Origin of the sequence: Gilliamella mensalis (assembly GCF_900103085.1) — a bacterium.
GTDB classification, from domain to species: Bacteria; Pseudomonadota; Gammaproteobacteria; order Enterobacterales; family Orbaceae; genus Gilliamella; species Gilliamella mensalis.
In genome coordinates, this window is the sequence record NZ_FMWR01000014.1 from 173015 (window position 1) to 230685 (window position 57671).

Annotated in this window: 58 protein-coding genes, 2 tRNA genes, 2 pseudogenes and 1 CRISPR repeat array (2 of these 63 running past the window's edge); of the genes and pseudogenes, 20 read left to right on the forward strand and 42 right to left on the reverse strand. The window is 35.7% G+C overall.

The annotated features are described in order from the left end of the window. Positions 1-567, forward strand: partial view of an SNF2-related protein gene (locus tag BQ5209_RS08230; protein WP_085248056.1) — the 3' portion only. Its footprint begins 819 nt before the window's first position; 567 of the gene's 1386 nt are visible here — the last part of the coding sequence; its start codon lies off the left edge, out of view; it ends in the stop codon at positions 565-567. Positions 568-597: 30 nt separating this feature from the next. Further along, positions 598-792, forward strand: coding sequence for a helix-turn-helix transcriptional regulator (locus BQ5209_RS08235; protein WP_085248057.1), 195 nt, complete (start codon positions 598-600; stop codon positions 790-792). An 83-nt stretch (positions 793-875) separates the two neighbouring features. Here BQ5209_RS08235 and BQ5209_RS08240 read toward each other — a convergent pair whose 3' ends face one another. Then, complete coding sequence (locus BQ5209_RS08240; protein WP_085248058.1) at positions 876-2066, reverse strand: tyrosine-type recombinase/integrase; 1191 nt, start codon at positions 2064-2066, stop codon at positions 876-878. An 876-nt stretch (positions 2067-2942) separates the two neighbouring features. On the opposite strand from BQ5209_RS08240, the gene BQ5209_RS08245 reads away from it, so the two are divergent. Then, positions 2943-3623, forward strand: coding sequence for an endonuclease (locus BQ5209_RS08245; RefSeq protein ID WP_085248059.1), 681 nt, complete (start codon positions 2943-2945; stop codon positions 3621-3623). A gap of 279 nt (positions 3624-3902) precedes the next feature. On the opposite strand, the gene trhP is transcribed toward BQ5209_RS08245, so the two are convergent. Beyond that, on the reverse strand, positions 3903-5246 hold the full coding sequence (trhP, locus tag BQ5209_RS08250; protein WP_085248060.1) for a prephenate-dependent tRNA uridine(34) hydroxylase TrhP: 1344 nt from the start codon (positions 5244-5246) through the stop codon (positions 3903-3905). Positions 5247-5457: 211 nt separating this feature from the next. Beyond that, complete coding sequence (locus BQ5209_RS08255; RefSeq protein WP_085248061.1) at positions 5458-5649, reverse strand: thermostable hemolysin delta-VPH; 192 nt, start codon at positions 5647-5649, stop codon at positions 5458-5460. 726 nt (positions 5650-6375) lie between these two features. Between BQ5209_RS08255 and BQ5209_RS10880 the strand changes: the two genes are divergently transcribed. Continuing rightward, positions 6376-6768 carry a serine O-acetyltransferase gene (locus BQ5209_RS10880; protein WP_167370333.1) on the forward strand — a complete coding sequence of 131 codons (393 nt, stop codon included), beginning with the start codon at positions 6376-6378 and terminating at the stop codon, positions 6766-6768. A gap of 3 nt (positions 6769-6771) precedes the next feature. Here BQ5209_RS10880 and BQ5209_RS08265 read toward each other — a convergent pair whose 3' ends face one another. The 25 genes and pseudogenes from BQ5209_RS08265 to BQ5209_RS08380 form a co-directional block, all read right to left on the reverse strand. Beyond that, on the reverse strand, positions 6772-7380 hold the full coding sequence (locus BQ5209_RS08265; protein ID WP_085248063.1) for a tail fiber assembly protein: 609 nt from the start codon (positions 7378-7380) through the stop codon (positions 6772-6774). A gap of 24 nt (positions 7381-7404) precedes the next feature. Then, complete coding sequence (locus tag BQ5209_RS10885; RefSeq protein WP_085248064.1) at positions 7405-8766, reverse strand: phage tail protein; 1362 nt, start codon at positions 8764-8766, stop codon at positions 7405-7407. Next, the gene (locus BQ5209_RS08275) at positions 8763-9419 is read right to left on the reverse strand and encodes a baseplate wedge 1 family protein (protein WP_085248065.1); all 657 of its coding nucleotides are present in this window, start codon (positions 9417-9419) and stop codon (positions 8763-8765) included. The genes BQ5209_RS10885 and BQ5209_RS08275 overlap by 4 nt, the downstream gene beginning before the upstream one ends. Then, a complete protein-coding gene (locus BQ5209_RS08280) occupies positions 9412-10533 on the reverse strand; it encodes a baseplate J/gp47 family protein (protein WP_085248066.1) in 1122 nt (373 codons plus the stop codon). Before BQ5209_RS08280 ends, BQ5209_RS08275 begins: the two co-directional genes overlap by 8 nt. After that, complete coding sequence (locus tag BQ5209_RS08285) at positions 10514-10879, reverse strand: contractile injection system sheath initiator (protein WP_085248067.1); 366 nt, start codon at positions 10877-10879, stop codon at positions 10514-10516. Before BQ5209_RS08285 ends, BQ5209_RS08280 begins: the two co-directional genes overlap by 20 nt. Then, on the reverse strand, positions 10876-11526 hold the full coding sequence (locus BQ5209_RS08290; protein WP_085248068.1) for a Gp138 family membrane-puncturing spike protein: 651 nt from the start codon (positions 11524-11526) through the stop codon (positions 10876-10878). Before BQ5209_RS08290 ends, BQ5209_RS08285 begins: the two co-directional genes overlap by 4 nt. Before the next feature lie 217 nt (positions 11527-11743). Continuing rightward, positions 11744-12400 carry a DUF7424 family protein gene (locus tag BQ5209_RS08295; RefSeq protein WP_085248069.1) on the reverse strand — a complete coding sequence of 219 codons (657 nt, stop codon included), beginning with the start codon at positions 12398-12400 and terminating at the stop codon, positions 11744-11746. Between the two features lie 47 nt (positions 12401-12447). Next, the gene (locus tag BQ5209_RS08300) at positions 12448-13272 is read right to left on the reverse strand and encodes a phage protein (RefSeq protein ID WP_085248070.1); all 825 of its coding nucleotides are present in this window, start codon (positions 13270-13272) and stop codon (positions 12448-12450) included. After that, the gene (locus BQ5209_RS08305; RefSeq protein WP_143421880.1) at positions 13241-13585 is read right to left on the reverse strand and encodes a phage baseplate plug family protein; all 345 of its coding nucleotides are present in this window, start codon (positions 13583-13585) and stop codon (positions 13241-13243) included. The genes BQ5209_RS08300 and BQ5209_RS08305 overlap by 32 nt, the downstream gene beginning before the upstream one ends. 17 nt (positions 13586-13602) lie before the next feature. Next, on the reverse strand, positions 13603-14286 hold the full coding sequence (locus tag BQ5209_RS08310; protein ID WP_085248072.1) for a phage baseplate protein: 684 nt from the start codon (positions 14284-14286) through the stop codon (positions 13603-13605). After that, positions 14286-16316: a phage tail family protein gene (locus BQ5209_RS08315; protein ID WP_085248073.1), complete on the reverse strand. Its 2031-nt coding sequence runs from the start codon at positions 16314-16316 to the stop codon at positions 14286-14288. Before BQ5209_RS08315 ends, BQ5209_RS08310 begins: the two co-directional genes overlap by 1 nt. 148 nt (positions 16317-16464) lie before the next feature. Next, positions 16465-16881 (reverse strand): phage tail assembly chaperone, encoded by a 417-nt coding sequence (locus BQ5209_RS08320; protein WP_085248074.1) that lies wholly within the window; start codon positions 16879-16881, stop codon positions 16465-16467. Further along, a complete protein-coding gene (locus BQ5209_RS08325; RefSeq protein ID WP_085248075.1) occupies positions 16881-17312 on the reverse strand; it encodes a tail tube family protein in 432 nt (143 codons plus the stop codon). Before BQ5209_RS08325 ends, BQ5209_RS08320 begins: the two co-directional genes overlap by 1 nt. Positions 17313-17320: 8 nt before the next feature. After that, positions 17321-18832 carry a DUF3383 family protein gene (locus BQ5209_RS08330; protein ID WP_085248076.1) on the reverse strand — a complete coding sequence of 504 codons (1512 nt, stop codon included), beginning with the start codon at positions 18830-18832 and terminating at the stop codon, positions 17321-17323. Between the two features lie 2 nt (positions 18833-18834). Next, a complete protein-coding gene (locus BQ5209_RS08335) occupies positions 18835-19329 on the reverse strand; it encodes a phage neck terminator protein (RefSeq protein WP_085248077.1) in 495 nt (164 codons plus the stop codon). 487 nt (positions 19330-19816) lie between these two features. Beyond that, complete coding sequence (gene lysC / locus BQ5209_RS11100) at positions 19817-20035, reverse strand: Rz1-like lysis system protein LysC (RefSeq protein WP_442345852.1); 219 nt, start codon at positions 20033-20035, stop codon at positions 19817-19819. Continuing rightward, positions 19944-20291, reverse strand: a complete 348-nt coding sequence (locus tag BQ5209_RS08340; protein ID WP_085248078.1) for a DUF2570 family protein — start codon at positions 20289-20291, stop codon at positions 19944-19946. The genes lysC and BQ5209_RS08340 overlap by 92 nt, the downstream gene beginning before the upstream one ends. Next, positions 20288-20728 carry a D-Ala-D-Ala carboxypeptidase family metallohydrolase gene (locus BQ5209_RS08345; RefSeq protein ID WP_085248079.1) on the reverse strand — a complete coding sequence of 147 codons (441 nt, stop codon included), beginning with the start codon at positions 20726-20728 and terminating at the stop codon, positions 20288-20290. Before BQ5209_RS08345 ends, BQ5209_RS08340 begins: the two co-directional genes overlap by 4 nt. Next, on the reverse strand, positions 20728-21024 hold the full coding sequence (locus tag BQ5209_RS08350; protein ID WP_085248080.1) for a hypothetical protein: 297 nt from the start codon (positions 21022-21024) through the stop codon (positions 20728-20730). The genes BQ5209_RS08345 and BQ5209_RS08350 overlap by 1 nt, the downstream gene beginning before the upstream one ends. A 297-nt stretch (positions 21025-21321) precedes the next feature. After that, entirely contained in the window at positions 21322-21657 is a 336-nt protein-coding gene (locus tag BQ5209_RS08355; RefSeq protein ID WP_085248081.1) for an antiterminator Q family protein, read from the reverse strand. Then, positions 21650-21871 carry a hypothetical protein gene (locus BQ5209_RS08360; RefSeq protein WP_085248082.1) on the reverse strand — a complete coding sequence of 74 codons (222 nt, stop codon included), beginning with the start codon at positions 21869-21871 and terminating at the stop codon, positions 21650-21652. Before BQ5209_RS08360 ends, BQ5209_RS08355 begins: the two co-directional genes overlap by 8 nt. 118 nt (positions 21872-21989) lie before the next feature. Further along, a complete protein-coding gene (locus BQ5209_RS08365; RefSeq protein WP_085248083.1) occupies positions 21990-22646 on the reverse strand; it encodes a hypothetical protein in 657 nt (218 codons plus the stop codon). A 116-nt stretch (positions 22647-22762) separates the two neighbouring features. Continuing rightward, a pseudogene (locus BQ5209_RS08370) lies at positions 22763-23398 on the reverse strand (helix-turn-helix domain-containing protein); the annotation flags it as partial. After that, positions 23395-23673 (reverse strand): hypothetical protein, encoded by a 279-nt coding sequence (locus BQ5209_RS08375; protein ID WP_085248085.1) that lies wholly within the window; start codon positions 23671-23673, stop codon positions 23395-23397. The pseudogene BQ5209_RS08370 and the gene BQ5209_RS08375, both read right to left, overlap by 4 nt. Further along, entirely contained in the window at positions 23670-23885 is a 216-nt protein-coding gene (locus BQ5209_RS08380; protein ID WP_085248086.1) for a helix-turn-helix domain-containing protein, read from the reverse strand. The genes BQ5209_RS08375 and BQ5209_RS08380 overlap by 4 nt, the downstream gene beginning before the upstream one ends. Positions 23886-24001: 116 nt before the next feature. Here BQ5209_RS08380 and BQ5209_RS08385 point away from each other — a divergent pair, with 116 nt between their 5' ends. The 4 genes and pseudogenes from BQ5209_RS08385 to BQ5209_RS11050 form a co-directional block, all read left to right on the forward strand. Next, a complete protein-coding gene (locus BQ5209_RS08385) occupies positions 24002-24646 on the forward strand; it encodes a LexA family protein (RefSeq protein ID WP_085248087.1) in 645 nt (214 codons plus the stop codon). A 91-nt stretch (positions 24647-24737) separates the two neighbouring features. Further along, on the forward strand, positions 24738-25886 hold the full coding sequence (locus BQ5209_RS08390) for a type I restriction endonuclease (protein ID WP_085248088.1): 1149 nt from the start codon (positions 24738-24740) through the stop codon (positions 25884-25886). Positions 25887-26335: 449 nt separating this feature from the next. Then, positions 26336-26635: a hypothetical protein gene (locus tag BQ5209_RS08395; protein ID WP_085248089.1), complete on the forward strand. Its 300-nt coding sequence runs from the start codon at positions 26336-26338 to the stop codon at positions 26633-26635. Between the two features lie 371 nt (positions 26636-27006). After that, a pseudogene (locus tag BQ5209_RS11050) lies at positions 27007-27207 on the forward strand (integrase); the annotation flags it as partial. 47 nt (positions 27208-27254) lie between these two features. On the opposite strand, the gene BQ5209_RS08405 reads toward BQ5209_RS11050, so the two are convergent. Continuing rightward, positions 27255-27328: transfer RNA gene (locus BQ5209_RS08405), tRNA-Cys, on the reverse strand. Positions 27329-28059: 731 nt separating this feature from the next. Next, positions 28060-30030: a TonB-dependent receptor domain-containing protein gene (locus BQ5209_RS08410; protein ID WP_085248091.1), complete on the reverse strand. Its 1971-nt coding sequence runs from the start codon at positions 30028-30030 to the stop codon at positions 28060-28062. A 170-nt stretch (positions 30031-30200) separates the two neighbouring features. On the opposite strand from BQ5209_RS08410, the gene BQ5209_RS08415 reads away from it, so the two are divergent. The 4 genes from BQ5209_RS08415 (at position 30201) to BQ5209_RS08430 (ending at position 36127) form a co-directional block, all read left to right on the forward strand. Further along, positions 30201-31127 carry a siderophore ABC transporter substrate-binding protein gene (locus BQ5209_RS08415; protein WP_085248092.1) on the forward strand — a complete coding sequence of 309 codons (927 nt, stop codon included), beginning with the start codon at positions 30201-30203 and terminating at the stop codon, positions 31125-31127. A gap of 333 nt (positions 31128-31460) precedes the next feature. Continuing rightward, positions 31461-32783, forward strand: a complete 1323-nt coding sequence (rimO, locus tag BQ5209_RS08420; RefSeq protein ID WP_085248093.1) for a 30S ribosomal protein S12 methylthiotransferase RimO — start codon at positions 31461-31463, stop codon at positions 32781-32783. An 8-nt stretch (positions 32784-32791) separates the two neighbouring features. Then, on the forward strand, positions 32792-34180 hold the full coding sequence (locus BQ5209_RS08425; protein ID WP_085248094.1) for an MATE family efflux transporter: 1389 nt from the start codon (positions 32792-32794) through the stop codon (positions 34178-34180). A gap of 372 nt (positions 34181-34552) precedes the next feature. Next, on the forward strand, positions 34553-36127 hold the full coding sequence (locus tag BQ5209_RS08430) for a phosphoethanolamine transferase (RefSeq protein WP_085248095.1): 1575 nt from the start codon (positions 34553-34555) through the stop codon (positions 36125-36127). A 71-nt stretch (positions 36128-36198) separates the two neighbouring features. Here BQ5209_RS08430 and tkt read toward each other — a convergent pair whose 3' ends face one another. From tkt to BQ5209_RS08460, 6 genes are all read right to left on the reverse strand, one after another. Beyond that, entirely contained in the window at positions 36199-38205 is a 2007-nt protein-coding gene (tkt, locus tag BQ5209_RS08435; protein WP_085248096.1) for a transketolase, read from the reverse strand. A gap of 139 nt (positions 38206-38344) precedes the next feature. Beyond that, entirely contained in the window at positions 38345-39295 is a 951-nt protein-coding gene (gene tal, locus BQ5209_RS08440; RefSeq protein ID WP_085248097.1) for a transaldolase, read from the reverse strand. A gap of 341 nt (positions 39296-39636) precedes the next feature. Then, a complete protein-coding gene (locus BQ5209_RS08445; RefSeq protein ID WP_167370334.1) occupies positions 39637-39873 on the reverse strand; it encodes a FeoC-like transcriptional regulator in 237 nt (78 codons plus the stop codon). A gap of 77 nt (positions 39874-39950) precedes the next feature. After that, positions 39951-42275 (reverse strand): Fe(2+) transporter permease subunit FeoB, encoded by a 2325-nt coding sequence (feoB, locus tag BQ5209_RS08450; RefSeq protein WP_085248099.1) that lies wholly within the window; start codon positions 42273-42275, stop codon positions 39951-39953. Further along, the gene (locus BQ5209_RS08455; RefSeq protein ID WP_085248100.1) at positions 42272-42514 is read right to left on the reverse strand and encodes a FeoA family protein; all 243 of its coding nucleotides are present in this window, start codon (positions 42512-42514) and stop codon (positions 42272-42274) included. Before BQ5209_RS08455 ends, feoB begins: the two co-directional genes overlap by 4 nt. Before the next feature lie 1054 nt (positions 42515-43568). Further along, a tRNA-Arg gene (locus BQ5209_RS08460) sits at positions 43569-43640 on the reverse strand. A 126-nt stretch (positions 43641-43766) separates the two neighbouring features. Here BQ5209_RS08460 and BQ5209_RS08465 point away from each other — a divergent pair. Continuing rightward, positions 43767-44525: an MlaA family lipoprotein gene (locus BQ5209_RS08465; protein ID WP_085248101.1), complete on the forward strand. Its 759-nt coding sequence runs from the start codon at positions 43767-43769 to the stop codon at positions 44523-44525. A gap of 88 nt (positions 44526-44613) precedes the next feature. Here BQ5209_RS08465 and BQ5209_RS08470 read toward each other — a convergent pair whose 3' ends face one another. Next, entirely contained in the window at positions 44614-45429 is an 816-nt protein-coding gene (locus tag BQ5209_RS08470; RefSeq protein ID WP_085248102.1) for a TIGR03915 family putative DNA repair protein, read from the reverse strand. Positions 45430-45432: 3 nt separating this feature from the next. Then, positions 45433-46698, reverse strand: coding sequence for a putative DNA modification/repair radical SAM protein (locus tag BQ5209_RS08475; protein WP_085248103.1), 1266 nt, complete (start codon positions 46696-46698; stop codon positions 45433-45435). A gap of 281 nt (positions 46699-46979) precedes the next feature. Here BQ5209_RS08475 and fabB point away from each other — a divergent pair, with 281 nt between their 5' ends. Next, positions 46980-48191: a beta-ketoacyl-ACP synthase I gene (gene fabB / locus BQ5209_RS08480; protein WP_085248104.1), complete on the forward strand. Its 1212-nt coding sequence runs from the start codon at positions 46980-46982 to the stop codon at positions 48189-48191. Between the two features lie 334 nt (positions 48192-48525). Beyond that, entirely contained in the window at positions 48526-49518 is a 993-nt protein-coding gene (gene asnA, locus BQ5209_RS08485) for an aspartate--ammonia ligase (protein WP_085248105.1), read from the forward strand. Positions 49519-49630: 112 nt separating this feature from the next. Here asnA and BQ5209_RS08490 read toward each other — a convergent pair whose 3' ends face one another. From BQ5209_RS08490 to BQ5209_RS08500, 3 genes are all read right to left on the reverse strand, one after another. Further along, on the reverse strand, positions 49631-50011 hold the full coding sequence (locus tag BQ5209_RS08490; protein ID WP_085248106.1) for a DUF1161 domain-containing protein: 381 nt from the start codon (positions 50009-50011) through the stop codon (positions 49631-49633). A 405-nt stretch (positions 50012-50416) separates the two neighbouring features. Beyond that, on the reverse strand, positions 50417-50680 hold the full coding sequence (locus BQ5209_RS08495) for a SemiSWEET family transporter (protein WP_085248107.1): 264 nt from the start codon (positions 50678-50680) through the stop codon (positions 50417-50419). A gap of 663 nt (positions 50681-51343) precedes the next feature. Continuing rightward, positions 51344-52747, reverse strand: a complete 1404-nt coding sequence (locus BQ5209_RS08500) for an aminotransferase-like domain-containing protein (protein WP_085248108.1) — start codon at positions 52745-52747, stop codon at positions 51344-51346. 178 nt (positions 52748-52925) lie between these two features. On the opposite strand from BQ5209_RS08500, the gene pdxS reads away from it, so the two are divergent. From pdxS to BQ5209_RS08525, 5 genes are all read left to right on the forward strand, one after another. Continuing rightward, positions 52926-53813, forward strand: a complete 888-nt coding sequence (gene pdxS / locus BQ5209_RS08505; protein ID WP_085248109.1) for a pyridoxal 5'-phosphate synthase lyase subunit PdxS — start codon at positions 52926-52928, stop codon at positions 53811-53813. Continuing rightward, the gene (pdxT, locus tag BQ5209_RS08510; RefSeq protein WP_085248110.1) at positions 53813-54406 is read left to right on the forward strand and encodes a pyridoxal 5'-phosphate synthase glutaminase subunit PdxT; all 594 of its coding nucleotides are present in this window, start codon (positions 53813-53815) and stop codon (positions 54404-54406) included. Before pdxS ends, pdxT begins: the two co-directional genes overlap by 1 nt. A 14-nt stretch (positions 54407-54420) precedes the next feature. Next, a CRISPR array of direct repeats spans positions 54421-54988; the repeat unit is 28 nt; unit sequence TTTCTAAACCGCCTATGCGGCGGTGAAC. A 353-nt stretch (positions 54989-55341) separates the two neighbouring features. Then, positions 55342-55698, forward strand: coding sequence for an ArsC family reductase (locus BQ5209_RS08515; RefSeq protein WP_085248111.1), 357 nt, complete (start codon positions 55342-55344; stop codon positions 55696-55698). A gap of 14 nt (positions 55699-55712) precedes the next feature. Next, positions 55713-56855, forward strand: a complete 1143-nt coding sequence (gene dapE, locus BQ5209_RS08520) for a succinyl-diaminopimelate desuccinylase (RefSeq protein ID WP_085248112.1) — start codon at positions 55713-55715, stop codon at positions 56853-56855. A gap of 45 nt (positions 56856-56900) precedes the next feature. Beyond that, the gene (locus tag BQ5209_RS08525; protein ID WP_085248113.1) at positions 56901-57092 is read left to right on the forward strand and encodes a YpfN family protein; all 192 of its coding nucleotides are present in this window, start codon (positions 56901-56903) and stop codon (positions 57090-57092) included. Between the two features lie 8 nt (positions 57093-57100). Here BQ5209_RS08525 and cysZ read toward each other — a convergent pair whose 3' ends face one another. Continuing rightward, positions 57101-57671, reverse strand: partial view of a sulfate transporter CysZ gene (cysZ, locus tag BQ5209_RS08530; protein ID WP_306456147.1) — the 3' portion only. The gene runs 275 nt beyond the window's last position; the window shows 571 of its 846 coding nt (coding positions 276-846); its start codon lies beyond the right edge, outside the window — the gene reads right to left on this strand; the stop codon is at positions 57101-57103.

Consider the following 57671-nt stretch of genomic DNA (forward strand, 5'->3'; position numbering starts at 1 on the left):
GGCGATAACGTAATCGAAGCGATGAATGCTGCATCGAAAACGATTACGTGCTTGCAGTTTGCGAACGGTGCAATCTATACCGACGTAAATCGCAACTTTACAGAAGTGCATGACATGAAAATTCAGGCACTAGAAAGCATAGTAAACGAAGCCAACGGCATGCCTGTACTTGTCGCTTATCACTTTGAACATGATAAAGTTAGGTTACTAAAATCATTTAAACAAGCAAGGTTACTCGACAACGACCCCAAAACCATAAGGGATTGGAATGCCGGTAAAATACCAATACTTCTAGCTCATCCAGATAGCGCCGGGCACGGCTTGAACTTACAAGACGGCGGTAACATACTAGTTTATTTCGCACATTGGTGGAACCTAGAAAGCTCAGATCAGATACTTGAACGAATAGGACCAACCCGTCAAGCGCAATCAGGCTATGACCGCCCCGTCTTTGTTTATGAAATTATCACCCGCGGTACCGTCGATGAAGATATTATCCGCCGTAAAAAAACTAAACGTAGTATGCAAGAAATACTACTCGAATCAATGAAAAAGAAAGGATATTAACGCCAAATTTGGCAATATTTAAGGGGATCCATGAATATTAATGAACATTATATGACTTGGGATGATGTTTGTCTTGCAGTGAATAGGACTAAGCCCACTATTTGGAGGTGGGTACAAAAAGGCGCATTCCCAAAACCTAAATATAGAAAAGCGGACGGTCTATTAATAGGCTTTGCTCGTAACGAAATTGAACATTATTGTAGAACTGGCGAAGTCCTGCAATAGACATAGCACCGACCATCTACCCCACCTATGATAAATCTTTACAAAGCTCAAAATTGAGCTTTGTCTTTATAGTTGTCATAGTACTAAATAGAGTTAATCTTTTGTTCCCACGTCGATATCAATTCTTGCTTTTCTTTCCAATAATCATATCGGTCATAATGCTTGCTAGATACACCTGGCATTTTATGATTTTGTAAACGATCTCGCATTTCCGAACTAATACCCATTGCGCCAGCTAATGTTTTAAATGTACGACGGATATCTCTCGGAGTAAATGGTTGCATGTTTTTTCTTTTACAGTACTTTCTTATTTGTTTGCCAAATTCAGACGTTTCTAAATGACCTGATTTAGTTTTAGAGGGGAATATAAAACCTTTATCGCTTTTAATTTCTTTAAGCTTTTGAAGAATAGTTTCACATAGTGGTACTACATGAAAATTTTTCATCTTTGATAATTCTGGTGGAATGGTTAATTCTTTATTATTAAGATCTACATTATCCCATATATTAGCGATAAGTTCCCAAGGTCGTTGTCCTGCAGTATAGATACATAATAAAGTTAAAATTCTAAAATCGGGATGTATTACGGATTCTTCTAATGGCTTATTGCAATCATCAATTAATTCTTTTAGTTCTGCCCAAGATAAAAATCTATCCCCTGCTTTTTCTACTCCTTGCTGTTTAGGTACAACGGTCACCGGGTTCAAATCTAACCCATAGATAGCGGAATTTCGGATATTAGCTGGATCATTATCCGCTTTTAAACCATAATTAAATGCGGCATGTACAGCTGCACGAATTTTATTAGCTCCAGCCAATGCTCCTCTGTTTATCACCTCAGATAACATTAATTTAATGTCTGTTGATGTTATATCTTTAGCTGCTTTATTTCCGTCAATAAATTTACTATCCAAAACTTGATTGAGTCTGTTTTCTGTTGTACCCCAAGAACGCTTACCCGTTGACTTCATATTATTAACATAATCGGTAAATAATTGCGATAGCGTAACTAGGTTTGATTCTTTCTTATTCAGATTGCTGAGTATTTGTTGGCTCTTGTTAATCGCTTCGGCAAGCATAATAACGGGATAATCACCAAGATTGACAAATTTCGCTTTTTTGTTTTCATAGTATCGGAAAACAAATACTTTACGGCCAGAAGGGAAAACTCTTATTCCGATGCGCCCTGTATTTTTTGTTTCAGTGTCATGCCAAGAGTAATAGTCTTTCCCCCTCGGTTTAAGTCCTTTGATTTTGCTGTCTGTTAATATCATAATTTAAAATCTACTGCTTAAGTTAACTGCTTAAGTTAGGTTGTAATATAATGCATTATTTGTGATAAATTTGCAATTATATGCAACCATTTTAAATACTTAATTAAATGATTTTTAATAAAAATAAAACAAAAATAAATTAAATTTAAAAAAAAATAAATTTTAAAGATTTGGACTTCTAAGCCGTAGGTCACAGGTTCGAATCCTGTAGGGGACGCCATTTAATCAACAAATTATACCGAATTTTATTATTCAAAAATGATTTTATTGTTTGAGTTTCGATTAAGCATTTATATCAAATAATACTGTAATTTTTTATTAAAATTATTTATCAACAGCAAGGCAAGACGCAAAATTTATTCCTATAAAGATTTGTCAAGAATGATGGAAAAACAATTTTTATTGTATAGCCTTACCAACTTTACAACAGTAAGCAATCTTGTTACGATCAAATATATAGCGCTTGTGGTGTATTTAAATTTTTGTTTGCTTATTCAGTTAATACTGATACCGCAATATGTAATTTGAAGCCTTTAGTTTTAATCCCTCGTTTCAGAACGCTTTTTTGGCAAATTTCAACTTTTTAAAACCATATAATGACCTTGATTTTTATATGTCAAGTTGATATATTTAAGTTCATTAGATAGGTTTCTTTCTCCTTTGAACTACTTTAGAATGCAGGTGGCTAATAAAAAGTAATAGAATTAAAATGAGTGTTCTTCTATGTTTCTTTTTTCTTCTTAAATTCTCAGATTACTTTATGAATTTCCTCATTTTGCTAGCTAATATTGTAGGTTATGTTACATCAAGAGTCAGTGCTTTTTATATAAAATATTAACATTTTATATTTTTGGAGTTATTTTTTAAACGGATTTTATGAAAAATTTTTTTATTTTATTTTTGTTTGTTCCTTTTATTGTGCACTCAACACAAAATTTTAATACCGCAAAAACTAAGCTCACTAAATTGTACAAATCGAATCCAAAGCAAACTACGTTCTATTGCGGATGTGAGTTTTCTTGGGCTGACAAAAAAGGGATTGTTGATTTTGGTAAATGTGGTTATGTATCACGAAAAAATTTGAATAGAGCTTCGCGTATTGAGTGGGAGCATGTCATGCCAGCCGAAAATTTTGGACGTCACCTGCAATGCTGGCGAGACGGAGGACGTAAAGCTTGTAAAAAAGATGTTACGTTTAACGTTATGGAAGGTGATATGCACAATCTACAGCCTGCTATTGGTGAGGTAAACGGTGACAGATCTAATTATCGCTATTCACATTTCACTAAAGAATTTAACCAATATGGTCAATGTAAATCAGCCGTTGACTTTAAAGAAAGAAAATTCCAACCTCGAGACGAGATTCGAGGAACAATAGCACGCACATACCTCTACATGTCAGATAAATACAATATCAACCTATCAGATTCTGAACATAAATTAATGACTGCATGGAATAAAATGTATCCACCAAAAAATTGGGAATGCGAGCGCAATCAACAAATAAAAAAAATACAGGGTAATGATAATAAAATTATTACTGCACAATGTAACTAATTAAATTATACCGACGAAAGTCGGTTTTTAATTAATTGGGCATGACAGAGTTACGTTATCATGATTTATGGTATGAGAGAATTAGTCGATTTTTATGACATGGCTTTTCTATAGAAGAAGTACTTAAGCAATAGGAATAGAAATTTACAAATACTCTAGAATATTTATATTGGCCCATCCCCGAATCAATTACATGCTAAATAACACAAAATACCTTAACTAATGTGTAGTAACTAAACCTTAATATAACTGTCCGGTTGTCCCGAACAGTTATATGCTTCAATCAAAATTACGCATTAATAATGCATAATTAAGATCTATATCTTCCTGTATTGGAATATAAACAATATGACCATCCCCTAATCCTGCTGGAACAGGTTGTCCTTTTTTGTTTTCCATACGTTCAATAATGAAAGTTTTATTACCTTTTGGGGTCATCATTTCAACACTATCCCCAACCGAAAATTTATTTTTCACAATAACTTCAGCTAAACCATTGAGTCGCTCACCACTAAACTCACCAACAAATTGTTGTCTTTCTGAAACCGAATGGCTATGTTCATAATTCTGCATTTCTTCATGCTTATGGCGACGTAAAAATCCTTCAGTATAGCCTCGATGAGCAAGAGCATTAAGTTCTTGTAATAAACGAGGATCAAAAGGTTTACCTTCACTCGCCGCATCAATTGCTTGGCGATACACTTGTGCCGTTCTTGCACAATAATAAAAAGATTTGGTTCTTCCTTCAATTTTGAGTGAATGTACGCCAATTTTGGTTAAATCGCCTACTAGCTCCACAGCTCTTAAATCTTTTGAGTTCATAATATACGTACCATGTTCATCTTCAAAAGCTTGCATATATTCGCCTGGACGCCCTGACTCTTCAAGCATGAATACTTTATTGGTTGTTTGACCAATACCTAATGTTGGCTCAACTTGTTGCACTGGTATCGGTTCACATTTATGAACAATTTGCCCTACTTCGTCTTCTTTACCTTCAGCGACTTTATATTCCCAACGGCATGCGTTAGTGCATGTCCCCTGATTTGAGTCACGCTTATTGATATAACCTGAAAGCAAACAGCGCCCAGAATAAGCCATACATAGCGCACCGTGAATAAATACTTCTAATTCCATTTCGGGCACTTTTTCACGGATCTCAGCAATTTCATCCAGTGATAATTCACGTGATAATACCACGCGAGTTAATCCCATTTGATGCCAAAATTTTACCGTTGCCCAGTTAACTGCATTGGATTGTACCGATAAGTGAACTTCCATTTCAGGAAAATGTTCACGAACTAACATAATTAACCCCGGATCTGACATAATAAAGGCATCGGGTTTCATGTTTACAATGGGCTCTAAATCTCGAATAAAAGTTTTTAACTTAGAGTTATGTGGTGCTATATTAACCACTACATAAAACTTTTTGCCTTGGGCATGAGCTTCGTTAATGCCGATCGCTAAATTTTCGTGATTAAATTCATTATTACGAACTCGCAAGCTATATCGGGGTTGGCCTGCATAAACAGCATCTGCACCATATGCAAATGCATAGCGCATATTTTTTAAAGAACCTGCTGGAGAAAGCAGTTCCGGTTTTTTATATAAAATTGTCATTAAAAATGCCTCTGATTTCAGGTCAGTATTACTTATTAGTAATAGGTTAAGCAAAATAGGATGCGCATTTTACGCTTTAGCCTATCAGTTGGCAAATTTATTATATAGCCAAGCTATACAAAGAAAAAACAGCACTCACCAAAACGTATTTTTATTAAACAATATAAACCTATATCTATTTATTAAAAATAAAGCATTTATTTTAATAACATTACTCGTTATTATTTAACAACGTTAAATATTCATTCCAGCGATATTCTCGAATTGGCATAGGATTAGCATCTTTAAAATATAAAATTAACGCAGGTTTAATACCATTCCAATTATCCACAAATTTATAGCTTACAAGATGACCATCCTTGATTAATTTCTTTGCTTTAGCATGATAATTAAAGTAACTCATAGTTCATCACTCCTATTGATAAATTAGGTCAAAAATACGACTGTTAAAATAAATATTAATTTATTTGAATTAATAGGAAAGCGCGTCACAAAGTCGAACTGAGGTGGATGGATTTGCAATCCGAAAACATATTATTATAAATCAACAAATTTAAAAAATAACTTAGAATATACAGGGCTTTTTATTGAGTTTTTCATTGTTAAATATCAATAAGTTATTCAGTTATATTCTTACATATTTTAACAATTTTGCAGCCTTTTTCTCAAAATTTCACTTCACAAATTCATTTTCGATCATCATGATAACAATAAACTACACACTACCAATCTATATTAGAATAACTCCGGAAAATTACGGAATAGAGCTATCGGGCGAGTGCTACATCATTAACAGCGAAGACGAACACCATTATATGTTCTATCAAACGACAAGAACACAATATGACATCGCTTTTTGATGCTATATGATGCTGTTGAGTACCGTAAGTTGAAAATTGATGGAATTATTTGTTAATATTTAAGTTATCTAATTAAATTGAGTAGTTCTATGAAGTATATACACATTATAAGATTTTTATTAACGCACGATTTAACGCATTTGAAAGAATGCTGGTTTGTTGAACTCACATCAGGTAAAAAAATAACTATTTATAGAGTTCTGAAATCGTATCTAAAGACCCGATCGCTACAAAAAATTTATTTATTCTGGTGGAGATTAGCAAACGAAATGTATTTATATGGTAGTAGCAAACAAAAAGATGTCGCCAAAAAAATTCAACCACAATTAATTAGTAAATTTGGTATTGATATAATGTTTGGCGCAAAAATTGGTAAAAATGTATCATTAGTTCATCCTTTTGCGATCGCAATAAATAAAAATGTAACTATTGGAGAAAATCTGACAATACATCAAAATGTAACAATAGGACAAAGTCACAGTCCGATGGGTTTAATCATTGGTGATAATGTCATGATCGGTGCCAATTCCGTTATATTAGGTGGTGAAATAAAAATAGGCAATAATGTAAAAATCGGCGCGATGTCATTTGTCAATAAAGATATTCCAGATAATTGCACTGTTTATACACAAAAAGCAAATACAATTATCCGGAATGATTGATTATTACTGTAGTTTTTCTGGCCACTCGATATCTGGCGCAGCATCAACATCAATACGATTCAATAAAGCACGGTATTTTTTCCACGCTGTGTATAACACTTTTTCTTCATCGGTTGCAATATCAGTATCAATTGCATCTTGTAGATAATCAATCTGTGTAGTAGCTTCACTTAATAGCTGTTTTTTTTGTGCTATTGCTACAGCTACATAGTGCTGATGCTGCTTATTTTCATCTAACACCCACTTTTCACCGTCCCAAGCATCAAACTCAGAGTTTGGTTTTAACAGTGTGTAACTCGCCGGAATATCGCCTATTTCTGTTACTGTTGATTCTGCGCCATTTTTTATTGAGTAGATTTTTTTACCGCGGTAATCAGTCGGATATATCCATTTATCGCCAACTCTAACTATTGCTTTACCGTCCTTAACTGATTTCGGCGCATCTAAATATGAGCTAGCCGGTACACCAACACCAACTGGCAAATATTGATGTGTTGAACCAAGGTATTCACCAGTGATGCAATCAGCATGATAAATCACCACCCATCCGGCGGTGATTGTTAGTCCCGCATCATTTAAAACTGCTGCCGATGGTTGTAATTGATATTTCATTACATAAATCTCCTAAAATTAAAATTATTCTGCCTTAACTATATACATAAATGCGACGTTTCTCGGTCTGTTTTCATCTGCGACCGGAACAACTCTCGATACATTAAAATCTACTAAACCGTGTTCGTGATAACCGTAATAACCTGGTCCATACAATCTAATGTCAGTTAACGCGAATGCCCCGGATTGAGCATCTTGATTAAATGCCCCAGCTGAGCTTTTAAATGTTCCTGTAATATTTCTGATAGCATCCCCTTGCCCACTAAGTAACGGACGAAACGGATCTGAGCCGCGACCGCTATCCCAGCCTCGAATGAATTCACCTCGTAAATCGGGCAAGCGGCCATTCGGATAAGCAGTTGCCAGCCGAGGAAATGAATTTATGTCAAAAGATGAGCCGTTGCACTCGAGATAACCGGTGGGTGGAATGCCAAAAGGAGAGGGTAAAGGGATGCCGGGCGGAAATGATCTATCTCTAATAAACTGCTCTAAACCGAGAATATGCGATGCATCAATAAAACCATTACACAAACCATCACGATTAAACTCCCACGCGAACCCTTTTTTTACAGTGTCGTACATTCCGACAACGCCGTCATCACGCATTAATAGATAAAAACGTTTGTCGCGTGAATACATTCGTGATTCGTTATCGCCGGATGTAAAATTGTCGATTATATTTAATATCGACGTTCCGTTAATTTTTACGTCGTTTTTAAATTGCCACTCGTTCAATGGCTCTACATATCGTAAAAATTTGACCCATTTTTTTAACCCGGGGTCATAGCGCTCCAAACAAAAACTGCCGTCAGCATAAGTTCGCTGCTGCCATGCTTGTCCTGCGCTATTTTTAAATTGTATTGCCGAATTATCACCGTTGTTAATAACTAAATTACCGGTCATTGTGTCACCACGTTTTTGTACAGCACTCAAGGCCAAATCATTCGCTTTTTTAACCGCCAGAGGCGTGGCTGCATCAGTTTCAGATGTGCTATCTGTTGCTGAGTTTAATTTAACAATACCGCTTTGTGTTGTACTTGCATTAGATATTTCAGCTTGCGTTTTTTTCCATTTTGTAGTTCTTTTTGAAGGTGCCACATTCTCATTTTCTGCTATTGCGGTATACAAAATACCATTATATTTTACAATTGCATTAACTGGATATAAGACTTTATCACTCCATTCTGGCACACCCTGTTGTAATAAATACAGCATATTTTTATCGACACGATTAAATGCGCCGTTCATCCATTCCATTGGTGGTTTTGAAGCGGTCTGATCGATAGTAACACCCCAACCTCTGCTTACATCTGGAAATGCTGAAACCTCTCCTTTTTTTGCTGAATCCGCAAAAATTAAATAGTCTGGTTTTTCTTGAATTTTCATGAATTAATTCCTATTTCTTGAAGTCTTACAAATTTACCTAAATTGAATCCGTATGATCGTTTGTCATGATTGAAACCAAATGGTTCGTTATTGACTAACACTAAGTATCGATATATAACACCAATTGGACGTACCAAAATATCCATTTTGCTGATTGCATATAGCGTTATTGAATTAAGATGCTCACCGTTAATCAAAATATTCATGGTCATATTTTGCGAATCAATGATGTTTCCATGTTCACCAATAACGAATTTAATTGATTTGACAATGTTTGATATCTCACCATTCTGGTAATTTTTGGTGATTCGCGCTTTGATAAAAAAACGATAGTTACTGTCATTTAAAACGACTGATGCATGTAATGCGTCACCATGCCGATAAAAATCACCTATACCAAACGACAGCGCAGCTTTATCTTCGAGCCAGCCAAAATATTCTTTAGCAATAGCTGTAGGCAAAACTCTTGATACACCTACATGACGACCAACCAGATCCAACGCATAGCCTGTTGCGTCGTCAATACTGAGAATGTCTGCTACTTGAATAACGTTTTTGAATGTATTGTCGGTTTCTTTGTAAATTGCCCTGATAGTACCTAAAGCTTTTGGTTTAGTTCGATATTGCCAGATGATAAAATTCTCTCTACTCATCAATTAGCACCTCAACACTATTTATCTGAGCATATTCTCGATAACCGATATTAGCAATATTTGAGCCATTAACCGTGAGTGATTTAATATAAAAGCCATCAACTAGATTAATGCTAGAGATAATACGTGATGAGTAAACATTTTCGCCTATTTCAAAACCTAAATTCTTTAAGTTAGTTTTGATTTGCTCGGTATTAATATCATTAAATGATTTGTAACGACCAATCACCATTGATACCTTAACATCAATTTTTTTTGGTCTGTCAAAATAAACTTTTCTCGGGATATCATCTAACAGATAAGAAGTCTCAATTTTACCAAACAGTCCACAGCCACCAATTTTTTTCTTAGTGATAACTTCTGCTATTTTTTCATCATCACCGCCAAGAATAACGGCGTTAAATGAGTGCGCAGGAACACCTTTTTCATCGGTTTTATTCGTGTAATTTTCGTAAACCTTGCACTTTGTTACACCTGTGATATTCATCAACGCTGACTGTATGCCTTGCCGTTCATCGTAGTTATTAATTGAGTGCGATAACATGAACCGTTTTAAAAGCTGTGCATCCGTTTCTTCATCAACTCCACCATAGCTTTTTGTATTTGCTGTGACTTTATCAACGCCGATAATAATTGTGCTTGGCGTAAATTCATCTAACGCATTGACATTATAATTACCGAGTTCTAACGACCTGAATTTAACATAGGCACTACCCAGATCGTTTAATGTTATCTGTTCTGTCGTTACCCATTTATTTTTATTTTTATCGATATAGATTGAATTGCTCGGTATTGCCGTTTTTGGTGAGCCCGTGAAAATAACCTCATCAATATAAGAATACGATGCGGTGATACGTGTTAGTCCTGCATACATGGCTCGCTGTTCAAGCCAATGCCCCGTTGCTTGATACGGATCTAACATCTGAATAATAAAAGAAACTGCTTGATGAATATTTGCAAGTTCTTGCGAAAAGAACCCAAGCAATTGACCATCAGGTGTATCGCTATCAAGGTTGACATTTTCGCCGTAAATCGACTTAAACTTGCTAACTAATCGATTTTGAATAGTATATAAATCATCAATTTCGACGCCCTTATCTGTTATCTGTAACATTGAATGATGCCTCGTTGGTTTTATTATATTTATCGGTGTAACTTATTTGGATTAGAAATTGTCGAGTATCTCTATCTAACAAAATATCGAAGCTATCGATATTGATCACACCATCAACTTTAAAAATTTCAGCTTTTACATCTATTTCTAACTGTTTTGTGTTTGGATTTTTAGTCAGATAATCAAACCAGGCTATACCGTCCTCCCGATTTAAAAACCAATCACGCTTTAATGCTAATAATTTAGTTTTCACGCATTGTGCTATCGCATCAGAACTATCTAAATAGTTACCTAAACCGTGCCCGAACGTCCAATCGTGATTATTATCAAGCTGTCTTACAATCATGTCGGTGCTCCCGTTTTTTCGTTACCGCTTTTTACATCTGTGTGCGTATGCTTATTTAAATCAATGCCTTTATTTGTCTTAACGTTTTCGGCGGTGATAATTCCTGAGCTTGTTGTATTTCCGTCAGTTTGACTATAGCTACCTGTTTGTACAGTATCGCCATGGTGCATAATATTGCCTTTTATGTAAATTGTGCCCTTTGTTAATCTAATATGCGTTGCACCATCGTCTGTTTGCATAGACACCCCATCATGATAAAAGTCAGGAATTTTATTAGGTATGCTATTGCAACCGACGATAAAAAAGCCATCACTAAGATCATTAATTCGGTTGTCTAATGGTTTTACCGAATTTCCCGATGCAAACCAACCGTCTATACAGCGACTAGAAAAAACTACTAATCCTTCATCACCTGCTTTTATCGGCACAGTAATGCAAAAACCACCTGCATGGGGAAATTGAGCGGGGACATCAACTAGTGGAGGTATTGTTATTTCTTGCCCATTTGCCATAACTCTGTTAATCATTACCTGACAGCTAACCGTATGACCATTAAATGAAATAACTTTTGCCGGTAATGCTGTGTATATGTTAGATTGAGCGCGTTTGATTTGACGTTCGATGGCTTCAAATAATGAATCTGTCATCTTTTCTCCAAGCAATAAAAAACCCGCCGAAGCGGGTTAGGATCTAATAATAATTGTTCTAAAATTAATTTATTAATAAATAACAATTTTAAATTTAAAGCATTTATCTATCTATAATAAAGTTATTATTAACCATTATATTAAAAACCTGATCTGCATTTGATTGATCAATAGTTTTTCACGATAAAAAAACTCTTCCTAGGGTTTGATTAAATTTTTATTGTTTCTTTATTTCAAATCGCTTGTCATAATCTTCATAAACTAGCGCACCACCGTGATTAGTTATCGCTAATACAGAAACATCAGAAAGTTTAAATGTCTGAGCTTTACCAGCTACTAACTGATACCAAGAATACGGAAGATAATGTTTAGCATCAGCAAAAACACCATGAACGACAATGTCTTGATTTCTGTCTAAATCATTGTTGACTGTTATTTGAACTGAAGGCTTAAAATTAGAAAAAGAAGCTTTTTGTTGTTGTTCGATCTTACTTCTAAGGCTGTCTGAAATCAATACAATCATTCCACCGCCAAATCCTCCGTTTCGTATTTGTATATCCCCAGTTAAATCTTTACCGCCGACAGTTATCGGAATTTCAAATAACGCTTTTGAGTCCATTTTCTCACGATAGCATTCTACATATTTTGCGTCTGTAAAAATATTTGAAATTGTTTTTTTTGCATCTGTTACATCAGATGATTCTTTTCTTGAGTCATTAAAATCTGTGCATGACATAACTTCAACAACAAGTTTCGATTGAACTGTTTTAGCGGTTTCACTATTGACATCACTCAAATTTACGGTTGGAGCTAACTCTACCTTACAACCAGACAACAATGCGACAGATATTAACCCCATTAGTATTTTTTTCATGTGTTATTTCCTGTTTATCAGATAAATAAAACAAAATAACAAATTAATCATACTTTTTCAAATTTTCCGCCCATGCAAACCAATTTACTATGCCAGTTAGAACCATATAAATCGCCGTTATGCTCTATTGATTTGATTTTATAATCGCCGTTATATTCTGTCTGTTTTGATTCAACGCTAATTAATGAACCAATTCTGTAATGAGGATTACACAGTGTTGTAATTTCTAGTCCATCGTTGCTTTTTTGGGGGCAGCCAATCATGCCAGTATTCCTAGAAATAACCCACCCAGCATCATTGGCAAGCGCTTTACCTTTGGGTATAACAACTAGCTGATCATCTTGTATAGACCAGTCAGCGTTATTGTTTATAGCTATTTTATGCATAGCCTCGCGTGTGTCGCACATAAGTACTTTACCGCGAGGTAATACTCTATCATTAGGTAAATCAATGTTACCTTTTTGAACGCCAAAACTACTCACTGCTTCATTTAGAAAGTCACTATCTTTTTGCCCTTTTTGCAAAGTTTTAATGATTGTTTTTTCGTTATATGCTCGATGACCGTCACCGCATCGCATTGTTGTAATGATATCTTGCCCAGAGAATTTATTTTCAACAGTCAAAATATCGCCACAAAATATCAAACGCAGAACATCTTCTTGATAGCAGACTGATAATTCTAAAAAATGATATTGTTTGCTAGTAATGAGATTACGAGTTGAATCATTAAGATTATAAATTGATATTTCACCCGTGTTCGGCTCGGAAGTGAGTGTTTTTTTAATAGAAAAAGTAACACGCAACCTATCGATTACAATAGATTCTTTTCGATTACCTATTTTAAGTTCTAGAACTCGACCGAATTGCCTCACGATATTCACCTTTAGACTTAATCAACACTTGCATTCTATTATTTAAATCATCTTTAGATATAGCATTAATTCCAAACCCTGACTTGTCATCTAAAACCAACACAAAAGGTAAATTAAACTCAATTAATGATGGACTACCGACAGAAAGGCCTTTATTTTTTGTGATATATTCATCTTTATCAATATCAAATAAATCAAATTGATATCCTGTTAAAATTGCGTTATATCTCATCGTTAACCGTAAATTCATATCGTATAGCGAGAATGATTGTTCTAACACATCATCGGTCGTTGTTTGAATTATATACACCATACCCCCTAAAAATATTATTAATCTTCAACTTTCTTTGGCTGTGTTTTACCCAAATTTCTTGTCTTCGGTTTCGGTACACTCAAACCGATAGCTATTTGTGTTTCTACAATAAAAATTTCTCTAAAAGTCAACGTGAATTCGCCACTAGTATTTTGCTTTTGAGTAAGCCCAACTGAGGTGAGGATCATGTTTTTATACTGCCGCGAGTTAGTCTGTAGCGTTACAGGCTCACCACTGCGCTGTATTGATAACAATTTCTCGTATGCATCTGCGATACGATCTGATGATAAACTGTTTAACAGCGGAGATTGATAATCAGGTAGAAAATCAGCTATAACATGATTAACAGCTTTTGCGCCAGTTTTAAAATGTGATGCAAAACGATTAACCACATTTTCAGCTTGTGCAGTTACTGTCTTAATCGACATTGGCAACGGATAATCAGAAAAATTAAAACCTAATAAATTATCAAATGAAACTAAATTAGTTGCGTATCCAACAACTAAACCATTAACAGTAACTTCTTTGGGTTCTAACATTGCATGATCTACAATATTAGCCCCATTTTCAATCGGGTTTTCCGTTACTTTTAGCTTTGATGTGTGTTGTTCAACTGTATTAATATCAAGACTAAATGTCGCGCTCTCAGTAATAATCAAACCACTATTTTTTGAAAATTCATTCAATATAGATTGAAACATTAGTTAGATCCTAAAGCCGTTTGTGTGTTATCGTTTATCCGTCTTGCGGTGTTATCTACAATATTATAAACGTTATCAAAACCCTCTTGTGGGGTGGTAACATTCATCGTATTATTGATTGTTACTGCATTGTTATTATTTACATTTTTGTTGGCTGACATGATACCGCTTGCTTTTGCACCGTCAGTGCTGAGTTTCCCGTAAATGTTCGTATTTGTTAATCGTTTAGTTGTTACCTCGACATCTTTGTCATCATCTTCACCTAACCCTATCCACGATAATACTCCTTTCACTTTACTTTTAACCGTATCAATGAATCCAAAAAACCTCTCTTTTATCCAGTCAATCGCATTCTTGAATGGTGCTGTAATTGATTCATGAATTTGTAAAAACTTTTCAGCAAATTTGTTGATAGTATCTTCACTATCTCCGATCCACTGATTGAACAAATCTTTCACAAAATCCCATGCGGATTTAAACGGTGCGATAATAAAATCTAGAATAGACCAGAGCGTTTCACCTAGTTTTTCGGTAATCAAGGTGATGTCATCTTTCCAGATGTCAAATAAATCATTAACGAATTTCCAAGCGGCTTTAAACGGTGTGATAATAAAGTCTAAGATAGCCCAGAATGTTTTACCTAGTTTTTCGGTAATAGTGGTGGTATCATCTTCCCAGATATCGAAGAAATCATTAATCAATTTCCAAGCAGATTTAAACGGTGCTAGTAATAATTCAAAGATCGCTTTGAATATCGCACCAATTCTATTCACAACATCACCGGCATCTATGCCAAGCCAATCCATTATCTGGCAAATAGCTTTATATGATTTGCGGAACGGAAAAGTTAGCACATCAATAATAAAATAAAAAACCCTACCGATTATATCGACTGTTTTACTTACTACACTACCCAGCCAACACATTATCAGACAAATAGCTTTATACGATTTTCGGAACGGAAAAGTTAGCGCATCGATAATAAAATTAAAAATTTTACCGATTCTATCGACTGTTTTACTCGCTTCACTTTCAGACATACCGAAAAACATTAGTATGCTTTTAAATGCTTTTGACGGAAAAGATTTAATTTTTTCTATTAATGATCTAAAGCCGTTAACAACCGAATCAAATAGACTTTGTGATAGAGATTTTATTTTTTGAGTATCTCCTGACCATAAATCTTTAATGAATTCCCAAAATGATTTTGCAAAATTCCATGCAGCTTTAGCGCCATCAATGAATGGTTGCCAGTATTCCCCAAAAATGCTTTCACCGCCATTCATATAGGTCATAAGGTCATCGATCAATAACATTAAAGCAGCCAATAACCCAAGTATTATGCCTATCGGGCTAAATAAAAATGCTCGATTGAGTATCGCCCAAGCAATACCCAGCGCAATGAGTGCATTTTCCCAACCGATTGTATTTGTAATTATTTTGTCAATAAATTTAATAAAATTTCCAACAACTTGAATCGTCTTTCCAACAGTTTGGGTGATCTTGGTAATGCCGTCTGCTATCAATTCTTTGTTGATAGTTAACCAGTTTTGGAAATCAACAATTAAATCCGTGATAGCTGGCGCAAGATTTAGGGCAATCTTGGTTTTTACACTATCAATTGCATCCCCTGCCTTGCTCATTTCTTGCTGATAACGCTCTGCTTGCTGAAGCTCTTCCTGTGAAATATTGAACAGCAAAGCTTTTTTTGTTGCCAGCTCTTTAGCTTTATCAATCGCATTATTAAAAGCACTAAAAATTATTTGACCAGATGAAACTGCTATATCAATTAAGCCAACAATACCAAGCTTCAATTTGCTAAGTATTGAGTAGGTTTTATTTAGCGCATTACCTGCACTTCCTATTGATGTTTCTGTTTCTTGAACAGCTTTGTTTGTATCTTTTTGTAAGCTGTTAACTGCATCAGCAATCCGCTTGGCGCCAGCTTGTAACTTATTAACAACTTTTTCAATTTCAGCAACTTTTGAGGCGTCAACACCAATTTTTATTAACAATTCTTCTAAAAACATTATTGTGCCTCACTTTGTTGTTGCTTTTCTGCTAATTTAGTTTCAGCTATTACATTATGCATATCTATAACATCATCCAGAGAATATACTGTTCTGAGATCGTGAAGCGTCGCATATTTATTTACAACAACGCCCCAAACAAACCAGTCTATATCACTGTCTCCGCCACCGTCTCCAAGTTGGCTGTACTTAGCTTGGATGCAATGCCACTTGGTAAAAAAGCCAAAAAATGGAATTTTAATCCTTCGATAATTACTTGATAGTAATGGCTTCTATGATTATTAAAAAACTCACCTGATTCTTGTGGTTTTTGAAACAGTACTTTTTTACCGTTTTCATCTACTGCTGTGACATAATCAAGAATGAATTTTTCAATTTCGGCAAATTGTTCAGAACCAATATTTGATGCTAATTGACCAATATCAAAGCCTGATTTGTTGCCATCCAACGAAAAACAGCCCTTTAAAAGAGCTGTTAATTTTTTGAGGTATTTATTAGCTTTGAAAAAATCAGCCTGTTTGAATGTGTACGTTACATCATCAATAATAAAATCTGTGTTTTGCATTATAAACCACCTTTAATATTAAATTCTGCCTTAGTCGCTTTAAATGTCCATGTTACGCCGTTATGTGCTGTTCCACGCGCATGCGTAGGTGGCGTTGTAAACCAACAACCAGTTAACAAAAATTCATCACCATTACGCAAATCTTTATATGTGATTAATTTTCCTGTTGCTGCCGTCGGATTGTTAATTTGAGAGCTACGCAACTTATTGAGTTTTTCGTTCGTTTCAGTGTGCTGTAATGTTTTAATCGTTACTGTTGCACCACGATTACACGAATGAACAAATACGCCTTTACCGTTGATCCCGTATGTAATATCACCGTCATCGCCGATAGGCGCTATACTGATTGAATCCTGTGCATTCTCATAACCTGTAATTTCAATACCGTCAATTGTTAAAACGGCATCTTCTAAAGAAAATGATTTAGACATGTAAACCTCTATCGATTGAATTGAACAATAATATCGACGCTATGACCTGCGCCAGCGAGTTTTAGAGCGCAATTAATTGGCATCATCTTGCGAGCTTCTCTATCTGCTGTATCTTGCATATCAAACGAGTCAGAATAGAAATAATAGCCATTGATTTGGTCACCATATGATAGCTCACCAAAGTCGCCCAAAGTCCATTTTCCAAGCCCTAAGAAGCCATTATTAATAAACTGTTCGCCAATCACTTTAATTGAGCTGATTAAAATTTGCTGACCTCGGTCGGTTTGTGGAATTTTGGTTGATTGACCTTGTAAAGTATTGAAAGCCTGAACCTGCACTGCGTTAATGAACGCATCTAAGCCTGTCGTTTCATCAATAAACGTACCACCAAGCATAACTCCCTCGGCTAGCATGTTTACACCTGCATAATCAGTATAAAAATTAATACCTAACCGACGGCATTTTGTCGCCTCGTTAACAGTAATTTTATCGTCCGATGTGACGCTGACTTCTTGCTTAAACTTAACTGTTTTAGCCGTATTAATACCAGTCCAAACTGTTGTTAATGCAATACCCATCAATTCGGCTGCAGCATGCATATTGCCTTTGTTGTTGTATTGCACCATTAAACGACCACTATTACGTTTTGCTAGCGTTTTGAGTACGTTAGTATCAACATATTCAATGTTAGCTGGTCGGATTTCTGTGTACGCCATGACTTTTGCATTTTCCACACCTTGAGCCACCACCCAATCGTGAGCCTCAACTAATTCGGCGTCGGTGATCGTATTAGCAAAATAAACGCCGTACCAGTTTTGGTATTGATTTTGTAACTTGTTAAGTGCTTCTGCTGGTGTTTCTTTGGTGTAATTTATAGCGGCTTCACCATTGATTAGAACGCCTTTTCCATCCACTAAGTTGAGCATTTGACCTATATACGATCCATCCGAATTATCATCAAACACGTAGCTGAAATTATCTCCTTTACCTTCTTTATTTGATGTTAAAATAAATCGACTTCCAACCTCATCATAAATAAAGCTCACACCTAACTCTTTGAGTTTATTATTTATAGTATTTGCAACACTACTCATGCTCGAAACACTAGAAAAATCCAGATTTTTAATATCAACCTTATTTTTGCCAAAATAGTAAGAAAAATAACCGTCTTTGATATTTTTAAATTGAATATAACTAACAGATACAGCTGAACCATTGATTTTTGATTTAATCGCTGGTGCCATGTATTTGTTTTGCATATATTTAGCAATAATAGCTGTTTTCGGTTTTGGTCGTGCTGAAAATAACGCAGATGCCGCACGATAAGCATCCGAATTGGTTCCGAATAATGATGCCACGCTGTCAACATCAGATACAACGACATAACGCGTATCTGGATTTGTGAACTCGTCGCACATTTCATTAGTGAAAATAGCAACCACGCTTAAATCGCGTTTTTGCACACCTCTTGGTGATTGTTGTAGCGTAACATCTACAACTTGACTGATTGGTAAACTCATTATTACCCTCTTTGTATGTTGAATTTTACTGTGTTGCCTCGGTTCACTTGAACCTTGACGATAGGATTAATTGAAAACGTAAGATCGACCTGCGCATGCTGTTTTGTCCCATTGGGGATAGTTGTCGGCACACTTTGAATCTGTGAGCATTTGAGATAGCCCATACCTAGATGTTTTAATCTTTGCCAAATGACAGTTAATCGCATTGATTCTGTGAGCTTACACAGCATATCGTAAGCATTTTTACCGTACGCATTGACAGAGATAGTGACCTCGCACAATGTTGATATAATCTCTTCTTCATCAGTACCGTTGAATTTCACCTCGGTACCGATATCTGTCTGATACGCATTTAGCACCGTGATAAATGTATCTTGCTCTGAAATGTCCTGAATATCGTTAGCATCTAGTACTAACGATTCAGGTAACGTCAAGATATCCGCTATCATGCGCCTAATATCCGTCATATCTAGTCGCGAGACAGTCTTAATAGCCATAATTACTCCATATTGAATCTGAGATAATGGGGAATTGCATATTGTGATGGTGAAAAATCATGCTGTTGGTTAATTTAGCCCTAGAAAACACCCTGAAGGTTGGATTAAACCTGTTACCTTCTAGCTAAACTTTCAAATCGTCATTGCTGAAAAATTAGATGATGCATGTCATATTATCCAATCTTGCCAATTTAATTTTATTGGCATTATGATTGATTGAAAATTGAATTGGGTTTGTGGTGTTTCAAATATTTTAGGCAGAAAAAAAACGCTTTAGCGAGTTAAGTTAGAGTAATACAGCAATAAAAATATCGACTCGGGTTGTTACTTTCGCAGTGTCCTGGAAGTCCTCGTCTACTCGGGCTTCCCTTTCACTTTTTTTTACTTCTGTATCTATCTACTTGTTTTTTATAGTTATAAAGCCAAATTATGTATAAAAATTATTACACTCTTCGATTTAGACTACACTAAATTTTTCTATTAATATTTATCTATTAATATCTCTCATTGACTTCTTATCCGAATTACACTTTTCTATAACATTTAGCAAATGCTCGTTATACCTTAGACTATCGCCAAATGTCATTGATTTAGGTGGTAAATTCGGCAGACAATCACTTAATAAGTTGGCTGGTATCGGTCGATTGACGTAAACTTTTCGCTCTGTTGTACAGGCTGTCAGCAATATAAGCAGGAACACGCTCATTAGCACAATAATTATTCTTGAGTTGCTCATTGATTCGCTCCTGACGTTTAATAGATTCGTTTTCTAGTTCACGCTTGCTTTGCTCATTATCTGCTATGATTTGATTGTTTTTAGCAAAATCCTGATTCAACCGTTCGATTTTTCCTAATAGTTCATCATTTGTTTTTTCAATTGCCATTTTATCTCGATACAACTCAACATTAACATAAATCATAAACGCAAAAACAATCGCTATTGTGGTATATAATTTATTCATTTTAGTCCACTTAAGTAAACAGTCTTACCACCCTGCTTAATTGCTGTTAATACTATTTGACGGTTATGCGTTGGACTAAACCCAATATGCACCCATTGATTATGCTCTTGAATGAGTTTATCGAACTGTACACCTGTATCGATTAATCGTTGGCAAATCTCTTTAGGCGTTCCAAATGATGACTTAAAGTCTACCGCTAAGCCTTTTGTGTGCGCACTGGTAGATACGCCACCTACTTTTGAATTCAATGCAGGACAACGGTATCCAGATGTGATAATTATTTGCTTACCTAAAGTTTTTCTAACAAACTCCAACTTGATAGCTGTCAATTGCACATTGGGCATTAAATCAGCAGGCACAGAGTTATCGATTTTTAATCTATTAGCTGTCGTTGAGCGTGTAAACTCTTCTAATGTAAAATGTTCAGTTAATTTCATTAAAATCTTCCCGTTTTATCTTTAAATCTATCAGCAATATTTTTTATCATTTCTGCGCCCAACCAACTAGCGATGCTTATTGCACAATATTTTTCCTCATCTATCCACTGTTTACTTGTAGCTATCCAAGCCATCAGCTGTCCTGCATACAGAGCGACTATTACTTGACAAATAATTACCCGCAAGGTAAATGATTTGCCACTTAAAATATCAAAGGCGATTTTTGCAATAGAGCCGACCGCAGCAGCCATCAGTTGGTATAGCCAATCATAATTGTTAGGATCTCTGAGCGGCATAATTAAATCTTCTGATTAGTTAATGATGTGACAGCGTACTAGCTATTATGTAGTTATGTGTGTGTCTAGCATTGCTGTCGATTTGATGTTGAATGAATTAATCAAAAATTTTGACATAAAAAAACCGACTTTTGTCGGCTTAAAAGTGTTTAGATTTTTACAGGGAAAATAAAAAGCCTCTTAATTGAGGCTTTATGAATGCGCGCTACCGCACTATTTGCATATATTGTTATACGGATATCCGTATAAATCAAGATTTTTTAACTAACCTACTTAAAATCCGCAATTTTTTTCATATTATCTATTCTTAAAGTAGTCTATAACCCTTCCGCGGATGAAAAATTCTGCCTCGGATAGCATCAATGTAATCTTATCTGTCCTACAATTTACTATCTTAGCTATGCTAGAACAAGATTTTTTATGTATATATGCTGATTTAACTAAACTATGTCTTTCCGGACTATCGTTAAACAAATCGGTCATCGCCCTTTCTATTCTCTCAACTTCTTCATCCAGCAAATATTGTCGATTAGCGATCGGTGCGTTATATATAGTCGGGCGGCTTGCATTCGGCAGACCACTAGCGATAATCGAGTTTGACCACATTTTTAATAAAACTTTTGTTTCAATCATATCTTCCCTCTTTTATACATGGTATCTCTGTTCGGTTCATTGTTTTTCTCCACAATTCAATTATTTTAATCCCCGCTGAATATTTCGGTTCATTTACACTTTTCCAATTAGCAATCGTTCTTTCGCTAACCTTAAGATCTGTTGCTAGTCGTGACATCGATATTTTATTTCGTTGTAAATCGCTGATCACGATAAACCAATCAATTTTTTTCATCCTGTACCCTTTACTACAAAATTTTACAAGTTGAACACCTAACTCTTAAAAATTTTAGAAGTGTAGAAGCCTGCCAACCTTTTTATCGAGCATTTGATAACAACTGTTCAAGCAGTGGTTAACTCGTTGTAACACATGCCCTACCCGTTTTTAACATCTGCTTAATGCTAGCTATATGCATCATGCTTTTACTTGATGCTCCCTGCTCGGTTTTACATTCCAGCATTGCAAATGTATTCTCTGGTTTTGGTAGATAATGATTAGCTCGCTCTTGCGTTAATAGTCCTGTAAAAACAGCATGGTTTATAGCGTCAGTACGTTTTTCTTTATCGCTACCTAGCGAAACGAACACTTCAACGGTACGCCCGTACATCATCGATTCATCAACCATTCGCTCATATGCATCAATAAACGTTCGTCTTGCTCCAATTTTGTCGCCATTTCGGTAGACAATCTCAGCTTGTGACCATGCTTTTGCTATTTCATTAGTCCAAACAACCGTATTGGTTTCATCGCTAGCAAGTATTGCAATCGACCATGCTTCATCTGGTGATAAATGATTACTTGAACCGCCCATTAGCTTGATTAAATCCGCAGGTTTCGGCATAAACTGGCTTTTACGCACCCAAGCATTAGCGGCAGCCTTTAATGATTGAATCGGATATTGCCCAATTGTTGACCAGTAAATATTGACCTTGACAGTGCTTGCTTGTTGTCCGTAAACTTCAAGCAACCCACCAATAACCGCTAAAAATTCATCTGTAATCTTTGCCACTGCTAGCTCCTCATACTCTCTAAAACTGCCCTATTCCGTTCAGCAAGGGTCATGACTTTAGATGGTATGCCATTAGATGCTTGTTGCTGATTGTTCAAATATCTATACTCAAATGTTTGCCAACCTCGGCTTAAAGTCATTTCAATAAGCTCGTTAGCGTTATACCCATCTTGTATAGCTTTGTTTAATTCACGAATTAGATAATTAATAGCACCCTGCATTACAGGTTTCTTTATCGATTTTCTAAATTTAATAAAATCGTCAATAAGATTTTTTTCTAACACGTCATCAAGCCCAGAAAAATCGAATCCGTTAATAACTAGGTTATTGACTGGTTCTTTGACTGGTTCTTTGACTGGTTCAATAATCTGACTGGTTATGGGTGCAGCATTTGCACCCTCAATTGGTGCAGGAGATTCACCACTAGGTGTAGCATTTGCACCACTAATGGAATTATTTGCACCATAGAGTGCAGCATTTGCACCGCTAAAATTTAAGTAATAAATATTAGATTTATTGAGTCCGTTTTCGGATTTTCTGCTTTCAATTTTTAAATATCCATTAGAGGCTAACCATGAAATGTGATTTTGCACGGAGCGCTCAGAAATTTCGCACTGTTCAGCGATATAAGCAATTGATGGAAAACATTCACCTTTGTCGTTAGCGTTATCAGCCAACTTAATTAAAACCAGTTTTCTAAGTGGATTGCCAACTTTCATTTTCATGGCTTCAACCATTAATAACATGCTCATTGTGCAACCCTTTTCAGCGTATAGTAATAACAAATTTTTTTAGTCTTCTCATTGATTTTATGATACTTATCTTTCATATAGCCATATTTAGACAGCTTACTGTTTTCTCTCAATCTTGCACTAATCGCTGGTGTAGTATCAAACTGGTTAAAACGTTTTTTAATCTCGCGTTGAATATCGTCTAGTGTTCGGTATTTACCGTCACTACAAACCGCGATAACGCGCTCTTGTTGCGATTTTGGCATTGATAGATTTTCATTGTTTAATTTACTCATGCGTGCCTCGAAGTAGCTTTATTTCCGTAATACAGCCATTCAACAGAACAGTTCAAAGCTTTAGCTATCTCTACGATACTCCTTGGTTTTTCTATATTCCCAGATTCTAAATCGCTAATTGATTGTTGTTTCATACCGACTAAATTAGCTAAAAAAGATTGACTTATATTTTGCTCAATTCTTTTTTGTTTAACTCGTTCTCCAATTGTCATATTTAACCTTAATAAATCTTAACAGTTATAACTGTATTAAATAACAGTTTGTACTGTTTGTCAATTACAGATTTATCTGTATTATTTCGTCTAACATATAAGGGAGACTTTTAAACATGAGCAATCTTGGTCAACGAATCAGAGCAAGACGAGAAGAATTAAATTTAACGCAGGAACAAGTAGCGTCACAAGTTGGGATCAAGCAACAATCTTATCAAGCAATTGAAAGTGGAGAAGTAAAGAAACCTCGCTATTTATATGAAATATCTATTGCTCTTAAATGCGATATGGCATGGCTCTTAAGCGGAAAAGAGAAAGAAGTAAAAAATATAGAACCCGTAAATCTAAAGGCTTGCCAAGTTCCGTTAATTAGTTTTGTTCAAGCAGGAGTATGGACAGAATCATGCGAATTAAGAGATTCAACAGGATTTGAATACATTATGACATCATTGGAATTATCAGATAAAGCGTTTGCACTAAAAATAAAAGGCGACTCCATGGAGCCTGAGTTTAAAGAGGGAGATGTTGTTATTATTGATCCTGAGATTAAACCAATACCGGGGGAATTTGTTGTTGCGATGAATGGCGAATCAGAAGCAACTTTCAAGAAATATCGTGAGTTAGGATATGATGAACATGAAAGAATGCAATTTGAGCTTATTCCGTTAAATCCTGACTATACAACAATGAGCACATTAACCCAGCAAATAAGAATAGTTGGCACAATGGTTGAACATAGAATATTTAGGAGGAAAAGATAATAATAAATCATTAGGGTTATAAGAGCAGTCAAGTATTTTAGCGTTTTTATTAATATAAGAAAGATAATTTAAATAATATAAGGTAATAAAGATGAATAATTTTAAAAACAAGCTAGATAATCACTCGGAGCATGTAAAAAAGGTTGGGAGTCACTGCGCTACAGAAGAAACAACCAAACAAGCGTTAATATTACCACTACTTGATATATTAGGTTTTACACCTTACGATCCAACTAAAGTAAAAGCAGAATTTAAAGCAGATTTTCCGGGAGAAAAAGCTAATGAACGTGTTGATTACGCTCTTTTCTGCCAGGATGTACCTGTAATGTTTATAGAAGCAAAATCATGGAATGAAGAATTAACAAATCACTGCCCTCAACTTTCTAGATATTTTAATGCAACACCAGAAGTAGCTGTTGCAGCAATAACCAACGGGAGAGAATGGAGATTTTTTACTGATTTAGAGCAAAAAAACATTATGGACTCAAGCCCTTTTTTAAAAATTAAGATTGAAGAATTACAAGATAATGATTATGAACAACTTTATCAATTTAGATACGATCAATTCAAACCAGAAGCTTTGAGAACATTAGCAGAAGAAAGTATTTATTTTTCATTATTTACTAAAACAATAACTTCCACTTTACGGGAGTCTCCCGTTGACTTCGTTAAATATGTAGCAAATAAGTCAAATATATCAAGACAATTAAACCAAAAATTCCTTGATAGCATTACTCCCATTGTAAAAAATGCTATTGAAAGAGCTGTAAGTAATATGGTCGTACTTGGTTTAACAGGAAAAAAAGAAGTATCAGATGATTTATCAAATGGCAACAAAGAAGAAATTACAATAAATGACGAAAAAGCCGATATTATAGACCCTGAAAATAATAAAATTATTACTACCTATTCTGAAAGAGTTTTGTTTGATCATATACATTCAATAACAAATGATGATGAATTAACCTATAAAGATACTGAATCATATTTTAATGTGCTTTATCAAAACAAATCTAATAGATGGATAGTACGATATTACGATAATAGACAACGCCCATCAATTCAATTGCCAATCGAACTAAGCGATAAGATCAAAGATGAAGTTAAAAGGGCTGGATTAGAAATTGGAGCAGGAGATCAAATTATTATTGATAAACCAGAAAATGTATTAAGAATATCCGGAATAATTCTGGACGCATATGAATACACAAAAAATGATGAAAATTTCAAAAGAAAATAACTATTTGTTTATATTATTTTTTAAAGCCCTTTCTATCGGGCTTTTTTACACCTCTACCTCTATACTTTAAACCCACTTTTATTGATAAAAAATAGTCAATCAGTTCGATTACAGTTAACAATACAGTTAAAACTGTTTATTTTTAACATTTTTAACTGTATTATTATCAATCCAAAATAAATCAACTTAAAAAAACAATCAAGCAATACCACGAGTTACTTAATTAGTTAAGCGAAATTCAGGTAGCTATCGGAAGCATATGAAAGTACAGCGGTTTTGATAGCAATTACAGTAATACGGCATCGGGAGTGCGACTTAATCACTCCTAGCCTTGAGAGAGATCAACTAGCAATCAAGTTTTTTAGTAAAGAGAGGGCTATTTAAGTTCAAATCAAAGCATATTTATAAAGTACGCTTGAGTTTGAAATATAAGTAGAATGGAAATAATTATGAATTTAATTAATGCTGATGTGAATTCAATTGCTGAACGCAAAAATGATGCAATGTTAAACTGCCATTTAAGTAAATTAGATTATCAAGATGCAAGAGAAACAAGCATAAAAATACTTTCTGAAGAGCTATATGACCAGCTCAGCGATGATGATTATCTAGAAATCGAGGACAAAATAAGAATAGCATTTGGCTGGAACGACATTAATCCTGATTCAGTTCAAGCCGCCTTAATGGCTATATGTTATGTAGAAGCAGAGTATCGTTTTAACGAAAAAAATAAACGATCATTTTATTAATCTAACGAATTCTGATAGCTCGGAAAAGTAATTAAATGACAACCTACATCATTTGTACCAGATTTAATGTTGCAAAAAAAACTATTTTTGTGGAACCAGATCGAGTCCTATTTTGAGGACAGAGGCATTTATTGGAATGATTTATATTTAATCTAAAACACAATTAAATTTTTAAAGAAAGTCTATATATAAAACAGAAAAAACACAAATAAAGCAGTGGACAAAAAGATTATCCGATACTATTAATTTAGCCAAAAACCAATTTCCGCCCGCCCCTGCCAATTCTCTTGCGCTACACAACACATCTAAAGACAAACTAATCCAAAAAATATTTAACTCATATTAGTTAGATGCAAAACAAAAAGACGAAAAAACTAGGTAGAAAAATCAATTGCACATTTCACGATATCAAAGCTAAAGCTATTTCGGACTACGACGGAGCAACTAAAGATAAACAGTTATTTAGTGGTCATAAGACCGAGGCTAAAGTTAATACATACGACCGAAAAGTCAAAGTTACACCGACGTTAAACCCACCCAAAAAGAAGATTTATTCTAACTGTATATTCTAAGTATTGATGATTTTAAAATGACAAGGTTTTATCTTATTGATGATAAATGGAGGCGCGTCCCGGAGTCGAACCGAGGTAGACGGATTTGCAATCCGCAGCATGGCCACTCTGCCAACGCGCCTTGGTGGTCTATCTGAATAGGTTGTGAATATTAGCATTGGCTTGATTAGCCGTCAAGATCAAATAGATTATAATTACAGCAATTACTTCATTTTTATTTAAATATTGAAAATCAATTTTTTAGATATTTAATACACATAAGTAAAAAGTATGCAAATTAACCATTGTTAGTACAAAACTAACGTAGAAAATTATGTAACTAGTTTTAGTGATTATTTTCAATTTGTCTCATATCCTTTAGCACCACGTCAGATCTGTTAGATTAAATTTGCGCTAATACACATTGACCTATTGAGTTTCGCCCAACTTTTCATAAAATCTCTACACGATATGCTCACCTATTTGAACAACAATAAATTAATCAACAAGCTAGAATGATATGAAGTTCCACATACTCAGATCATAATTTAGTAGTGGTAAAATTTACAATCCACAATTAATATATAACTACATTTTTCATTCATGCTATTAGCAAATTAGCTAATCATTAAGGTATAAGCAAATCAACATTAGACCGATGGATAAAACGCATGTATTGTTTATCAACAATCCAAACCTATAAAATACACTTATATAAAAAGACATTTACTCAATTTTCCAGTTAGTAAGGCTTGCGCATTATTACCGATAAAAACGTTTAGATGCACACTAAGCTGCTTGGAACAATTAAAAACTTACTTAATCACAAAAAAGGCAGCTATATTAAAGCTGCCTTATAATAATCAATAAAACCTAAAAATTAATTTCAGTACCGACAAAATAGCGTCTACCTTCTAAGGTTTTACCAAAATCTTCGTTACTAACATCTTTATCAAATAAGTTATAAACACCGACATAAACTTTAGCTTGTTTATGTAATTGGTAAGATGCACCGATGTCCCAGAAAGTATAGCCAGGATATTCAACTTTTGTGCCATTACGGTTGTTTGATGACTCCACACCATAATAGGCTATTTTAGCCCACAAATCCCATTGCTGTGTGGCATACCAATCTAGTTGAGTATTGAATTTTTGTTTCGGTGTACGATTTAAAGATCGTCCTTTATATTGACCACTTTTTTGTTCTGTTTTTGTCCAAGCATAATTAGAGCTTAATAAAAAATCAGAAAATAAAGGCGTTTTAAATGAAAACTCAAGACCTTTAAGATCAGCTTTACCCACATTTTCTCGACCTTGTATAAAATCAAATTTTCTACTATAACCGTTCAATAAACATTTGCTACCACTTTTACGATCACAAATATAATAGGATTGAATTTTATCTTTATATTTTGTGTAAAATGCGGTCGCCGAAGCATCGATACCATAATCATTGGTATAGCCTATACCAATTTCAAAATTATTTGATTTTTCTGGTTTTAAATTTGGATTTCCAATGATTACACCATCTGAATATCCACCCCCAGTTACTTGCCCCCAATCAGTTACAACGTAACGCAATTGTGGTGTAGCATAACCTGTTGAATAACCACCTTTTAAGGTAAAGTTATCATCAATATTCCAAACACTGTAAACCCTAGGATTCCAATTGCTACCATAATTTTCGTCTTTGTTATAACGCAATCCTAACGTTAAACTCCAATTTTCTAAAATTCGTAGTTCATCTTCACCAAATAGCGCATAATTCCAACGATCTATTTTTGACAATGTTGTTTTTAACTGATTGCCTTTGTCATGTAGCTCTTGATAATTATATTTTCCGCCTAAAGTCAGCATATTAATACTAAAAGGAATAGTAACACGTGTATCTACATCTGTATTTCGAATTTTCATCTGTCTTTTAGGGTTATTATTACCTTCATAAGCGACAAATGAAGTGGTAGATACATCACCAAACAAACCATTATGTGTTAGTGCAAATGTATTTCGTCTATTATCTCTATTAAAATCACTTCTAGATTTATCTCTTGTTTTACCTGCCGTTGCGTTACTATTTTGTAAAGATCGTCCAAAATCCAAATCAAATGTTTGTGTTTCAGTAGCATTTAAAGATAATTTACCATTTAAACTACGTAATTTTTGCCCAGCATGACCACTAAGAAATTCATCTTCGTGACGCTTTGAATACTGTCCGTACAGTTGAATACCTAAAATATCATCAATAATCGGTCCTATCGTTGAAAAGCTACCAGTGTAGGTATCTTTTTCTTTTGAACGATAAGGAATAACCGACTCTAGACGCAAACCACTTTGCCATTTATTTGATACTTTTTTAGTAATAATATTAATAACACCTCCCATTGCATCAGAACCATACAATGACGACATAGGACCACGTACAACCTCAATACGTTCAATTGCTGTTAATGGCGGTAACCAACCTTGCTCAAATCCTGAATTATCACTGTTCGGTCTGGTTTCACGAGTGCTAATTTTTTTACCATCAACTAATATTAAGGTATATTTAGCATCCATCCCGCGAATACTAATATCAGTAGAATCCCCCCCACCGGTGATATTTACACCTGGGATATCTTTTAGCGCGTCAGTAACATCGCGATAAGGTTTATTTTCGATCTCTTTAGGTGTAATAACCGAAATGGTTGCTGGCGCTTCTTTTACTTGTTGAGAAAACCCCGATGCAGTAACAACCATGGTGTCAGTATCTGAATTGCTAACCGCCATAGCAGCACTTGATAATGACAACAAAATACTAGTATTAATGACATGTTTTGCCAATTTAATCTTCTTTTTTGCGTTCATTTATTATAATCCCATTATTTATAATGATATTTACAGTTTTATTCATCCTAGGCACACTACACCATATGAGAATGATTATCAATATCTTTATAAAAAATTATTTAGATCTAGACAATTTACTTTTATTAAATAATAATTATTATCATTTACAATGATGAGAGAAAATTGATATGAACAAGAAAAAAAAGTTACTTTTGAGTAGTATTGCTGTGATAGTGTTAGGTTTAACCGGCTGCCAATCATCGACAACAATGAATGTCACTACTGATAATCAAACAGTGGTCGTTCCTAAAGCACCTAAAAAAGTGGTAGTAATGAACTATGGCGCATTAGATACGTTAGATGCGTTAGGTAAAGGTTCAATAGTTGCAGCCACCCCACGGTCAGTTATCCCATCTTACTTGCAACAATATAATAACTCCTCGATTACCGATACAGGCAATATGAAAGAACCCAATATTGAAACTATCAAGCAGGTTAAGCCAGATTTGATTGTTATTGATGGACGTCAGGCAAGTAAAGCCGAAGATTTATCTAAAATTGCCCCGGTTATTAATTTAAGTGTTGATGCCAAAAATTACGTTGAATCAACCAAAGATCATATCCAAGTGCTAGCAAAAATTACGGGAACAGAAAGCAAAGCGGATAGTATCATCCAATCATTAGATAAAAAAATTCAAAGCACACAAGCCTTAGCTCAAGCCAGTGCTAAAAAGGCTATTGTTGCTATTCATAATGATGGAAAAATGATTCTTATCAATTTAAGCTCAAGTGCAGCACTGATTCATGACGTACTAAATGTTAAACGAGCGGTACCACTCACCGTTATGCCTGCGAATAACGCAATAGGCAAGCCAAAACCAACTTTTGTTGATGATAATTATATTAAATCGGTAAAACCTGATATTGTTTTTGTGGTTGATCGTAGTAAAGCAATCGGCAAACAAGGTATGGCTGAACACTATTTTTCTCAGCAAGTACTAAACAAAAGTAAAACACATGTGGTTTATTTAACGCCAGATCTATGGTATTTGTCTGGTGGAGGTGCTGAAAGCATAAATCGTCAAATTGACGAAGTCATTAATGCATTAAAATAATAGTGTTTAATTAGCAAGTTTAACTTCCTATTCTTTAAAAGCCTTTATTGGCAATAAAGGCTTTATTTTTTATTAGATAGATAGTGAAATAATATCCAACAAATAATCCTTTTTATCCAAGTAAACTGGCTACTTTCCGTCGCTATTGCCATAGCTAATAAATAAGCCAAAGCATTGTTAATATAAATTTCAAATTTGAAAATCGGTGTATCAACTATAATAAAATGTGATAAAATGCCGACCTCATTTTAATTTGCAAATGATAATTAACAAATATAGTTTATTAATTCTCAAACAATACCTCTTTAAATATAAAACACTATTATAAATACTATGAATATCTCACCCCCTACCATTGGATTTGTAAGCCTTGGCTGTCCTAAAAACTTAGTTGACTCTGAGCGAATTTTAACCGAACTACGTACACAAGGTTATCAAGTCGTACCTAGCTATGACAATGCAGATCTGGTCATTGTTAACACTTGTGGATTTATTGACAGTGCAGTACAAGAATCGCTTGAAGCAATCGGCGAAGCACTAAACGAAAATGGAAAAGTCATTGTAACTGGATGCCTTGGTGCCAAAGAAGATCAAATTCGAACCGTACATCCAAAAGTTCTTGAAATATCTGGCCCACATAGCTATGAAGCGGTTTTAAGTCATGTGAATAAATATGCCCCTAAACCCGAGTACAACCCTTTTACCAGTTTAATCCCGAGTCAAGGCGTTAAATTAACGCCAAAACATTACGCTTATCTTAAAATTTCTGAAGGCTGCAATCACCGCTGCACATTCTGTATTATTCCATCTTTGCGTGGAGATATGGTTAGCCGACCAATTGGAAATGTCTTGGATGAAGCAAAACGTTTAGCAGATAGTGGCGTTAAAGAGTTATTGGTCATTGCCCAAGATACTTCAGCTTACGGTATCGACATCAAAAATCGCACCAATTTCTGGAATGGAATGCCATTAAAAACTGATATTCAAACCCTGTGTGAACAACTATCAAATTTAGGAATTTGGGTCAGATTGCATTATATGTATCCTTACCCAAGTGTTGATAATCTAATTCCATTAATGGCGGATGGTAAAATTTTGCCTTATTTAGATGTGCCATTACAACACGCAAGCCCAACTATTTTAAAATCAATGAAACGCCCCGGATCGATTGAAAGAACCTTAGAACGTATTCACAAGTGGCGCGAAATCTGCCCAAATATTACATTACGTTCAACGTTTATAGTTGGATATCCAGGCGAAACCGATCAGGATTTTGAACTACTACTTGATTTTTTGTCACAAGCACAATTAGATCGAGTTGGCTGTTTCCCATACAGCCCAGTAGAAGGTGCTGTTGCGAATGAACTGGCAAACCAAATTCCAGAAACAATCAAACAAGAACGTTTTGATCGTTTTATGCAATTACAGCAAAAAATATCAACGAAAAAATTACATACCAAAATAGGCAAAACACTAGCTGTTATTATTGACGAAGTTGATGAACAAGGCGCAATAGGTCGCAGCATGGCTGATGCCCCTGAAATCGACGGCGTTGTTTATTTAAACGAAGAAAACCAAGTTAATGTTGGTGATATTGTTCAAGTTAACATTGAACATTCTGACGAATACGACTTATGGGGAACGGTTAAACGTTAATAAAAACCATGAAACAACATTATAAACACGAAATAAAAAATCTCACTAAATTAGCGGTTCCTGTACTCGTTGCTCAAGTATCACAAACAGCAATCACATTTGTCGACACCATTATGGCTGGGAATTATAGCAAAACAGCCCTATCTGGTGTGGCTATTGCAGTGTCAATTTGGTTACCCACAATTTTATTTGGACAAGGTTTATTAACGGTGTTAACGCCAATTATTTCAAATTTAAATGGCGCAGCCAAACGTGACCAAGTTGCAAATCATACCCGTCAAGGTATAGTAATAGCACTAATCTTATCAATATTAATGATGTTATTTCTATACCATTCCGACAAGGTCATTAACTTAAGAAGCTCAGCCGATCACCCAATCGATCCAGAAATGGTTGATGTTGCCGTCTCATTTTTACGCGCCATAATGTGGGGTGTACCTGCATTCTTATTTTTTTTGGTCTACCGAAATCAATGTGAAGGACTATCAAACACAAAGCCAGCAATGGTGATCATATTCATTGCTCTCCTTGCCAACATTCCAATTAACTATGTTTTAATCTATGGAAAATTAGGCTTACCTGCTTTTGGTGGTGCTGGCTGCGGTATTACAGCGGCAATCATATTTTGGCTTATGTTTATATTAATACGCTTATATACACTCACTAGCGTAAACCAACGAGACATTCGTCAAACACCAATCAAAAAGCTGATTGACTTTACCATAATCAAGAGAATTGTTGTGCTTGGTACTCCTCTTGCGCTGGCTTACTTTTTTGAAATGAGCTTATTTGCTGTGATTGCATTATTAATTGCCCCATTAGGTCAAATAACCGTTGCTGCACATCAAATTATATTTACCATCAGTAGTTTAACCTTCGCTATTCCATTATCTCTTGGTGTTGCAACCAGTATTCGTGTTGGTTATTTACTGGGTAATAAAAAACCTGCATTAGCCAAACAAACCGCCTATATTAGTTTAGCTATATCGCTTGCCATGGCAATAATTGTTGCGTTAATTTTAGTTATTTTTAAAGCACCGATTGTCGCTCTATTCACCAAAGAAACAGCCGTCATGGCTATCTGTATGCAGCTCATTATATTATTAGCTATTTATCAAGCATCAGATTATTTACAAGTAGTAGCAAGTAACGTACTACGAGGTTACAAAGATACCCAAAGCATCTTTTTTATCACCCTACTTTCTTATTGGGTAGTTGGACTGCCCGTTGGCTATGTTTTAGGATTAACCAACCTAATCATTGAACCAATTGGCGCAGCTGGTTTTTGGATAGGTATCATATCAGGACTTGCTGTTGCGGCATTACTATTAATAGCTAGGATGATCTACATCCAAAAACAACCCGTTGATGTTATTTTAGAACGAGCATCAAAATAAAATTACCTATATAAGAATTTAATAATATAGAAAGGATTAACTACATTTTTATAATAACTAATTATTGATTTTTCAATAATTAAAAAAATGAGTTAATTCTTTAATAATTATCGACAAGTAGCCATTTTTGGCTATAATTTAGGCATGAGTCCAAAATAGCAAACCAGCCGATAAAAGAAACCTTTTCACTTTCTCCTTGTCGATATCAATCCCTAAATTAGGTTTGTCACTAATATCAGTATCATCTTGAGCAATAATACTTCTATTAAATGATCATTTATTAATATTCGAATTAAATAATATTGCTTAATATTTTGAATAAAAATATAATTTCTGCAAACTAAAATTGATATAATAAATACTGTTATTGTAATGATAAAAAAAGAAAATCTATTTTCGCACAGCACGTGTATTTGTCTTTCTATTTTGCTTATTTATCTATTAGGTTTCGAGCAAAAATTGGATCGTATATGTCTAACTTACTTTTCCCTTATCTTTTTAGGGCGATTTACTTTTTTCCGAATCTTTTTTGGCATATGGTTTGTCATAGCGGCACTCTATCTACCTGTGGGATTTTATTATGGTCCACCTAACGTTGCGGTGATTAGTGCTATCACTGAAACAGATATTGATGAAATGACAGAGTTTTGTTCACAACTGCCTAGTTATTTCTATTTTGTTCCACTAATCTTAATATTATTTTTTATTATCTTATTTAAAAAATTTTCGTTTCCAAAAACTACCAATCGCTATTTAATTATTTTTGTATTAGGATTATGTTGTTATAAACCAATAAAAATAATTGCCCAGTATCGCCCAAACACTTTCAGTTCAATAACTTACTCTTTTTTAAAAAATATTAAATATCCAATTTTAGAGTTTAGCCTGGCATTTTATGAAAGTACAAAAATATATTTAACCGAAAAGCAGCTGCAACTTAAACAAATTGAGCAAACAAATAGCATTCCAATTGTATCGGTTAATCCAAAGCATAAAACCTACATTATTATCATTGGTGAAAGCGTTCGAAAAGACTATATGAGTGCGTATGGTTTTAAATATGATAATACACCGTTTGCCCGTAACCATGCTAGTGTTATTTGGGATGGATTAATCACACCTGCCCCAAATACTCAATCATCAATTCCACACCTCATTAGCCAATCCATCTTTTCTGAGGAAAAAAAAGTAAATGCCCAACTAAATAATAATATTGTTAGCATTGCTAATGATGCTGGGTTTGAAACTTATTGGCTTTCAAATCAAGGTAAATTAGGTGCAATTGAAATTACCGTACCTCGTATTGCTGCTTATGCAAAGCATTCTTTTTATACCAAAAAAGGCGAATATAACGGCAAATCATCAAGAGGAAAACATGACACCTTATTATTACCTGAATTAGACAATATTGTATCGACAGAAGATAATAAACCAAAACTTATTGTTATGCATCTGATCGGCTCACACTCTAACTTTTGTAGGCGATTAGAATTTAAAGTACAGTTTGATCTAAATAATAAAAACATCTCTTGTTATGTCAGTAGCATTAAAGAAACAGATGATCTTATTGCACAAACCATCAATATATTAAAAAAACATAATCAAGATTATTCTGTTGTTTATTTTGCCGATCATGGCCTTGCACATGCAGATCAATATAATGATTTAAGACACAATCCAAACTATCAAGATAGCTATCGAGTTCCATTTATCTTTTTTGATTCAGATAAATCCTCCCAACAAAAAATTAATAAACAAATATCGGGATTCCAACTAGTTTATTTGTTAAGCAACTGGATGGGGGTTAAATTAGATGTAAAACATGATTATATGCAAAATGAGCTTTCTGAGATACCCGAACAACAGAATATCAAAGTTAAAGATTGGGATAACAATAAATTATATCAATTTAATAAATTAAAAAACGACCCAAATCCTTTTAATTAATAGTCATTATTTAAATAATAAAAAACGCCATCAATATTTCACTGATGGCGTTTTTTAGTATAATAAATTAACTATTTCAATAAACTATTTGCTTGCGCAAGTACATTTTCAACAGTAAAGCCAAACTCTTTAAACAGTTGATCCGCTGGACCTGATTCACCAAAGCTTGTCATGCCAATTACTTTACCATTAAGGCCAACATATTTATACCAATAATCGCTAATACCCGCTTCAATAGCAAGGCGGGCTGTGACTGACGATGGCAATACTGACTCTTTATAAGCCTGATCTTGTTTATCAAACACATCAGTTGATGGCATTGATACCACCCGCACTTTTTTACCTGCTTGTGTCAATTGTTGATAAGCTTCAACGGCAAGTTCAACTTCTGAACCCGTCGCAATAATAATTAAATCTGGTGTACCTATGCAATCATTTAAGATATAACCACCGCGATATACATCAGCTAATTGATGAGCAGTGCGATCTTGTTGTTTAAGATTTTGTCGTGAAAAAATCAGCGCTGTTGGACCGTCTTTACGTTCTATTGCATATTGCCACGCAATAGCTGACTCGACTTGATCGCATGGTCGCCAAGTACTCACATTAGGCGTCATACGTAAGCTTGCCATTTGCTCAACAGGTTGATGCGTTGGTCCATCTTCACCCAAGCCAATTGAATCATGAGTATAGACAAATAAAGCTCGAATCTTCATTAATGCCGCCATTCGAATGGCATTACGTGCATATTCCATAAACATTAAGAATGTTGCACCATAAGGAATAAATCCACCATGTAATGCAATACCATTCATAATAGCAGACATACCAAATTCACGCACACCATAATGGATATAATTACCATCCGCATTAGCTAAGATCTCTTTAGAGCCTGACCACATGGTTAAATTACTTGGTGCTAAATCAGCCGAACCACCTAAAAACTCAGGTAAAGCAGGGGCAAACGCTTCAATAGCATTTTGTGATGCTTTACGGGTAGCAATTGTTGCTGGATTTGCTTGGAGTTTATTCACCATATCGTTAGCAATTTGTGACCAATTTACCGGCAAATCACCATTAACACGACGCTTAAATTCTTTGGCTAATTCAGGATAAACCTTAGCATAAGCATCAAAACGAATATTCCATTCATCTTCGATCTGCTTACCTTTAGCTTTAGCATCCCAAGCATCATAATAGTCTTTAGGAATTTCAAAAGCAGGATAATTCCAACCAAGTGCCTTACGTGTTGCTTCAATTTCGGCATCACCTAATGGTGCACCATGGCTTTCATGGCTACCGGCTTTATTTGGCGAACCAAAACCAATCACTGTTTTACACATTAATAATGATGGTTTATCGGTTACTGCCTGCGCTTGCTCGATGGCTTCTTTTAACGCTTTAGCATCATGACCATCAATACTACGGATAACATGCCAGCCGTAAGCTTCAAAACGTTTTGCAGTATCATCAGTAAACCAACCTTCAACTTCACCATCGATTGAAATACCATTATCATCATAAAACGCAATAAGTTTACCTAATTTAAGAGTACCTGCTAACGAACATACTTCGTGCGAAATACCTTCCATCATACAACCATCACCCATAAACACATAAGTATGGTGATCAACAATAGTATGATTAGGCTTATTAAATTGTGCAGCTAAGGTTCTTTCGGCAATAGCCATACCTACGGCATTAGCAATACCTTGACCTAGAGGTCCGGTTGTTGTTTCAACACCCGGTACATAACCATATTCAGGGTGTCCTGCAGTTTTTGAATGCAACTGACGAAAGTTTTTTAGATCATCAATGGTCACGTCATAACCGGTTAAATGTAATAGACTATAGATCAACATAGAAGCATGACCATTTGATAAAATAAAACGGTCGCGATCAGCCCATTTTGGGTTGTTTGGATTATGTTTTAAAAAGCCACGCCAAAGCACTTCAGCCATATCTGCCATACCCATCGGCGCACCAGGATGCCCTGATTTTGCTTTCTGTACGCCATCCATGCCCAATGCCCTTATCGCATTCGCCAGTTCGCGGTGAGATAGTGTGGTTGCATTCATATTATAATCTCCAAAAAAATTTTTTGAGTGAAAATTTGTTAATGCCTGCAAGGTGGATATCACTTGCAAAATAATTAGTTAAATTAACAAAAATTAGTATAAAAATGGGGAGCTAACTCCCCTATCATGTGTAATATGATTATAGCAGTGCGCCAATCATATCCTCTAATTTTCCTTGATCAACGGCAAATGCGCGAATGCCTTCGGCTAATTTTTCAACTGCCATGGCATCACTATTATGTTGCCACCTAAATTCAGCTTCGGTCATTGGTGCAGGGCGCTCAACCAAAGATTGATTTGGATTAAGTTTTTGCACAACAGACGCATTTGATTGTTGCATTTCGGCAAGTAAATTAGGTGAAATTGTTAACCTATCACAACCAGCTAATGCCAAAATCTGATCGACTTTACGGAAGCTTGCGCCCATCACAACTGTTTTATAACCATGTTGTTTATAATAATTAAAAATATTACGCACAGAAACAACGCCCGGATCTTCATCAGCCACATAAGGATCGATTGGTTTTTTAGCTTGATACCAATCATAAATACGCCCTACAAATGGCGAAATTAAAAAGGCATTGACTTCAGCACACGCACGCGCTTGTGCGAACGAAAATAGTAACGTCAAATTACAGTTAATACCTTCTTTTTCAAGTACTTCTGCTGCTTTAATACCTTCCCACGTTGATGCAATCTTAATTAAAATACGAGACTTATCAATGCCTTTTTCTTGATAAAGTGCAATGATTTTACGCGCTTTTTCAATACAACCTTGTTTATCGAAAGATAAACGCGCATCCACTTCGGTCGAAATTCGTCCTGGAACGGTTTTTAAAATCTCAGCACCAATATTCACCGCAACTTGATCACACGCATTAACTAACTGCTGTTCTTTACTGCCACCTAATTTTTTAGCGGTTTGCACTGCAGAATCAATTAAATTGCGATATTGAGGAAGTTGTGCTGCTTTCAAAACAAGAGAGGGATTCGTTGTTGCATCTTCGGGGGAAAACTGCTTAATCGAATCGATATCACCCGTATCAGCTACCACCACAGTTAATTTTTTAAATTCATCTAATTGACTCATACTTTTTATCCTCATACAGCGTGTTATTATAATGTAAAGTATAATAACATTTATTCCATAATAAAACGACTTTGTCATTGGATGATGATTCATCTTGGTTGTGTTCAAAAAAAACACAGTAAAATGCAAACAAAAAAGGCGGAATCAGGCTTTACCGTAACATTATCACTCATTAATATTAGTTATGTTTACTATTTTTAGCGTACAAATAAATTCAATTATGTGAATTAAATCACAAAATCAAATTAGGATTAATTTGCATTAATCGATCTTTAGATCGACAAAATGCTTAACAAAAAAATTTGCAGATTTAAAAATTCGCTAAATTATAATTTAATTGCTTAAGCCCAAACATATTCAAGTTGACTGGTTAAACCACAACTTGTACAAGAACGGCAGTGATTAGCTTGGCAAGGCAATGGCTGATCTTGCGCTATCAATTTTATCACGCCTTTTTTGATCCAAAAACGTAACATCTGCTCAGTTGCGCTTTCGGGTAAGTGAAAGTGTCTGGCAATATCTTGCAATGGTGCACGACCTTTTAATTGTACATAATCACGAATTGATGTTATTAACATAGCCATAACCAAAGTTGCAGGGCAACCCCTGCATACTTTTCCTCTATTTATATTTTACAAATTAGCCAGCCATTTATTTACTGACAGCATGATGATTTTTTACAATGGGATATATTTGGCGCTGCTGGTTGATTAAAAGGCAAATATTGCCCAAAAATACGCATAAACAGTACCATTACCACAATAAATGCACTGCACCCCATTAGCCACCAAACGGCGACAGGCGAATGCCCAAGTAACGTACATTGATAATAAATAGTTGCCGTAAGCCACGCAACGGTAAAAGTCCAAATTGCCACAAATACCATCCACTTAAAACCAGCTTCGCGATAAACTGCGCCCAACGCTGCAGCACAAGGAGTATAAAGTAAAATAAAAATTAAATAACTCATCGCAGCTGAAGAGGTACCAAACCCATTTTTAATTTGTGAAATTGTTGTCGAATCCACCGCTAAATCAACCTGTAGTGAATCCATATCTTGTGAAGCAGTGTTAAATCCTAACGGATCTAAAACTGCATTCGACAAACTCGCCAAATTTTTCGGAATGGTTGCTAGCGCCTCTAAAATTCCTTGCGATAAACTAAATGGCTCGGCTTGCTCGTTATCATCATCGATAGCATAAAGCGAATTGAGTGTTGCAATTACCGATTCTTTAGCAAAAATACCAGTAAAAATGCCTACTGTTGCTGGCCAGTTATCATGGTTAATTCCCATCGGTGCAAATGCAGGCGTGATTTTTTGGCTAACAACAGAAAGCATAGAGTTTTGCGAACTTTCTTGCCTAAACGAACCATCGCTTCCCCATGAATTAAGCACACTTAACACTGTTACCATCAACACAATAGCTTTACCCGCTCTAAAAATAAACGACGTTAAGCGCTGCCAAGTCAAACTAATTAGACTACTTAAAGTCGGAATACGATACACAGGTATTTCCATAATAAATGGTGTGAGTGAACCTTTTAACAAAGTAAATTTGAGCACAAAGCCCGTCACCATTGCCACCACTATGCCTAACAAATATAACGCAAACACCACTATAGAGGAATTGTTAGGGAAGAATATTACCGCAAATAATGCATAGACCGGCAACCTTGCCCCACAGGACATAAAAGGAATCATACAAATCGACATAATGCGATCACGAGTGCTTTCTAGCGTTCGCGTGCCCATAATGGCTGGTACACCACAGCCAAACCCCACAAGCATTGGCACAAATGCTTTACCCGGCAAACCAATACTGCGCATTAGCCGATCAATTACCATTGCTGCACGCGCTAAATAACCAGAATCTTCTAAAAACGACAAACAAAAAAACATCGCCCCAATAACAGGAATAAACGTTGAAACAGTTTGAATGCCGCGACCAATACCATTGGCTAAAATAGCTGTAATCCAATTTGGAGCATTGATAGCGTGAAGTAGCTCGGTTGTGCCATTAACAAAAATAGTACCAAAAAGCACATCAAAAAAATCAATAAACACCGCTCCAAAATTAATCGCCACCATAAACATGGCATACATAGCTAGCAAAAAGAACGGAATCCCAGTAATACGCCCTAACGTAATATTATCTAACCTATCAGAAAAATGACGGCTAAGCTCACGCGGTTTCTCAATGACTTTTTTACAAATTACATCAATCGTATCATAACGAGCGCTAGCAAGTGCCACATCGATTTCATTATCACACCATTTTGCAAGCAACAATCGGCAGTCCGCTAACATTTTGGTTTCACGTTGTGATAAGCGATAGCGCGAATCATCTAATAAGGCATCTATCAATTGCCAGCGATTAAATTGGCGCACAACGCTATCTTCAGGCAGATCACAAAGATAACGTTGAATCACCGCTTGCTGATCATCACCAAGCAGATCAATCGATGGCTGTGCAGTATATGGACGCATTGCCATGTTTTCGATTTGTTGATAAAAGCCCTGCAAACCCATTTTTTGACGAGATGATATTGCCACCACAGGACAACCGAGCAAAGTCGACAACAAATCAACATTAATCTGTTCGCCCATGGATTTAACAGCATCGATCATATTTAACACAACAATCATTGGCACTTGCAAATCAATCAACTGGCAAGTTAAATACAAACTGCGTTGCAAATTAGTTGCATCAATAATATTAATAATCAGGCTATCACTTTCGGACAGCACGAATTGGCGCGCAATAAGTTCATCTTGCGAAACACTAAGCGGATCTGGCTCAATCGAATACGTACCGGGCAAATCGATAACTTCATATTGCGTATGATGATAAGTGAATATACCAGTTTTACGCTCAACGGTCACACCCGGCCAGTTCCCTACTCGCTGTTTTGAGCCCGTTAGTACATTAAATAACGTTGTCTTACCGCAATTAGGGTTACCAATTAATGCTAACTTCACGCACTTACCTCCATCACTTCAATGGCTTGCGCTTCTTTACGACGTAAACAAAGTGCAAATCCACGCATTTTAATTTCAATTGGATCACCAAGTGGCGCAACACGCACAGCCAAAACCTTACAACCCGGCGTAATGCCCATTGCAAGCAACTTTCGACGAAAGGGTAACGATTCAGGTAATAAACGAGTAATTACCGCCTCGCGCCCTAAAGGTAACTGGTTAAGGGTAAAAGATGACATTATGCTTCCTAAAAATAACGATAGTATTAATAAAAGTAATCGTATTAAATCAAAGATGCATATCTTAAAAAATAATCATAATTTTTTTTAGTGTAAAAATGCGAATTATTCTCAATAACAACAAATAACCAGTAAAAATCGCAAAAGCATTAAATCATAGAAAATACAAATCCAACTCATTCGCCTTTAACTTTTATATATACCTATCAAATAAGTCGTAACAATAGCTTTTAAATGTTTCAAATGAACTATTTCCCATAAAAACGATTAGGTATAGTATTGATTTTATTGTTTTTAACAAAATCAAGTGGTTACTGGGTGTTTTTTTTGTAAAAAACGGCAATAAAAAACTTTAATAAAATCAATAGCTTTCCTGACGGATTTTTGGCAAGAAATAAGGCCTTTTTGGGTTGGTGGATAGAATGAATTAGGTGTAGTGGTTTCGGACGTTTTAACCTTTGGTGAACAAAATAGTTATAATGACCACGTCCGAGCTAAGGGAATTAAAGCGAATGCCCTTAGCAATCTCATGCTATGGCTGCAGAATGTGGCTTTCAGCTACACTCAGGTGTCAAATTTGTTCCAGACAAATTTGTCGTTCCAGACGGAGAATAACCTCTCCCTGTTGTCGGCAAATTCTGACGCAGTAATAAGACAAACAACATAACCATCGTTTTTGAAAAGATTATTATGCTTTTATAATTATATATTTGATTTTAATTTACCACCTACACGACGTTGAACCCTTGGGGTACAGAATAGAATCACCTTTACGCTTTCTAAACCACCTACACGGCGGTGAACTTTTGATGATATCTATATAAAACTGTAGCACATTTCTAAACCACCTACACGGCGGTGAACTAGAGGCCAATATACTATAATCCCATTTTGCAAAAGGTAAATAGGATTTTGGTTTTACAAAACCCTTTTTTGTAGGTTATTTTTAGTTTGTTGTTTTTATTTATTTTTTAATAAAAAAAAGGGTTAGCTGGATTTTAGATTTTTAGGTAGTGCGTAAATTTAACTGCAAAGAAATAGTTGAGTATAATTTCGACCCCAGCAGGAATCGAACCTGCAACTAGCCCTTAGGAGGGGCTTGTTATATCCATTTAACTATGAGGTCATTGGCATGCGTATTTTAATAAATTTGAAAAGATAATGCCATTTAAATAACGAAAAATTTTCTATTTTTAGTAATCATGATACAATTGCATCATATTTAACCTCATTACTTTTAATCAAAGATACTATGAAAAAACGAATCGTTGGTATGATGTTTTCGGTAATGGCTCTCACCAGTTGTGCTACTTATCAGGCCGAAAATAATTCCTATAGTGACCCGTTATCTGGCTTTAACAAAACCATGTTTGATGTTAACTACTATGCACTTGATCCTTATATTTTGCGCCCTACAGCAGTCGCTTGGAAAGATTACGTGCCTTCCCCTGTTCGTACAAGTGTGGTTAATTTTTCATCTAATCTGTCTGAACCTGCGTCAATGGTGAACAATTTATTACAAGGTGATGTTCATAAAGCGGGCACGCATTTAGCTCGATTCTTTTTAAATACCGTTTTCGGTTTTGCGGGCTTGCTGGATGTTGCTAGCATGTCAGATCCTCAATTACAAAAAGGTGGTAAACGGACTTTTGGTGATGTATTAGGCCATTACGAAGTGCCTTATGGTCCTTATGTTGTGTTACCGTTTTATGGATCAGCAACGTTAAGAAACGAAGGTGGTAGCGTAGTTGACTCTCTTTATCCACCACTTGTTTGGTTAGATTGGCAATGGGCTTTAGTGCGTGGTGCGTTTGATGGTATTGAAGCGCGTGCGGTAGCGATCGAGTATGAAGATTTAATTAAAAATAGCGATGATCCTTATAACTTTATGCGTAATGCTTACTTCCAACGTAATGACTTTGTGGCATCGGGTGGTAAAGTGGACGAAAGCAAGCAAAAACAACGGGAAGAATCGATTAATGATGTTATTAATGATATCGATTCACAATAGCTTTAATTAAATTATGCCGTTGTATTAAATCAAGCTAATAAAAAACCGCGATTAATTGGCGGTTTTTTATGGTCTTTTACTTGTCTATTTATTTCGATATTGGTTTCATTTCTGGCAAATAATGCCAAAATCGGCTTGGCATTTGCTGGCGCTGTAATTTAGGATTGATGCGTTCTTTGATGGTTAACGCATTGCAATAGCGTTGCCACATAGTTTGAAATAGCGCTTCGTCTTTGGTTAGATACTGCTGATTAACTTGGCTATTTATAATCAGATCATCTTTATCAATAAGCGACACAGGTTCAATCCCGTGTAAATTATAGATATAACCATATTCACGCTTTTCATCATATATTGCCCATTTTTGATCAGCAAAGCGCTCTTTAAAAAATTTAAGCACCAACGGCAAAACATTATAAATAGGTGCAATGATCGAAAAATAGATCTTATCTTCCCTGTCGTTAGGCTCAACAACATCTTTAAGTGGATTATTGATGGCATTAAAGCGTACAAATTGCATCACTCGATGCCGTTCTCGGCTCACTTTTTTAGCAATATCATGCACAGTTAGCACATCTTGATCGGCAAAATCAGTTTCGATTGATTTAGAGGATTTAAATACCTTACAAATGTAACGAAAAACAATTAAATCACTTTCAGGCAATTCCGATAGCCAAACATACATCAACTGACGAAGCGCAACTTTGCTAATCTTGTTAATTAATGCTACGCGTACTCGTTCATATTTAGCATTGCAAAATTCAACATGATGTCTATCAGACACTAACAACGACTCGATCTGTCCTGTGGTTAATAAGCATTCAGGCATTTTCTTGAGTTTAAACGCATCAAACACAGCACAAAGCAAGCTTTCAAAACTCTTATCATAATAAAACGCCAGCATGATTTACCAGCCCATCACTAGTTGCTGTGGAGTATTTGTCTGTTTATCTTCTAGCAAAGGCGGATCTTGCAACGTAAGTCGGATATATTCGGCCGATGAATTGAGTAATTTGAATTTTCTCATTTCGTGGCAAATAACAAAAAATTGTGCACGTTTTAAAACAACGCCAATGCGTTTAAGTGCGTCAAGAGTAAGCTTTCGATGACGCCTTGCCATCACAATTAACTTGGCTGACTTAACACCAATGCCTGGCACTCGTAATATTTTTTGATAACTATCACGATTCACATCAACCGGAAAAAACTGCGGATTACGGATTGCCCAAGCCAGTTTGGGATCGACCGTTAAATCCAGATCGGGATATTGATCGTTAACGATTTCATCGACATTAAAATCATAAAAACGCAATAACCAATCGGCTTGGTATAAACGGTTTTCGCGCACTCTTGGTACTTCTTGCACAACAGGCAGCCGTTTGTCGTAACCATTTACCGGAATAAATCCCGAATAATAAACTCGTTTCATACTTGGTCGTTTATAAAGTTTGGCGGTTAATTGCAAAATTTGCTTATCCGACTCATCTGTCGCACCAATAATAACTTGAGTACTTTGCCCTGCAGGTACAAATTTGGGTGTGGTTCGAAATTTTTTGCGATCCTCGATATTTTCTAACACATTTTGATGAATTTGCCGCATAGGTTGATAGATGCTTTGATGATCTTTATCGGGCGCGAGTAATTTAAGATTTTCTTCCGTTGGAATTTCTAAATTAACACTCATCCTATCAACTAATAAGCCAGCTTGATTAATTAGATCATTACTTGCACCGGGGATCGCTTTCATATGTATATAGCCATTAAAGCCATGCTCATCACGCAAAATCTTTACCACTCTAATCATTCTTTCCATGGTATGATCTGGACTTCTAACAATCCCCGAACTGATAAATAAACCTTCTATATAATTACGGCGATAAAATTCAATGGTCAAATTGGCCAGTTCGCGTGGCGTAAAGCCCGCTCTAGGAATATCATTACTTTGCCGGTTAATACAATAAGCACAATCAAACATACAATAATTTGTCAGCATAATTTTAAGTAACGAAACACACCGACCATCAGCAGTAAAGCTATGGCAAATACCAGATTTATGTGCATTACCAATACCTTTAGCTTTATTACTTCTTGATGCACCACTTGACGAGCAGGAAATATCATATTTTGCCGATTCAGCTAATATTTCAAGTTTGGTTATCATTTTTTCGGTCATATTTAACTCATTAAAATACTGTTTATTTATACAGTTTACAGTAATCATATAAAGCTTGGCAAGTAAATATTGCGGCTAAAACACCCCCCTAATCGACATCACTTTTAGTGACTTTTTAGAAGGTTATATTTAATTTAATTGCTTTATTTATGCAAATAATCAAGTCAATATCACAAGGTAAAAATAAAAAACTCAGCAAGGTATTGTTGAGCTTACAAGTGTACGCTATAATCAACGCACTTTTTTGTATGAAGCCAGATAACTTAGGAGCTAAATAGTAAATGAAACGTGTTGTTATTACAGGGTTAGGAATTCTTTCAAGTATTGGGAATAATACTAAAGAAGTTTTAGAATCACTAAAAATAGGCCGTAGCGGTATTACCTTTTCTCAAGAAATGAAAGACAACGGAATGCGTAGCCACGTATGTGGAAATGTCAAACTAGACACGACAGGACTAATTGATCGCAAAGTTGTTCGTTTTATGAATGATGCTTCTATTTATGGTTATCTTGCTTTACAACAGGCTATCGAAGATGCCAAATTAACCCCAGAACAAGTTTCTAACCCTCGTACAGGTCTAATTGCTGGTTATGGTGGATCAACCAAAACACAATACAATGTCGTTGCTGGCATGAAAGAAAAGGGATTACGCGGTGTGGGTCCTTATGCTGTAACCAAATCAATGTCATCAGCAATCTCGGCTTGTCTGGCAACCCCATTTAAAATTAAAGGTGTCAGCTACTCAATGACATCGGCATGTGCAACATCAGTTCACTGCATTGGTCACGCTGCTGAACTGATTCAACTTGGCAAACAAGATATCGTTTTTGCCGGTGGTGGTGAAGAGCTTTGCTGGGAAATGTCTTGCGAATTCGATGCTATGGGTGCGTTATCTACCAAGTATAACGAAAATCCAGAAAAAGCATCACGCGCTTATGATAAAAATCGTGATGGCTTTGTTATTGCAGGTGGTGCAGGCATGGTTGTTGTTGAAGAATTAGAACATGCCCTTGCGCGTGGCGCCCATATTTATGGTGAACTTGTTGGCTATGGTGCAACCTCTGACGGTCATGATATGGTTGCCCCATCAGGCGAAGGTGCAATGCGCTGTATGCAACTTGCTATTCAAGATTTAGATGTTCCGGTTGATTACATCAATACCCACGGCACATCAACCCCTGTGGGTGATGTCAAAGAGTTATGGGCAATCAAACAAGTATTTGGTGACAACATTCCAGCGATTTCATCAACCAAATCAATGACAGGTCACTCATTAAGTGCAACTGGTGCACAAGAGCTTATTTATTCATTATTAATGTTAGAACATGGCTTTATTACGCCAAGCATTAATATTGATGAACTTGATGAAGCAGCAATTGGTATGAACATTATTACCGAACCAACCGAGCGTGAACTTACCACAGTCATGTCAAATAGCTTTGGCTTTGGTGGTACTAATGCCTCAATTGTCATGAAAAAATACAAAGCCTAATAAGCAAATTTAATTGATATCATTAATAAAAAAACCGTTCGATTATGTGCGGTTTTTTTGTTCATAAATTTTGTTCATAAAGCAAGTTTTGCTACCGGCATACTCCAAGACTGAATAAATAACGATGATAACTATTATCTGCCGAAAACCTGTTTTTTTCTATAAAAAAGTTCAAGTAACTAATTTATTTTATTTAAGTTTAAATTAATCAAATAAACAAGCTATAACACGTTAAGCAAGTACATGCTATAACCTTTCTATCTGCATCTTGCAAAATTTATTCATCTAGTTTACCTTACTTATTCACATAAAACTAAATAAATAGAGCGTAAGCATGACGATATCATTTAAAGAGCAGCAACAGCAAATTAGCTTTGTTAAGCAATTTTTTGCCAATCAACTTGCCGAACGTTTATCACTCATCGAAGTGCAAGCACCATTACTAAGTAAAGTTGGTGATGGTATCCAAGATAATTTATCAGGCACTGAACATGCAGTCCAAGTTAAGGTAAAAGCAATACCTAATGCACAATATGAAGTAGTGCATTCACTCGCCAAATGGAAACGTAAGATTTTAAGTGATTACCACTTCCAAGTTGGTGAAGGTATTTACGCTAATATGAAAGCGTTACGCCCAGACGAAAATCAACTTTCCCCCATCCATTCGGTTTATGTTGATCAGTGGGATTGGGAAAAGGTAATTCGCCCTGAAGATCGCAATTTGACTTATCTCAAACAAACAGTTGACCATATTTACGCAGCTATTAAAGCGACCGAAAAAGTCGTGTCACAACAGTATCATCTTTCACGCTTTTTGCCCGAATCAATCACATTTATCGATAGTGAACAGCTGTTAAAACGTTACCCAAATTTATCACCCAAAGAACGCGAAAACGCAATAACCAAAGAGCTTGGTGCGGTATTTTTAATTGGTATTGGTGGTAAGCTATCAAATAATGAAAAACACGACGAGCGTGCGCCCGACTATGATGATTGGAGTAGTGATAACGATTTAGGATCTAAAGGCTTAAATGGCGATATTTTGGTGTGGAATCCCATTTTAAATAGTGCTTTTGAGATTTCTTCAATGGGGATTCGCGTCGATCCTGATACATTAAAGCGTCAATTAAAATTAACGCATGACGAAGATCGTTTGCAATTTTCATGGCATAAGGCATTAGTTAACGGTGATTTATTACAAACCATTGGGGGCGGTATTGGTCAATCACGTTTAATAATGTTACTACTACAACAAAAACATATTGGTCAAGTGCAAGCGAGTGTATGGAGTGATGATGTTAAAGCAAATTATAGTCATTTGTTATAACTATACCACTTAAAACTATAGGGCATTACGCCCTATTTTTTCTTCAAAAAGACTCTGATTAATTAGCTACCAGTTATTCACTTGGTACTGATTCAGTATTTAGTAGTGCAGCTTAATCATTCGGATCATCCGGCACAGAAAAATCATCAAATTGATTTGATTGAGCAGGATTAATTGTTGATGATTGCACTTCATCAACGCTGTTTTGAGCATTTACATCTGTTACATTAGTTGGCTGATTTGGTTGCTTGTTTATTAATCTATCTGAGCGGACATAAATAATATTTTGGTGACCACGATCACAAGATCCCACAATTTTACCTTTAGCTTGTTGTGCTGACTTGTCTGCTGATTCTAATTTAAGTTGAAACTGCGATGGATCAACACCATTATTTTTGATTTTTTCAGCAATATTGGCGCTAATTTTGTCACAATTTGATGCTACTACCAACACAGGAAAAACTAGTAAAAAAACACCGATTAATTTTTTCATTTTCTTCCTCTCCTTATAATTTATTTAATTATTAAATGCATTAACGTTATGTATCTTACTATCTTCTTTTTATACGTAGTTAAAAATAGCCTGTCAGCATAGTTACACATCCTTAACACCTCCTTTTGTATTGGATGATGTTAAAGCAAGCCGATTAGCTCGATTTATTCACTGTACAATTTAATAAGTGTTTAACAAACCTGTTAATAACTCAATAACTTTATGATTATTAACTCACTTCTTGATTGACTAATATTTAATCACTCAAAAAGTGAGTTAATTTTGATAAAAAAAGCAAATCTTTTTCTCAATTTGGCTGAAATTCTCTATTGCCATTGATAGTAAAAAAGACTGCAAAAAGCTACAACGATACATAATTGATTACAATCAATTGCTTGATGCAAATTACAAAGCAGTAACAAAGGCAATTAAACCAAAAAATACGCCCGGTGAATTGGCAATTGCAATTGGCCAATCTTTCTTCTCTCTCAATAAACCATAGCAGACCCAAAGTGAACAGTTAATAGCAGCTGCTAATGGTTGGGTAGGGTTTGATTTAAATCCATGTAAATTATCAATGATTTGTGGAATATAAGAAACATACATTCCTAATGATGCAACCGTAGCTATAATCCCTAAAATACGAAAAGCCTTTGGTGAAAGATGCAAAATTGCCTCCTAATATCATTTATAACTTATCATTTTATACTGTTGATTATAACCAGTTAAGATACAGTCAGTAAACTATTAGCTAGGATTAAACTGTGTAAGTAGGCTTAAAATAAGACAGCCATTAACTCATGGTTGACTTATGCTCTAATATTATTTATATATAATTTAAATTTAATCATTTAGTTATAAAAACTTTATTAGTTGTAGCATGGCATGATAACCAATTACAAGGCGTAACTAAATTCAATGATTGTTTAAACAATCATAATTTTACTCAACCACAACATCAACTATTTAACTTAACCTAGTTTGTTTTACTGATAAATCAAAAGGGATAAAATGTTTATTCACTGCATGATTTGGTAAGACCGCATAAACCTGTCGACAGCTAAGTAATATATTAATTATTTTTAAATAGTTAAATATTCCCTCTTGACAACGATTCTATTCTTACTAAAAAGTCGCTTTTTTAACTTTTGTAATAGACTTGCTGAATAAAGAGGTGATGATTGGCATAACAATCGAGGCAAGTATATCAGGGGTTTGATTTTAAATGCCAAACAAAAGAATAAATAATTGGTTCAATATTTGCTAACAGCAACTAAAATGTTATCAAATAAAATAAAAAGCTAGTAGATTATATTTGTGACAACCTATTTTTTACCTAACCAATAGCGGTTCAAAATGACCATAGCTAAATCTAATTGTTCCAAGGTTATCACCAAAATCGGCTCCTTGAGATACGATCACACCATTTAATAACAATTGATTAAGTAGTGCTAATTCTTGAGCTACCGTGTTTACCGACAAATGAGCATACAAATGAAAGCCACCTAGCGGCGCTTGATACACAATATCACCACCAAAATAGCAATCTAACCATTGCATTAACTGCTTGGCTTTAATTTGTAGTGCTTGTCGTAACTGTTGTTGATGAACTAAGTGATAATGTTGCAAATATTCTTGGGCTAATAATTGTGGCAATATACTTAAACCGGAATCAATGTGTTGCCGAATTTTAGCCAAATTTTCGATGATACTAGGCGGGGCGATCATCCATCCGATACGAATATTTCTCCCAATATATTTTGATAGCGATCCTAAATAGATAACTTGATTATGCTGATCCCATTTTTTAATGGGCGATATTGCCAAATCAGGTTTAAATGCTAAAGCACTATAAGCATCATCTTCAACAATGCCGATACATTGAGAGCGGCAAAAAGCCAGTATTGCTTGCTTTCGCTTATCACTCATAACAAAACCGGTCGGATTTTGAAAAATGGGATTCAAAAACAACCATTTAATTTGATGTTGCTGCACACAATTAGCTAAGCTTTCAAGCGTAATCCCCTCATTATCGCACACAATACCATACAAACGTAAGCCTGCCGCTTGAAACAGAGGTAATGAGTAAAAATAAGAAGGAGACTCAATTCCAACCGCATCACCAGGTTTAAGTAACCCCTGCGTAATTAGAAACAACGATTGCTGTGTACCCGATGTAATTAAAATTTCATTAATATCAACTCGCATGGCAAACTGCGCTTGCATATAAAGCGCAATTTGTGTTTTAAGCGATGGCAAACCTAATTGTAGTGCATCGCTGTTTTTTTCGTGCATAATCAGTTCATTTAACGAAGTATTTGGTAGCTGTAGTTTAGGGATTAAATTGGTTGGCAAATCGCCATTAGCTAAATCGCAAATATGCGGTTGTTGTGCTCGAACTTGCGCTACTTTTTGTTGATAAAACGATTGTTTATTTTGATAAAAATGCGCAGGTAACCGCCAATTAATTGATGAATACGCTTGCACTCCCCACTTTTGATGATTTACATAAGTACCACTTCCTTGGCGCCGGATCAGCACACCACGTTCAGTTAACAGCTCAAGCGCATGCACAACCGTTGAGCGATTGATACCCAATTTTTTTGCTAGTTCGCGTTCTGAAGGTAGCCTTTCACCCACAATCAATACGCCCTGCTCAATATAGAGTTCGATAAGTTGCGTGACTTTTTTAAAAAGTGATCCGGTAAATTGTACCAGTGTCTGTTTATTCCACATGGTTGTTTTATTTTAACAGTATTGGCAGCTTGCTTTGTGCGTTTCGATACGTCAAATTAGCTCCAGAAATTGGATGGCTTTATTATAGTCCAATTGGCTGTTTTTTGCTGAGCTTTATTTTTGAATAATATTGCAAATGTCAAAATATTATCATTATTGATTTAAACAGGAGCAAAAAATGAACCAAGTCATAGGCACACAAACTGTTAAACGTGGCATGGCACAAATGCAAAAAGGTGGCGTCATTATGGACGTTGTTAATGCTGAGCAAGCAAAAATTGCCGAGCAAGCAGGTGCTGTTGCGGTAATGGCTTTAGAGCGAGTGCCTTCAGATATCCGCGCAGCTGGTGGCGTTGCTCGAATGGCTGATCCAACTATTGTTGAACAAGTCATGAACGCTGTTACCATACCTGTTATGGCTAAAGCTCGCATTGGGCACATTGTTGAAGCCCGTATTTTAGAATCAATGGGGGTTGATTATATTGATGAAAGTGAAGTATTAACCCCTGCTGATGAACAGTATCACCTACTCAAAGAAGAATTTACCGTACCATTTGTTTGTGGTTGTCGTGATCTGGGCGAAGCGCTACGCCGAATTGGCGAAGGTGCATCTATGCTACGCACCAAAGGTGAACCCGGCACCGGCAACATTGTTGAGGCCGTGCGCCATATGCGTAAAGTCAATGAACAAATTCGCCAAGTTGCTAACAAATCGAAAGATGAATTAATGACTTTTGCCAAAGAGATAGGCGCACCTTATGAGCTAGTGTTGCAAATCAAACAGTTAAAAAAACTACCTGTCGTTAACTTTGCCGCAGGCGGCATAGCAACCCCAGCCGATGCGGCACTTATGATGCAATTGGGTGCTGACGGTGTTTTTGTTGGATCAGGTATTTTTAAATCGCAAAATCCAGAGAAATTTGCCAAAGCCATCGTACAAGCCACCAGTTATTTTGATGATTATCCACGTTTAGCACAGCTTTCAAAAGGCTTGGGCGAAGCAATGAAAGGTATTGAAATCAGCACGCTAGCGCCGTCAAACAGAATGCAAGATCGAGGCTGGTAATGACGCAATCATCCACACAAAGTCATATAAAACATATTGGGGTACTCAACTTTCAAGGTGCGGTGAGTGAACATATCACTATGCTAAATAGTATCGACAATATACAAGCGACTTTAGTGCAAAAACCCGAACATTTAACCAAGCTAAACGGTTTAATCATCCCCGGAGGCGAATCCACCACAATTAGCCGTTTAATCAAACAAAATGGACTTGTAGCGCCTATAAAACAATTTGCCAAGCAAGGCAAAGGTGTTTTAGGCACCTGCGCAGGGCTTGTGCTTTGTGGGCAAACAACAACCCATAACGAAGTCGAATTGTTGGGTTTAATCGATATTTGTATTGAACGAAATGGTTTTGGTCGACAGGTTAACAGCTTTGAAACAAATTTAGATATCCCCCCTATTGGGCAACAAATTCCTGCGGTGTTTATTCGTGCACCTTATATTGCCACAGCAGGAAAAGGCATTGAGCAACTGGCATTTGTCGATCAGCACTGTATTATGGCACAGCAAAATAACATCTTAGTTTGCGCCTTTCATCCCGAACTAACAACCGATAATCGTATTATGCATTACTTTGTTGATAGATGTTAGAATAAATAAAGGATTTTCTAAACCGCCTATGCGGCGGTGAACATGTATAAAAACACAATTTTGGACTGGCTACATTTCTAAACCGCCTATGCGGCGGTGAACGTTCATTTTTCGCGGTTGTAAAAATTTGCCTATTTCTAAACCGCCTATGCGGCGGTGAACTAATAAATCCCGCCTCTCCCCCATACCGCCTATTTCTAAACCGCCTATGCGGCGGTGAACCGAAGCCTATTTTTCGATTGTGTAGTAATTGTTTTCTAAACCGCCTATGCGGCGGTGAACATTTTAATAAAGACAGTTCAGCACATTTAACGTTTCTAAACCGCCTATGCGGCGGTGAACTTGATCTTACGTCGCTACTATTTACCCGCGGATTTCTAAACCGCCTATGCGGCGGTGAACAAAACAAACCTTTTAGTTTTAGTTTTAGGTTATTTCTAAACCGCCTATGCGGCGGTGAACAGTAAATATGCCTCACGAAATATGCAGGTATATTTCTAAACCGCCTATGCGGCGGTGAACGATGCTTTAGATAAAAAATTCAGTCGAGCAATTTTCTAAACCGCCTATGCGGCGGTGAACTAGAAGCGAACATACTATAACCCCTGTATTACAAAAGGCAAATAGGATTTTTGTTTTTAAAAACCCTTTTTTGGGGAGCTTTTATAATTTATTGTTTTTATTATATTTTATTTTTAGTTAAAAAAAAGGGTTGGTAGGATTTTGGTTATGTCGATATTAAGTATATTTGTTACGCAAAAACCATTCAGGTAATGAATTGATTTTATTTGATTTTTTTAAGGCAATATAAACAGTGAAAAATTAATGACAAAAACAACTAAAAAAAATCTTAGCTAATAGATAGCTCCGATTTGCTGCTGCATGCTGATAACTGTTATAATCTTCTCATATTTTTCAGACTTGGATCACTGATTATGTACATAATCTATGGTATTAAAAACTGCAATACGATGAAAAAGGCTTTTACTTGGCTTGATGATCATCACATAACTTATCAATTCCATAATTATAAAACCGATGGTCTGTCGGCAGAGCTTTTAGATACTTTTTTACAATTGGTAGATTGGCAAAGTTTGCTTAATACCCGTGGTACCACTTGGCGTAAGTTAGATGAATCTGTCCGCGCACAGGTTGATAATGAACAAGCAGCTAAACAGATTATGTTAGCTAATCCATCTATCTTAAAACGCCCTTTACTTATTGATGATAAACTTGCTTTGCTAGGGTTTTCAAACGAGCTTTATTCCCAATTTATTTCACAATCTAAATAAAAATCGAGACCATTATGAATGAACCTGTTATTGTGCTAACCAAAGCGCTCATTGCTGAGAAATCAATAAGTCCTGACGATAAAAACTGTCAAAAAATGATTATTGAGCGATTAAAACCACTCGGTTTTATTATTGAAGAAGTCAATATTGGGCAAACCAAGAACTTATGGGCCTATCATGGCAATAATGCTACCGGCAAAACATTGATGTTTGCCGGACATACTGATGTTGTGCCAGCCGGTGATGAAAGCAAATGGTGTTATCCACCTTTTTCGCCAACGATTGATGAAAATGGCATACTTTATGGTCGTGGTGCATCGGATATGAAAAGTGGCGTTGCTGCTATGGTTTGTGCAGCAGAGGATTTTGTTAAACAACATCCGAATCACGCTGGGCGCGTCGCCTTTTTAATCACATCGGATGAAGAAGCGGATGCCGCCGATGGCACAATTAAAGTGGTCGATTTGCTCATTAAGCGCCAAGAGCGTGTTGATTATTGCATTGTAGGTGAACCATCAAGCGATGTGGTACTTGGCGACCAGATTAAAAATGGACGCCGCGGTTCACTAACAGCTAATTTAATTATACATGGCATTCAAGGTCATGTGGCTTACCCTCACCTTGCCGATAACCCTGTGCATCGTTTCGCCCCTGCATTAAATGAATTGGTTAACACTGTTTGGGATGAAGGGAATCAATACTTTCCGCAAACAACAATGCAAATTGCCAATATTAATGGAGGTACTGGTGCTGAAAACGTCGTGCCAGGTGATCTGAAAGTACAATTTAACTTTCGTTATAGTAGCGAACTGACTGATATCGCAATTAAAACGCGCGTGGAACAGATTTTACAAAAACATAATTTACACTATACGTTAGCTTGGCGATTATCAGGACATCCTTTTTTAACTCCCCAAGGCGAACTGACCAACGCAGCAGCGAGTGCCATTAAGGAGTTGACCAATATTGAGACCAAACTATCGACCAGTGGTGGCACATCGGACGGGCGCTTTATTGCTAAAATGGGATGTCAAGTGATCGAACTTGGAGTACTTAACAAGACCATTCACAAAGTCAATGAAAACGCTAATTGCCAAGATATTATTACTTTAACTGCAATTTATAACCGTATTTTAGAAAAATTATTATTGGCATAACTATTATAACTTGGTGGTATCGGTTTTAACTTAAAAGGAAAGACTATGGCGTGGCTTAAAGATTATTGGTGGATAATTGTAGTTATTTTAATTGGGATTTTTATTAATACCATTAAAGCACTGAACCGATTGGGTTATAAAGCATATCTTGAAAAAAAGAAAGGGATAAAACCTATCCCTTATCAAGATGATGACGACGATGATTGGCCGTCAACAAATTCAACGAAAAAAAAGTAGCACTTACTTTAACGAAAATCTTGGCTACGGCTGTCAAATAGTGCTTGATGACGGTAGCGATCAACCCACATTGCTGTTGCGCCGCAAACCGCAATAGGCATAACAATTAAATTAAGCACTGGCACCATAGTAAAAAAGCTGACTAATATGCCAAAGGTTAAATTATCGGCCCGATCTTGTTTAAGTAATTCGCGCATACGATGAAAGGTAATTTTGTGGTTATCAAAAGCATAGTCGGCATATTGAATATTAATTTGCCAAGCGGTAAATAAAAACCATACCACTGGTGTAACCGATTGTCCAATAACAGGAATAAAATACGTCATCAGTATCGGTATTGCCCACAATAGGTAATTTTTCAGTTTTTGTAGTTCACGACCCAAAATACGAGGAAGATCTTTAATAATGCTAATCCATGACAGATCTGCTGCGGGGATGCCCGTTAACTGCGCTTCGACTTGTTCGGCCAATATACCATTAAAAGGTGCGGCTATAATATTGGTTACTGTACTAAAGAAGTAGCAAAATAAAATAGCTAGCATTAAAATAACGATAAAAACAATGAGATAACCTAGCCAA

What these genes read in the sequence shown, in the direction of transcription:
- BQ5209_RS08235 (WP_085248057.1), top strand. Translation starts at nt 598, where the DNA reads ATGAATATTAATGAACATTATATGACTTGGGATGATGTTTGTCTTGCA.
- BQ5209_RS08240 (WP_085248058.1), bottom strand. Translation starts at nt 2,066, where the DNA reads ATGATATTAACAGACAGCAAAATCAAAGGACTTAAACCGAGGGGGAAA.
- BQ5209_RS08245 (WP_085248059.1), top strand. Translation starts at nt 2,943, where the DNA reads ATGAAAAATTTTTTTATTTTATTTTTGTTTGTTCCTTTTATTGTGCAC.
- trhP (WP_085248060.1), bottom strand. Translation starts at nt 5,246, where the DNA reads ATGACAATTTTATATAAAAAACCGGAACTGCTTTCTCCAGCAGGTTCT.
- BQ5209_RS08255 (WP_085248061.1), bottom strand. Translation starts at nt 5,649, where the DNA reads ATGAGTTACTTTAATTATCATGCTAAAGCAAAGAAATTAATCAAGGAT.
- BQ5209_RS10880 (WP_167370333.1), top strand. Translation starts at nt 6,376, where the DNA reads ATGTATTTATATGGTAGTAGCAAACAAAAAGATGTCGCCAAAAAAATT.
- BQ5209_RS08265 (WP_085248063.1), bottom strand. Translation starts at nt 7,380, where the DNA reads ATGAAATATCAATTACAACCATCGGCAGCAGTTTTAAATGATGCGGGA.
- BQ5209_RS10885 (WP_085248064.1), bottom strand. Translation starts at nt 8,766, where the DNA reads ATGAAAATTCAAGAAAAACCAGACTATTTAATTTTTGCGGATTCAGCA.
- BQ5209_RS08275 (WP_085248065.1), bottom strand. Translation starts at nt 9,419, where the DNA reads ATGAGTAGAGAGAATTTTATCATCTGGCAATATCGAACTAAACCAAAA.
- BQ5209_RS08280 (WP_085248066.1), bottom strand. Translation starts at nt 10,533, where the DNA reads ATGTTACAGATAACAGATAAGGGCGTCGAAATTGATGATTTATATACT.
- BQ5209_RS08285 (WP_085248067.1), bottom strand. Translation starts at nt 10,879, where the DNA reads ATGATTGTAAGACAGCTTGATAATAATCACGATTGGACGTTCGGGCAC.
- BQ5209_RS08290 (WP_085248068.1), bottom strand. Translation starts at nt 11,526, where the DNA reads ATGACAGATTCATTATTTGAAGCCATCGAACGTCAAATCAAACGCGCT.
- BQ5209_RS08295 (WP_085248069.1), bottom strand. Translation starts at nt 12,400, where the DNA reads ATGAAAAAAATACTAATGGGGTTAATATCTGTCGCATTGTTGTCTGGT.
- BQ5209_RS08305 (WP_143421880.1), bottom strand. Translation starts at nt 13,585, where the DNA reads ATGGTGTATATAATTCAAACAACGACCGATGATGTGTTAGAACAATCA.
- BQ5209_RS08310 (WP_085248072.1), bottom strand. Translation starts at nt 14,286, where the DNA reads ATGTTTCAATCTATATTGAATGAATTTTCAAAAAATAGTGGTTTGATT.
- BQ5209_RS08315 (WP_085248073.1), bottom strand. Translation starts at nt 16,316, where the DNA reads ATGTTTTTAGAAGAATTGTTAATAAAAATTGGTGTTGACGCCTCAAAA.
- BQ5209_RS08320 (WP_085248074.1), bottom strand. Translation starts at nt 16,881, where the DNA reads ATGCAAAACACAGATTTTATTATTGATGATGTAACGTACACATTCAAA.
- BQ5209_RS08325 (WP_085248075.1), bottom strand. Translation starts at nt 17,312, where the DNA reads ATGTCTAAATCATTTTCTTTAGAAGATGCCGTTTTAACAATTGACGGT.
- BQ5209_RS08330 (WP_085248076.1), bottom strand. Translation starts at nt 18,832, where the DNA reads ATGAGTTTACCAATCAGTCAAGTTGTAGATGTTACGCTACAACAATCA.
- BQ5209_RS08335 (WP_085248077.1), bottom strand. Translation starts at nt 19,329, where the DNA reads ATGGCTATTAAGACTGTCTCGCGACTAGATATGACGGATATTAGGCGC.
- lysC (WP_442345852.1), bottom strand. Translation starts at nt 20,035, where the DNA reads ATGAGCGTGTTCCTGCTTATATTGCTGACAGCCTGTACAACAGAGCGA.
- BQ5209_RS08340 (WP_085248078.1), bottom strand. Translation starts at nt 20,291, where the DNA reads ATGAATAAATTATATACCACAATAGCGATTGTTTTTGCGTTTATGATT.
- BQ5209_RS08345 (WP_085248079.1), bottom strand. Translation starts at nt 20,728, where the DNA reads ATGAAATTAACTGAACATTTTACATTAGAAGAGTTTACACGCTCAACG.
- BQ5209_RS08350 (WP_085248080.1), bottom strand. Translation starts at nt 21,024, where the DNA reads ATGCCGCTCAGAGATCCTAACAATTATGATTGGCTATACCAACTGATG.
- BQ5209_RS08355 (WP_085248081.1), bottom strand. Translation starts at nt 21,657, where the DNA reads ATGATTGAAACAAAAGTTTTATTAAAAATGTGGTCAAACTCGATTATC.
- BQ5209_RS08360 (WP_085248082.1), bottom strand. Translation starts at nt 21,871, where the DNA reads ATGAAAAAAATTGATTGGTTTATCGTGATCAGCGATTTACAACGAAAT.
- BQ5209_RS08375 (WP_085248085.1), bottom strand. Translation starts at nt 23,673, where the DNA reads ATGAGTAAATTAAACAATGAAAATCTATCAATGCCAAAATCGCAACAA.
- BQ5209_RS08380 (WP_085248086.1), bottom strand. Translation starts at nt 23,885, where the DNA reads ATGACAATTGGAGAACGAGTTAAACAAAAAAGAATTGAGCAAAATATA.
- BQ5209_RS08385 (WP_085248087.1), top strand. Translation starts at nt 24,002, where the DNA reads ATGAGCAATCTTGGTCAACGAATCAGAGCAAGACGAGAAGAATTAAAT.
- BQ5209_RS08390 (WP_085248088.1), top strand. Translation starts at nt 24,738, where the DNA reads ATGAATAATTTTAAAAACAAGCTAGATAATCACTCGGAGCATGTAAAA.
- BQ5209_RS08395 (WP_085248089.1), top strand. Translation starts at nt 26,336, where the DNA reads ATGAATTTAATTAATGCTGATGTGAATTCAATTGCTGAACGCAAAAAT.
- BQ5209_RS08410 (WP_085248091.1), bottom strand. Translation starts at nt 30,030, where the DNA reads ATGAACGCAAAAAAGAAGATTAAATTGGCAAAACATGTCATTAATACT.
- BQ5209_RS08415 (WP_085248092.1), top strand. Translation starts at nt 30,201, where the DNA reads ATGAACAAGAAAAAAAAGTTACTTTTGAGTAGTATTGCTGTGATAGTG.
- rimO (WP_085248093.1), top strand. Translation starts at nt 31,461, where the DNA reads ATGAATATCTCACCCCCTACCATTGGATTTGTAAGCCTTGGCTGTCCT.
- BQ5209_RS08425 (WP_085248094.1), top strand. Translation starts at nt 32,792, where the DNA reads ATGAAACAACATTATAAACACGAAATAAAAAATCTCACTAAATTAGCG.
- BQ5209_RS08430 (WP_085248095.1), top strand. Translation starts at nt 34,553, where the DNA reads ATGATAAAAAAAGAAAATCTATTTTCGCACAGCACGTGTATTTGTCTT.
- tkt (WP_085248096.1), bottom strand. Translation starts at nt 38,205, where the DNA reads ATGAATGCAACCACACTATCTCACCGCGAACTGGCGAATGCGATAAGG.
- tal (WP_085248097.1), bottom strand. Translation starts at nt 39,295, where the DNA reads ATGAGTCAATTAGATGAATTTAAAAAATTAACTGTGGTGGTAGCTGAT.
- BQ5209_RS08445 (WP_167370334.1), bottom strand. Translation starts at nt 39,873, where the DNA reads ATGTTAATAACATCAATTCGTGATTATGTACAATTAAAAGGTCGTGCA.
- BQ5209_RS08455 (WP_085248100.1), bottom strand. Translation starts at nt 42,514, where the DNA reads ATGTCATCTTTTACCCTTAACCAGTTACCTTTAGGGCGCGAGGCGGTA.
- BQ5209_RS08465 (WP_085248101.1), top strand. Translation starts at nt 43,767, where the DNA reads ATGAAAAAACGAATCGTTGGTATGATGTTTTCGGTAATGGCTCTCACC.
- BQ5209_RS08470 (WP_085248102.1), bottom strand. Translation starts at nt 45,429, where the DNA reads ATGCTGGCGTTTTATTATGATAAGAGTTTTGAAAGCTTGCTTTGTGCT.
- BQ5209_RS08475 (WP_085248103.1), bottom strand. Translation starts at nt 46,698, where the DNA reads ATGACCGAAAAAATGATAACCAAACTTGAAATATTAGCTGAATCGGCA.
- fabB (WP_085248104.1), top strand. Translation starts at nt 46,980, where the DNA reads ATGAAACGTGTTGTTATTACAGGGTTAGGAATTCTTTCAAGTATTGGG.
- asnA (WP_085248105.1), top strand. Translation starts at nt 48,526, where the DNA reads ATGACGATATCATTTAAAGAGCAGCAACAGCAAATTAGCTTTGTTAAG.
- BQ5209_RS08490 (WP_085248106.1), bottom strand. Translation starts at nt 50,011, where the DNA reads ATGAAAAAATTAATCGGTGTTTTTTTACTAGTTTTTCCTGTGTTGGTA.
- BQ5209_RS08500 (WP_085248108.1), bottom strand. Translation starts at nt 52,747, where the DNA reads ATGTGGAATAAACAGACACTGGTACAATTTACCGGATCACTTTTTAAA.
- pdxS (WP_085248109.1), top strand. Translation starts at nt 52,926, where the DNA reads ATGAACCAAGTCATAGGCACACAAACTGTTAAACGTGGCATGGCACAA.
- pdxT (WP_085248110.1), top strand. Translation starts at nt 53,813, where the DNA reads ATGACGCAATCATCCACACAAAGTCATATAAAACATATTGGGGTACTC.
- BQ5209_RS08515 (WP_085248111.1), top strand. Translation starts at nt 55,342, where the DNA reads ATGTACATAATCTATGGTATTAAAAACTGCAATACGATGAAAAAGGCT.
- dapE (WP_085248112.1), top strand. Translation starts at nt 55,713, where the DNA reads ATGAATGAACCTGTTATTGTGCTAACCAAAGCGCTCATTGCTGAGAAA.
- BQ5209_RS08525 (WP_085248113.1), top strand. Translation starts at nt 56,901, where the DNA reads ATGGCGTGGCTTAAAGATTATTGGTGGATAATTGTAGTTATTTTAATT.